This window comes from Prochlorococcus sp. MIT 1341, assembly GCF_034092415.1.
In the GTDB taxonomy this organism is placed as follows: domain Bacteria; phylum Cyanobacteriota; class Cyanobacteriia; order PCC-6307; family Cyanobiaceae; genus AG-363-P08.
Genome location: NZ_CP139304.1, coordinates 1,645,548 through 1,703,218, shown reverse-complemented (window position 1 = coordinate 1,703,218; position 57,671 = coordinate 1,645,548). Strand labels below are relative to the sequence as shown.

The 57,671-nt window shown below is 37.6% G+C and carries 58 protein-coding genes and 2 pseudogenes (2 of these 60 cut by a window edge); 35 read left to right on the top strand and 25 right to left on the bottom strand.

Annotated elements, in window-relative coordinates; translation table 11 throughout:
- The 4 genes from ureC to SOI84_RS08660 all read right to left on the bottom strand — a co-directional run.
- Window positions 1-480: the start of an urease subunit alpha gene (ureC, locus tag SOI84_RS08675; protein WP_320674134.1), read on the bottom strand. The gene continues 1,230 nt to the left of window position 1, outside the view; 480 of the gene's 1,710 nt are visible here — the first part of the coding sequence; its start codon is at window positions 478-480; its stop codon lies off the left edge, out of view.
- Window positions 481-487: 7 nt separating this feature from the next.
- A complete protein-coding gene (locus tag SOI84_RS08670) occupies window positions 488-805 on the bottom strand; it encodes an urease subunit beta (protein ID WP_320674133.1) in 318 nt (105 codons plus the stop codon).
- A gap of 9 nt (window positions 806-814) precedes the next feature.
- Entirely contained in the window at window positions 815-1,117 is a 303-nt protein-coding gene (locus SOI84_RS08665; RefSeq protein ID WP_320674132.1) for an urease subunit gamma, read from the bottom strand.
- A 65-nt stretch (window positions 1,118-1,182) separates the two neighbouring features.
- Entirely contained in the window at window positions 1,183-2,091 is a 909-nt protein-coding gene (locus SOI84_RS08660; protein WP_320674131.1) for an urease accessory protein UreD, read from the bottom strand.
- Window positions 2,092-2,187: 96 nt separating this feature from the next.
- Between SOI84_RS08660 and ureE the strand changes: the two genes are divergently transcribed.
- The 10 genes from ureE (at window position 2,188) to SOI84_RS08610 (ending at window position 11,142) form a co-directional block, all read left to right on the top strand.
- The gene (gene ureE, locus SOI84_RS08655) at window positions 2,188-2,637 is read left to right on the top strand and encodes an urease accessory protein UreE (RefSeq protein ID WP_320674130.1); all 450 of its coding nucleotides are present in this window, start codon (window positions 2,188-2,190) and stop codon (window positions 2,635-2,637) included.
- Window positions 2,634-3,308, top strand: a complete 675-nt coding sequence (locus SOI84_RS08650) for an urease accessory protein UreF (protein ID WP_320674129.1) — start codon at window positions 2,634-2,636, stop codon at window positions 3,306-3,308. The genes ureE and SOI84_RS08650 overlap by 4 nt, the downstream gene beginning before the upstream one ends.
- Window positions 3,308-3,910 (top strand): urease accessory protein UreG, encoded by a 603-nt coding sequence (ureG, locus tag SOI84_RS08645; protein ID WP_320674128.1) that lies wholly within the window; start codon window positions 3,308-3,310, stop codon window positions 3,908-3,910. The genes SOI84_RS08650 and ureG overlap by 1 nt, the downstream gene beginning before the upstream one ends.
- A gap of 112 nt (window positions 3,911-4,022) precedes the next feature.
- Window positions 4,023-5,312, top strand: a complete 1,290-nt coding sequence (gene urtA / locus SOI84_RS08640; protein ID WP_320675440.1) for an urea ABC transporter substrate-binding protein — start codon at window positions 4,023-4,025, stop codon at window positions 5,310-5,312.
- Between the two features lie 87 nt (window positions 5,313-5,399).
- Window positions 5,400-6,554, top strand: coding sequence for an ABC transporter permease subunit (locus SOI84_RS08635; RefSeq protein WP_320674127.1), 1,155 nt, complete (start codon window positions 5,400-5,402; stop codon window positions 6,552-6,554).
- 2 nt (window positions 6,555-6,556) lie between these two features.
- Entirely contained in the window at window positions 6,557-7,687 is a 1,131-nt protein-coding gene (gene urtC / locus SOI84_RS08630) for an urea ABC transporter permease subunit UrtC (RefSeq protein ID WP_320674126.1), read from the top strand.
- Entirely contained in the window at window positions 7,680-8,435 is a 756-nt protein-coding gene (gene urtD, locus SOI84_RS08625) for an urea ABC transporter ATP-binding protein UrtD (RefSeq protein WP_320674125.1), read from the top strand. The genes urtC and urtD overlap by 8 nt, the downstream gene beginning before the upstream one ends.
- A complete protein-coding gene (gene urtE / locus SOI84_RS08620) occupies window positions 8,432-9,142 on the top strand; it encodes an urea ABC transporter ATP-binding subunit UrtE (protein WP_320674124.1) in 711 nt (236 codons plus the stop codon). Before urtD ends, urtE begins: the two co-directional genes overlap by 4 nt.
- A gap of 1,061 nt (window positions 9,143-10,203) precedes the next feature.
- Window positions 10,204-10,374, top strand: a complete 171-nt coding sequence (locus SOI84_RS08615) for a hypothetical protein (RefSeq protein ID WP_320674123.1) — start codon at window positions 10,204-10,206, stop codon at window positions 10,372-10,374.
- A 216-nt stretch (window positions 10,375-10,590) separates the two neighbouring features.
- Entirely contained in the window at window positions 10,591-11,142 is a 552-nt protein-coding gene (locus SOI84_RS08610; protein WP_320674122.1) for a hypothetical protein, read from the top strand.
- 56 nt (window positions 11,143-11,198) lie between these two features.
- On the opposite strand, the gene SOI84_RS08605 is transcribed toward SOI84_RS08610, so the two are convergent.
- The 3 genes from SOI84_RS08605 to SOI84_RS08595 all read right to left on the bottom strand — a co-directional run bounded on the left by SOI84_RS08605 (window position 11,199) and on the right by SOI84_RS08595 (window position 13,396).
- Complete coding sequence (locus SOI84_RS08605; RefSeq protein WP_320674121.1) at window positions 11,199-12,212, bottom strand: metal ABC transporter substrate-binding protein; 1,014 nt, start codon at window positions 12,210-12,212, stop codon at window positions 11,199-11,201.
- A gap of 434 nt (window positions 12,213-12,646) precedes the next feature.
- Window positions 12,647-12,784: a hypothetical protein gene (locus tag SOI84_RS08600; RefSeq protein WP_320674120.1), complete on the bottom strand. Its 138-nt coding sequence runs from the start codon at window positions 12,782-12,784 to the stop codon at window positions 12,647-12,649.
- A gap of 417 nt (window positions 12,785-13,201) precedes the next feature.
- Window positions 13,202-13,396, bottom strand: a complete 195-nt coding sequence (locus SOI84_RS08595) for a hypothetical protein (protein ID WP_320674119.1) — start codon at window positions 13,394-13,396, stop codon at window positions 13,202-13,204.
- Between the two features lie 71 nt (window positions 13,397-13,467).
- On the opposite strand from SOI84_RS08595, the gene SOI84_RS08590 reads away from it, so the two are divergent.
- Together SOI84_RS08590 and SOI84_RS08585 are read left to right on the top strand one after the other, a co-directional pair.
- Window positions 13,468-13,986 (top strand): adenine phosphoribosyltransferase, encoded by a 519-nt coding sequence (locus SOI84_RS08590; RefSeq protein ID WP_320675438.1) that lies wholly within the window; start codon window positions 13,468-13,470, stop codon window positions 13,984-13,986.
- Window positions 13,987-14,412: 426 nt separating this feature from the next.
- A complete protein-coding gene (locus SOI84_RS08585) occupies window positions 14,413-15,291 on the top strand; it encodes a DUF481 domain-containing protein (RefSeq protein WP_320674118.1) in 879 nt (292 codons plus the stop codon).
- 96 nt (window positions 15,292-15,387) lie between these two features.
- Here SOI84_RS08585 and SOI84_RS08580 read toward each other — a convergent pair whose 3' ends face one another.
- A complete protein-coding gene (locus SOI84_RS08580; protein WP_320674117.1) occupies window positions 15,388-15,909 on the bottom strand; it encodes an AbrB family transcriptional regulator in 522 nt (173 codons plus the stop codon).
- Window positions 15,910-16,750: 841 nt separating this feature from the next.
- Between SOI84_RS08580 and SOI84_RS08575 the strand changes: the two genes are divergently transcribed.
- From SOI84_RS08575 to pstS, 4 genes are all read left to right on the top strand, one after another.
- Complete coding sequence (locus SOI84_RS08575) at window positions 16,751-16,909, top strand: hypothetical protein (RefSeq protein ID WP_320674116.1); 159 nt, start codon at window positions 16,751-16,753, stop codon at window positions 16,907-16,909.
- A gap of 1 nt (window position 16,910) precedes the next feature.
- Window positions 16,911-17,177, top strand: coding sequence for a cupin domain-containing protein (locus SOI84_RS08570; RefSeq protein ID WP_320674115.1), 267 nt, complete (start codon window positions 16,911-16,913; stop codon window positions 17,175-17,177).
- A gap of 270 nt (window positions 17,178-17,447) precedes the next feature.
- The gene (locus SOI84_RS08565; protein WP_320674114.1) at window positions 17,448-17,855 is read left to right on the top strand and encodes a transcriptional repressor; all 408 of its coding nucleotides are present in this window, start codon (window positions 17,448-17,450) and stop codon (window positions 17,853-17,855) included.
- Between the two features lie 161 nt (window positions 17,856-18,016).
- Window positions 18,017-19,006 carry a phosphate ABC transporter substrate-binding protein PstS gene (pstS, locus tag SOI84_RS08560; RefSeq protein WP_320674113.1) on the top strand — a complete coding sequence of 330 codons (990 nt, stop codon included), beginning with the start codon at window positions 18,017-18,019 and terminating at the stop codon, window positions 19,004-19,006.
- Between the two features lie 342 nt (window positions 19,007-19,348).
- Here pstS and SOI84_RS08555 read toward each other — a convergent pair whose 3' ends face one another.
- The 3 genes from SOI84_RS08555 to SOI84_RS08545 form a co-directional block, all read right to left on the bottom strand.
- A complete protein-coding gene (locus SOI84_RS08555; RefSeq protein WP_320674112.1) occupies window positions 19,349-19,696 on the bottom strand; it encodes a hypothetical protein in 348 nt (115 codons plus the stop codon).
- 279 nt (window positions 19,697-19,975) lie between these two features.
- Entirely contained in the window at window positions 19,976-20,377 is a 402-nt protein-coding gene (locus SOI84_RS08550; RefSeq protein ID WP_320674111.1) for a DUF393 domain-containing protein, read from the bottom strand.
- 1,318 nt (window positions 20,378-21,695) lie between these two features.
- On the bottom strand, window positions 21,696-21,971 hold the full coding sequence (locus SOI84_RS08545) for a hypothetical protein (protein WP_320674110.1): 276 nt from the start codon (window positions 21,969-21,971) through the stop codon (window positions 21,696-21,698).
- Between the two features lie 708 nt (window positions 21,972-22,679).
- Between SOI84_RS08545 and SOI84_RS08540 the strand changes: the two genes are divergently transcribed.
- The 4 genes from SOI84_RS08540 to SOI84_RS08525 all read left to right on the top strand — a co-directional run bounded on the left by SOI84_RS08540 (window position 22,680) and on the right by SOI84_RS08525 (window position 27,283).
- On the top strand, window positions 22,680-23,318 hold the full coding sequence (locus SOI84_RS08540; RefSeq protein ID WP_320674109.1) for an SOS response-associated peptidase: 639 nt from the start codon (window positions 22,680-22,682) through the stop codon (window positions 23,316-23,318).
- Window positions 23,319-24,688: 1,370 nt separating this feature from the next.
- Window positions 24,689-25,129, top strand: a complete 441-nt coding sequence (locus SOI84_RS08535; protein ID WP_320674108.1) for a sulfotransferase family 2 domain-containing protein — start codon at window positions 24,689-24,691, stop codon at window positions 25,127-25,129.
- Window positions 25,119-26,057, top strand: a complete 939-nt coding sequence (locus SOI84_RS08530; protein ID WP_320674107.1) for a hypothetical protein — start codon at window positions 25,119-25,121, stop codon at window positions 26,055-26,057. The genes SOI84_RS08535 and SOI84_RS08530 overlap by 11 nt, the downstream gene beginning before the upstream one ends.
- 323 nt (window positions 26,058-26,380) lie before the next feature.
- Window positions 26,381-27,283: an MBL fold metallo-hydrolase gene (locus SOI84_RS08525; RefSeq protein ID WP_320674106.1), complete on the top strand. Its 903-nt coding sequence runs from the start codon at window positions 26,381-26,383 to the stop codon at window positions 27,281-27,283.
- Between the two features lie 12 nt (window positions 27,284-27,295).
- Here the strand turns inward: SOI84_RS08525 and SOI84_RS08520 are convergent, their stop codons facing one another.
- From SOI84_RS08520 to SOI84_RS08510, 3 genes are all read right to left on the bottom strand, one after another.
- A complete protein-coding gene (locus tag SOI84_RS08520) occupies window positions 27,296-27,910 on the bottom strand; it encodes a hypothetical protein (protein ID WP_320674105.1) in 615 nt (204 codons plus the stop codon).
- Window positions 27,911-28,218: 308 nt separating this feature from the next.
- Complete coding sequence (locus tag SOI84_RS08515) at window positions 28,219-28,884, bottom strand: SDR family oxidoreductase (protein WP_320674104.1); 666 nt, start codon at window positions 28,882-28,884, stop codon at window positions 28,219-28,221.
- 164 nt (window positions 28,885-29,048) lie between these two features.
- Complete coding sequence (locus SOI84_RS08510) at window positions 29,049-29,915, bottom strand: DMT family transporter (RefSeq protein WP_320674103.1); 867 nt, start codon at window positions 29,913-29,915, stop codon at window positions 29,049-29,051.
- A 308-nt stretch (window positions 29,916-30,223) separates the two neighbouring features.
- Here SOI84_RS08510 and SOI84_RS08505 point away from each other — a divergent pair, with 308 nt between their 5' ends.
- Window positions 30,224-30,427 (top strand): hypothetical protein, encoded by a 204-nt coding sequence (locus SOI84_RS08505; protein WP_320674102.1) that lies wholly within the window; start codon window positions 30,224-30,226, stop codon window positions 30,425-30,427.
- A 150-nt stretch (window positions 30,428-30,577) separates the two neighbouring features.
- On the opposite strand, the gene SOI84_RS08500 is transcribed toward SOI84_RS08505, so the two are convergent.
- The 3 genes from SOI84_RS08500 to SOI84_RS08490 form a co-directional block, all read right to left on the bottom strand.
- On the bottom strand, window positions 30,578-31,174 hold the full coding sequence (locus SOI84_RS08500; protein ID WP_320674101.1) for a nitroreductase: 597 nt from the start codon (window positions 31,172-31,174) through the stop codon (window positions 30,578-30,580).
- A gap of 404 nt (window positions 31,175-31,578) precedes the next feature.
- Complete coding sequence (locus SOI84_RS08495; RefSeq protein ID WP_320674100.1) at window positions 31,579-31,716, bottom strand: hypothetical protein; 138 nt, start codon at window positions 31,714-31,716, stop codon at window positions 31,579-31,581.
- Window positions 31,717-33,374: 1,658 nt separating this feature from the next.
- Window positions 33,375-33,620 carry a hypothetical protein gene (locus SOI84_RS08490; RefSeq protein ID WP_320674099.1) on the bottom strand — a complete coding sequence of 82 codons (246 nt, stop codon included), beginning with the start codon at window positions 33,618-33,620 and terminating at the stop codon, window positions 33,375-33,377.
- A 513-nt stretch (window positions 33,621-34,133) separates the two neighbouring features.
- Between SOI84_RS08490 and SOI84_RS08485 the strand changes: the two genes are divergently transcribed.
- From SOI84_RS08485 to SOI84_RS08460, 6 genes are all read left to right on the top strand, one after another.
- Complete coding sequence (locus tag SOI84_RS08485) at window positions 34,134-34,286, top strand: hypothetical protein (protein ID WP_320674098.1); 153 nt, start codon at window positions 34,134-34,136, stop codon at window positions 34,284-34,286.
- 507 nt (window positions 34,287-34,793) lie between these two features.
- Window positions 34,794-34,934 carry a high light inducible protein gene (locus SOI84_RS10025; RefSeq protein ID WP_414153589.1) on the top strand — a complete coding sequence of 47 codons (141 nt, stop codon included), beginning with the start codon at window positions 34,794-34,796 and terminating at the stop codon, window positions 34,932-34,934.
- 849 nt (window positions 34,935-35,783) lie between these two features.
- The gene (locus SOI84_RS08475) at window positions 35,784-35,960 is read left to right on the top strand and encodes a hypothetical protein (protein ID WP_320674097.1); all 177 of its coding nucleotides are present in this window, start codon (window positions 35,784-35,786) and stop codon (window positions 35,958-35,960) included.
- Between the two features lie 112 nt (window positions 35,961-36,072).
- Complete coding sequence (locus tag SOI84_RS08470; protein ID WP_320674096.1) at window positions 36,073-36,228, top strand: hypothetical protein; 156 nt, start codon at window positions 36,073-36,075, stop codon at window positions 36,226-36,228.
- 30 nt (window positions 36,229-36,258) lie between these two features.
- Window positions 36,259-36,561, top strand: coding sequence for a hypothetical protein (locus tag SOI84_RS08465; RefSeq protein ID WP_320674095.1), 303 nt, complete (start codon window positions 36,259-36,261; stop codon window positions 36,559-36,561).
- A gap of 246 nt (window positions 36,562-36,807) precedes the next feature.
- Window positions 36,808-37,956, top strand: coding sequence for a Zn peptidase (locus SOI84_RS08460; RefSeq protein WP_320674094.1), 1,149 nt, complete (start codon window positions 36,808-36,810; stop codon window positions 37,954-37,956).
- A gap of 162 nt (window positions 37,957-38,118) precedes the next feature.
- Here SOI84_RS08460 and SOI84_RS08455 read toward each other — a convergent pair whose 3' ends face one another.
- Window positions 38,119-39,084: a GDP-L-fucose synthase gene (locus tag SOI84_RS08455; RefSeq protein WP_320674093.1), complete on the bottom strand. Its 966-nt coding sequence runs from the start codon at window positions 39,082-39,084 to the stop codon at window positions 38,119-38,121.
- A 460-nt stretch (window positions 39,085-39,544) separates the two neighbouring features.
- On the opposite strand from SOI84_RS08455, the gene SOI84_RS08450 reads away from it, so the two are divergent.
- On the top strand, window positions 39,545-40,975 hold the full coding sequence (locus tag SOI84_RS08450; RefSeq protein WP_320674092.1) for an NDP-hexose 2,3-dehydratase family protein: 1,431 nt from the start codon (window positions 39,545-39,547) through the stop codon (window positions 40,973-40,975).
- On the top strand, window positions 40,972-41,958 hold the full coding sequence (locus SOI84_RS08445; protein ID WP_320674091.1) for a Gfo/Idh/MocA family oxidoreductase: 987 nt from the start codon (window positions 40,972-40,974) through the stop codon (window positions 41,956-41,958). The genes SOI84_RS08450 and SOI84_RS08445 overlap by 4 nt, the downstream gene beginning before the upstream one ends.
- Window position 41,959: 1 nt before the next feature.
- Here the strand turns inward: SOI84_RS08445 and rffA are convergent, their stop codons facing one another.
- Window positions 41,960-43,120, bottom strand: coding sequence for a dTDP-4-amino-4,6-dideoxygalactose transaminase (rffA, locus tag SOI84_RS08440; RefSeq protein ID WP_320674090.1), 1,161 nt, complete (start codon window positions 43,118-43,120; stop codon window positions 41,960-41,962).
- A gap of 188 nt (window positions 43,121-43,308) precedes the next feature.
- Here rffA and SOI84_RS08435 point away from each other — a divergent pair, with 188 nt between their 5' ends.
- Window positions 43,309-44,838 (top strand): GMC oxidoreductase, encoded by a 1,530-nt coding sequence (locus tag SOI84_RS08435; RefSeq protein ID WP_320674089.1) that lies wholly within the window; start codon window positions 43,309-43,311, stop codon window positions 44,836-44,838.
- A gap of 22 nt (window positions 44,839-44,860) precedes the next feature.
- Here SOI84_RS08435 and SOI84_RS10020 read toward each other — a convergent pair whose 3' ends face one another.
- Complete coding sequence (locus tag SOI84_RS10020; RefSeq protein ID WP_414153588.1) at window positions 44,861-45,265, bottom strand: GtrA family protein; 405 nt, start codon at window positions 45,263-45,265, stop codon at window positions 44,861-44,863.
- A gap of 236 nt (window positions 45,266-45,501) precedes the next feature.
- Here SOI84_RS10020 and SOI84_RS08430 point away from each other — a divergent pair, with 236 nt between their 5' ends.
- Window positions 45,502-46,695, top strand: coding sequence for a DegT/DnrJ/EryC1/StrS family aminotransferase (locus SOI84_RS08430; protein WP_320674088.1), 1,194 nt, complete (start codon window positions 45,502-45,504; stop codon window positions 46,693-46,695).
- A gap of 64 nt (window positions 46,696-46,759) precedes the next feature.
- On the opposite strand, the gene SOI84_RS08425 is transcribed toward SOI84_RS08430, so the two are convergent.
- Window positions 46,760-47,692, bottom strand: a complete 933-nt coding sequence (locus SOI84_RS08425; protein ID WP_320674087.1) for a glycosyltransferase family 2 protein — start codon at window positions 47,690-47,692, stop codon at window positions 46,760-46,762.
- 889 nt (window positions 47,693-48,581) lie between these two features.
- Here SOI84_RS08425 and SOI84_RS08420 point away from each other — a divergent pair.
- From SOI84_RS08420 to SOI84_RS08410, 3 genes are all read left to right on the top strand, one after another.
- Window positions 48,582-49,841, top strand: a complete 1,260-nt coding sequence (locus SOI84_RS08420; RefSeq protein ID WP_320674086.1) for a hypothetical protein — start codon at window positions 48,582-48,584, stop codon at window positions 49,839-49,841.
- Between the two features lie 156 nt (window positions 49,842-49,997).
- Window positions 49,998-51,689 carry a carbamoyltransferase C-terminal domain-containing protein gene (locus SOI84_RS08415; RefSeq protein WP_320674085.1) on the top strand — a complete coding sequence of 564 codons (1,692 nt, stop codon included), beginning with the start codon at window positions 49,998-50,000 and terminating at the stop codon, window positions 51,687-51,689.
- A 30-nt stretch (window positions 51,690-51,719) separates the two neighbouring features.
- Complete coding sequence (locus SOI84_RS08410; RefSeq protein WP_320674084.1) at window positions 51,720-52,265, top strand: class I SAM-dependent methyltransferase; 546 nt, start codon at window positions 51,720-51,722, stop codon at window positions 52,263-52,265.
- Window positions 52,266-52,308: 43 nt separating this feature from the next.
- Here SOI84_RS08410 and SOI84_RS08405 read toward each other — a convergent pair whose 3' ends face one another.
- Complete coding sequence (locus SOI84_RS08405; protein ID WP_320674083.1) at window positions 52,309-52,704, bottom strand: DUP family protein; 396 nt, start codon at window positions 52,702-52,704, stop codon at window positions 52,309-52,311.
- Window positions 52,705-53,238: 534 nt separating this feature from the next.
- Here SOI84_RS08405 and SOI84_RS08400 point away from each other — a divergent pair.
- Complete coding sequence (locus tag SOI84_RS08400; RefSeq protein WP_320674082.1) at window positions 53,239-54,942, top strand: protein adenylyltransferase SelO; 1,704 nt, start codon at window positions 53,239-53,241, stop codon at window positions 54,940-54,942.
- Window positions 54,943-55,520: 578 nt separating this feature from the next.
- Here SOI84_RS08400 and SOI84_RS08395 read toward each other — a convergent pair.
- From SOI84_RS08395 to SOI84_RS08385, 3 genes and pseudogenes are all read right to left on the bottom strand, one after another.
- Window positions 55,521-56,642: a DegT/DnrJ/EryC1/StrS family aminotransferase gene (locus SOI84_RS08395; RefSeq protein WP_320674081.1), complete on the bottom strand. Its 1,122-nt coding sequence runs from the start codon at window positions 56,640-56,642 to the stop codon at window positions 55,521-55,523.
- 241 nt (window positions 56,643-56,883) lie between these two features.
- Window positions 56,884-57,441 (bottom strand): annotated as a pseudogene (locus SOI84_RS08390) (hemagglutinin).
- A gap of 3 nt (window positions 57,442-57,444) precedes the next feature.
- A pseudogene (locus SOI84_RS08385) lies at window positions 57,445-57,671 on the bottom strand (OsmC family protein) (its annotated part continues 118 nt past the right edge of the window); the annotation flags it as partial.

Here is a 57,671-nt window from a genome sequence, read left to right as displayed (position 1 = left end):
ACCTCCTCCAATCATTGTTGTAATACCACTCGAAAGAGCAGTCTCTATCTGTTGTGGGCAAATAAAATGGATATGACTATCAACACCCCCTGCCGTCAAAATATAACCTTCTCCTGCAATCGCCTCAGTACTTGGACCAATAACAATTGAAACTCCTTCCTGGACGTCTGGATTACCAGCCTTCCCGAGGCCAACAATTTTCCCATCTTTAATTCCTACATCGGCTTTAACAATTCCCCACCAATCCAAAATCAAGGCATTAGTTATTACTGTATCGACTACTTCATTATCTCTAGTTTGTTGAGATTGCCCCATGCCATCTCTAATAACTTTTCCCCCGCCAAACTTAACTTCATCCCCATAGTGGGTGTAATCCTCTTCAACCTCAAGGATTAGATCTGTGTCGGCTAATCTCAGTCGATCCCCTTTGGTTGGACCATAAGTCTCAGCATATGCACGTCGAGAAATTTTATAAGGCATAGTTCAATCAATCCAAAGGACCATTTATCAAACCGTTAAAACCAAAAACAATACGCTTTCCCCCAAAAGGGACAAGTTTTACCTCACGTCTATCTCCTGGTTCAAAACGAATTGCTGTCCCTGCTGGGATATCGAGTCGTTTACCAAGAGCCAGCTCTCGTTCAAAATCAAGAGCTTGATTTGCTTCATAGAAATGAAAATGCGATCCAATTTGTACTGGTCGATCACCCTTGTTTGAGACAGAAAGAGTTGTGACCGGTCTCCCAAGATTTAGTTCTATTTCTCCCTTTTCGGGAAACAACTCACCAGGAATTAAATGGGACATTTTTAATTTTCAGCGAATTGGATCATGGAGAGTTACAAGTTTCGTCCCATCTGGAAATACGGCCTCAATCTGAACATCATCAATCAGCTCTGGGACTCCTTCCATCACTTGCTCACGCTTTAGCCACGTAGTCCCTTCGGCCATTAACTCTGAGACACTTTTGCCATCCCGAGCCCCCTCAAGCACTTGAAAGCTAAGCCAAGCAACAGCTTCCGGGTGGTTTAATTTCAGACCACGAGTCATCCTTCGTTCCGCAAGCAGAGCAGCCGTAACAACCAGTAGTTTGTCTTTTTCTTGAGGGCTTAAGTGCATTCAAAAACCTATCCAATCCCATTCTTGCAATTAGTTTGATTAAAACCATCTAAACCAGACATAATTTAAAAAGAAGGATCCTCCTGCATAGGCCAAACCCGTAAAGACTCCGGAGAATGTAAAGACCGAAACTTTCTAATATGCATCCAGATTCGAAAGAACGAGAATCTTGCTTCTTGTGTGGACCGGCCAAGATATCTAGCGGAAATGCCATGATTAATTGAACTCAAGCTCATTGCTCCTTCTCGCACATCTCCTTTTTTACGACATACCTCTAAAAGCTGATCTATCTTCTCTTGAGTGAGAGATGTCGGTGCAGCCCAAACCAGCGATCCCAGGACAGGCTGGCTATCCATGCCATGCTTTGCAGTCAAAGCATCTCCGCTTAGTTCTAAGCGATCAATAAATTCCCATCTCTTCTCTTGCCCAAAATGACGTGATATCTCCAGACCAGAACGCCAACATCCTGAATCCAGTGTTTCCCCCAAAGAAGTTCTCCCCAATCGAACCACTTCAACACCTAAAAAGCTTGCTGATGGGGAAAGTTCAACATGCATGCGTTGTTCAAAAAGACCATTAGCAAAAACAATGACTTCTTGAGGCATCCACTCAAGGTCTGAATCTTCATCAAGAAAAAAGTAACAATTTTGAGTAGCCCATTTACCTTCAGGGTGATCTTTTAACCGGCCAACACTTCCATACACCTTTTGTGCCGCGACATTCGTCAAAAGAGAACGAGTTCTACGATTGGCTACCACCTTCAACGTCAACTGATCGCCACCAACCAACCCTCCAGCAGTATGCAAAATTGGTAATTCACACCTGCCATCTGCCTTCTGTGAGGCTCGTAATAATTTGAAAGGAGCCTTATAGGTTCCCTGATGAATAGTGTAAGGGTCTGAACTTTTAGAGTCGTCTCTATTTAGGAAGTTCAAATCACACATCCCATGCCAAGCCGTATCTTCTTGGCTCATCTCAAGATAATTCAAAATTGATTCATTTAACCAATTTAGTAGAAATCGGCTTCTTTCTAAGCTTGATTAGTTAAAACAAAGCGAGTTTTCTTAGAGGTGGCAAACCAACCAATCCTTCTTACGCAAAGAATTGAAAAAGTTAAGGATGAAAAGCTTCTATTCCTTCCTCTATCTGCAGAACAACGAACCAAGCTAAGGGGGCTAAGAAAGACTACCTGCGGCATTAATGTCTTACTTCAATTGCCAAGGGAAGGTCCTCTACGCCCAGGAGAGATCCTTACTAGTGATAAAAAATTTCCCTTAATAGAAGTAAAAGCAGCCATTGAAGAGTTAATTCAAGTAGAATCAAGCTCTTCTTTAGAGTTAGCCAAAGCTTCATATCATTTAGGTAATCGTCATGTTGATCTTGAAATTCAAGATCAACAGCTTTTTTTCTTAAAAGACCCTGTTCTTGAATTAATGCTCAAGAAAAGAGGGCTTATTTTAAAAAATGTGAGCCGACCTTTTCAACCGGAATCTGGGGCCTATTCAGATCCTCATAAATGACTTCACCTGCAATTTTTCAACTTGTTTCCCCTGCCTTACCTGTTGGTGCCTTTAGCTATTCAGAAGGTATTGAGTTCATGGCACAAGAAAAAAAATTACTAACCGAATCAGAAGTCTTTAATTGGTTAGAAAGCGAATTACTTAGAGGCCAGCTCCGTATTGAAGCCGCTTCAATCTCACCAATGATGGATTGTTTGGACAACTGGAAAAAAGTACAAACATCCCAAACAGAAAAACAAATTTATGAATGGAATTCTTGGCTCTTAGCCTTGCGAGACTCTAAAGAGGTTCGTTTGCAACAAAAGCAAATGGGAACATCATTATTGCAACTACTTGCGGATCTAAATCATCCATTGCCAAACAAAAAAAAGAATTTAGCTTGGCCAATAGCTTGGTCCTGGGCAGGATTAAGCTTTTCACTACCTAAAGTTGACGTAGTTCAAGGTTATTTGTATAGCTGGATCGCAAATCAACTGAGTGCTACTTTGCGCTTATTACCGTTTGGGCCTAACAAAGTTCAACACATGCAGTATCAATTACTTCCTTTGATAGCTTCCCAAACTGCGCTGTTATTAAATCAGAATCCCCATGATCTTTGGACGGGAGACATTGGAACTATCATGGCTCAACAATCACATAAGGAATTATATTCCAAATTATTTAGAAGTTAATGGGAAGCAAATTACGTGTTGGGGTAGCTGGGCCAGTTGGATCAGGGAAAACTGCCCTAGTAGAAGCTCTTTGCAAATACCTTAGGGATCAGTTGCAACTAGCTGTTGTGACAAATGACATTTACACACAAGAAGACGCAAAATACCTTACAAAGGCTGGGGCACTAGAACCTGAGCGAATCCGAGGAGTTGAGACTGGTGGCTGCCCTCATACCGCTATTCGCGAGGATTGTTCAATTAACCGCTCGGCAGTTGAGGAGCTGGAAACGCAATTTCCCAAACTGGACTTAGTTTTTGTAGAAAGTGGTGGTGACAATCTTGCGGCAAGCTTCAGTCCTGAGCTGGTTGACATATCTATTTATGTAATAGATGTTGCTGCAGGGGACAAAATTCCTAGAAAAGGTGGGCCTGGAATTACTCGCTCAGATTTACTTGTAATCAACAAAATCGACCTTGCTCCAATGGTTGGAGCAAGCCTTGAAATAATGAATAAAGATACCTCAAGGATGCGAAAAGAGCGCCCTTGGTGCTTTACGAATCTCCACACCGGAAAGGGGCTTGATCAAGTAGTCGAGTTTTTGTTGCAACAAATACCAAATTAAGGATCAACGAAGGAACGCCTTGAAAAAGGTTCGATTTGATACAAAACATTCATTGCAGTTGCTATTACGTTCCGAGACCGTGAGCAACGTTCTCCATCCAAATTTTGGAATTATGACTTTGACCAAGCGCTTTTTTATCGCCTTAAGTTCTCTTGCTCTTGGAGCATCAGTGACTGCATGTGGAAGTGGAAACCAATCTTCTGGCTGCGCTGATTGCGATGCAGAAGTAACCGTTGGGATTCTTCATTCATTAAGTGGAACGATGGCAATTTCGGAATCCACTTTGGTTGACACAGAAAAAATGGCGATCGAAGAGATCAATGCTGCAGGGGGTATAGAGGTTGGCGGCAAAAAATACGAAATAAAATACATCGTTGAAGATGGGGCCTCTGACTGGCCAACATTCGCCGAAAAATCGAAAAAATTGATTACTCAGGACAAAGTGCCTGTTGTATTTGGAGGTTGGACTTCGGCTAGTCGTAAAGCGATGCTTCCTGTATATGAATCAAAGGATGCATTCCTTTACTACCCAATTCAGTACGAGGGTCAAGAATGCTCTAACAACATTTTTTATACTGGCGCAACTCCTAATCAACAATCTGAACCAGCAACAGAGTTCATGTTTAAGCGCTCACCTGCTGCAGGAAAGCCTTTCTTCCTGGTTGGGTCTGATTACGTCTTCCCACGTACATCAAACACCATCACTAAAGAACAAGTGAAGTCTCTAGGTGGAAAGGTAGTTGGGGAAGATTATTTACCTCTGGGAAATACAGAAGTTGCTCCAATTATTGCCAAAATCAAAAAAGCCCTTCCTAACGGCGGCGTTATAATCAATACATTGAATGGGGATCAAAACGTTGCTTTCTTTAAGCAAATTCAAGATGTAGGTATTACACCCAAGAATGGCTACTACGTAATGAGTTACTCCATTGCTGAAGAAGAAATAAGTACTATTGGTCCAGAGTTCTTAGAAGGCCATTACGGAGCCTGGAACTACATGATGTCTATTAATAGTTCTGCATCCAAAAAGTTTGCCAAAAACTTCCAAAAGAGATGGGGTGCTGACCGAGTTGTTGCTGACCCACAAGAATCTGCATACAACATGGTCTACTTGTGGAAAGCAGCCGTCGAAAAAGCAGGAACATTCGATGACAATGCTGTTCGTAAAGCTCTTGTGGGTATCAAATTCGATGCTCCACAAGGTCCGGTTGAGGTGATGCCCAATCACCACATTTCTCAGACAGTACGTATTGGCAAAATAACTTCCCGTGGACAATTCAAGATTCTCGAATCAACGAATGGGCCAATTGCACCCCAAGCCTGGAATCAATTTGAGCCAAGCTCTAAAGGTTACGCATGTGACTGGACTAACGCGCGCAAAGGAGAAAGATATCGCTTTTAAATAGACTATCTTTCGAGCCCCCTTTCAACTGCATGGAGAAACCAATCGAAGGTTTCTCCATTATTACTTACGACTCTTTTTCTAATAGTGCAATTACTTCTTGAAAGTCTATTTAATGGGGTAGCTATTGGTTCTGTTTTACTTATAGCTGCCCTCGGCCTAGCAATTGTATTTGGATTAATGGGTGTAATTAATCTTGCCCATGGAGAATTGATGATGCTGGGTGCATATTCCACATACGTAACACAACTAGTCTTCAGGCTTCCTATACTCAAACCTTTTTACAACTCATATGTAATCGTATCGTTACTAGTTGCTTTTGTAGTTGCAGCTCTTGTAGGAATACTTTTAGAACGCTCGGTAATTAGAAGGCTCTATGGGAGACCTTTAGAAACATTGCTGGCGACATGGGGAGTAAGTCTTATCCTCCAACAGTTTGTCAGAAGTATTCCTTTGGCATATGCAAGTGGGCTTGTAATTACATTGTTAAGTGGTTTCATTATTCCTCTCTTCACCCCAACCCAACTACTTACTAACAGCCGAAGCAAGATAGTGAAAGCAGGCAGTTGGGGGATCTCGGTTGTGCTTGGATTAATCTCCTCGAGTTGGTTAGCAACATCTATAAGTCGATTAGGTCGCTCTAGTGCAAGAAACGTTGATGTTACCGCACCAGCATGGATGCGTGGTGGATTTGATGTTGGAGGAATAACTTTCCCAATTACACGTCTTGTAATTATTGTCATCACAATCATTGCGGTTTGTTCCGTTACCTGGTTCTTAAACCAAAGTGCCTGGGGTATGCGTATACGAGCTGTCACTCAAAATCGATCGATGAGTGAGTGTCTTGGTATCTCTACTCAAAAAGTAGATGTAATTACTTTTGGGATTGGATCAGGACTTGCCGGCGTCGCAGGAGTAGCTGTTTCACTACTCGGGTCTGTCGGCCCAAATGTTGGAGCAAGCTACATAGTCGGGTGTTTCATGGTTGTTGTCCTTGGAGGTGTTGGGAACATGTTTGGGACAGTTATTGCCTCCTTTGCAATAGGAATCATGACGGACTTAATTGGTGCCGGCAGATTGCTCTCGATATGGCCTGATATGCCTGCACCGCTTTCATCAACAGTCGACTTCTTTGCCACAACAAGTATGGCCAGAGTTTTGGTTTTTGCTTTAATCGTGGTCTTCCTGCAATTCAAGCCTTCAGGATTATTCCCTCAAAAGGGAAGGATGATAGAGAGTTAATTATGGAAATCACTCTTAAGAAGAGACGTTTAGTTACCTTGGTTATCTGGATCGCAATTATTGCAGCAATAATTGCAGCCCCTTCTGTATTACCGGTGTTCCGGCTCAACCTTCTTGGCCGTTATCTTTCCCTGGCAATTGTTGCACTGGGAGTCGACCTGATTTGGGGGTTTACTGGACTCCTTAGTCTCGGACAAGGAATCTTCTTTGCATTGGGAGGCTATTGTGCTGCAATGTTTTTGCAACTAAATAGTTCATTTAATCTCCCTAACAAAATTCCAGAATTCTTTAGTTTATATGGGGTTAAAAACTTACCTCTCTTTTGGGAACCTTTCAAATCAGCAGCTTTTACATCCATAGCGATTTGGTTAATTCCTTCTTTAGTCGCTGGAATCCTTGGCTTTTTAGTTTTTCGTAATCGCATTAAAGGTGTTTATTTTTCAATCCTCACTCAAGCAGCTTTATTAGTTTTCTTTAATTTCTTCAATGGCCAACAAAAACTGATCAACGGCACTAATGGTCTAAAGACTGATGTCACAGAACTCTTTGGGCAGATGGTTGGATCTGATTCTATGCAACGTTTGTTTTTCTGGGTTACAGCTTTATTAGTAATATTGGCTTGGTTCTTCACTCGCTGGATTGTTTCAGATCGTTTTGGCAATGTTTTAGTAGGCATTAGAGATGATGAACCGCGAATTCGATTTGCCGGTTATAACACTACTCTTTTTAAAACAATTGTCTTTTCAATTGCTGGTGGATTAGCAGGCATTTCAGGAGCTCTTTACACTGTTCAATCTGGAATAGTTTCCCCTCAATTCATGACGGTTCCATTTTCAATTGAAATGGTTATCTGGGTTGCTGTCGGAGGCCGAGGAACACTACTTGGAGCTATTCTCGGAGCGGTGCTTATTAATTACGCAAAGAGTCTTGTAAGTGAAGCCTTGCCTGCAAGCTGGATGTTTATACAGGGTGGAATGTTTATTTTTGTGGTTACTGCCTTGCCTGAAGGATTATTAGGATGGTTTCAAGGGAATGGCCCTAGAAATGTTCTTACTCGATTAGGAATTTCTCGCCCAATCACCACTTATCCAAGTCTTCTAGGGAAAGGAAAAGACGAGGTGACCTATGAATAAGCAACTACTTGAACTGCGTAAGGTTTCAGTAAATTTTGAAGGCTTCCTTGCTCTTAATGATCTCAACCTTACTCTTGACCCAGGAGAACTTAGAGCCGTAATAGGACCAAATGGAGCAGGAAAAACAACTTTTCTCGATGTAATTACTGGAAAAATTCAACCATCTTCTGGAGACGTTATTTTTAAAGGGAAGTCACTTCTTGGGATACGAGAACACAGAATTGCAAGACTTGGCATTGGAAGGAAGTTTCAAAGCCCACGTATTTTTCAAAAATTGACTGTTCATGAAAATCTTGCAATTGCAGTCAGTAAACCTAAGCAACCTTGGGAACTTCTAATTAATAAGCTAACCCAACGTGAAAGAGGTCAAATACATAAACTAATCAACATTGTGAATCTACAATCACGGACAAATGTTGCTGCAGGTTTACTCTCTCATGGTCAGAAGCAATGGCTCGAAATTGCTATGCTAGTTGGCCAAGACCCGGATCTATTACTTGTCGACGAACCAGTAGCGGGTCTTACTGACGAAGAATCTGAGTTGACTGCAGATCTTCTAAAATCTTTATCTGGCGATCACACAGTTTTAGTAATCGATCACGATATGGATTTCATCCGACGACTCGAAAGTCGAGTAACTGTCCTACACCAGGGGCACGTTTTATGCGAAGGCCCTATGGAAGAGATTCAAAAGAATTCAAAAGTAATAGAAGTTTATTTAGGTCAGCAAGAAGAGGAAGTTGAATGACACTTCTAGAAATTCATGGGCTAAACACTTATTACGGGGAAAGTCATATTCTTAGGGGGGTTGATATGACAATCAGCTCTGGAGAAATGGTTTGCTTAATAGGCCGCAATGGCGTTGGTAAAACTACTCTTCTTAAATCTCTAATAGGGTTATTAACCCCAAGGAATGGAGAAATAATATTCAATGGAGAACACCTTAAAAGAAAGGCTCCTCATAAAAGAGCACAGTCAGGGGTGGGGTATGTTCCTCAAGGACGCGAAATTATTCCGCAACTCACTGTTGAAGAAAACCTTCACCTTGGGATGGAGGCTTTGGCAAGAGGTGGTCTTAATAGGAATGCAAAAATTGATGATTTCGTTTATGAGTTATTTCCTATTTTAAAAGAATTTTTAACCCGTAAGGGGGGGGATCTAAGTGGAGGTCAACAACAACAACTTGCTATTGCAAGAGCATTGTTGGGCAAGCCAAAACTCCTTTTATTAGATGAGCCAACTGAAGGTATCCAGCCAAGTGTTGTTCAAGATATTGAGTTGGCAATAAAAAAAATCATAAGAGAAACGGGTATAGGCGTTTTACTTGTAGAGCAACATCTACACTTTGTTCGGCAATCAGATCGTTATTACGCAATGCAGAGAGGAGGCATAGTTGCTAGTGGGAAAACAAATGACTTAAGTAAAGCAATAGTTGATCAATTCTTGAGCGTATAAAAATATACTTAAGCCTTAGGCATATAAACCGACAGAAGGCTAGATGAATAGAAGAAATTAAACCAATGGTTTGAAACCTAGCTAAATGGATTTAACTAAAGTTAGAAAAAGTTTTCCTCCTAGACCAAGGCTCATGAATCAATCCAGCCAGGATCATAAAAGTTTCAAGACTAAGGATACAAAAAGATTATCCTGAATGATGACCTACCAACTCCTACTTGATTGAATGAAAAAGATTTTCCAATGGAGAGATATCAACTGGAAGGCCATGACGCCTCAGCAAAGGTTAACCCTCAAAAGAATTTGCCTTATTCCCTTGTTTACTTATGGAGTCTTTATTGCTTTAAAAGCCTACTCTTATGTCATCGTTCTTCTCCTAATTATGTATTACATGTACAAATGGTTTGAAAAATAAAGCCGCAACTAAACTTACCCTACGTAAAATTTTCCTGCGATCCAAAAAACTGCTGCGAGAGCAACGGAAGCCATATAAATATATGCCAGCACAGTTCTAAATCTAATCTTTCCGTCTTTGGATAAATCTTCCTCTTTCATAATTAGCAAAAAGTCAATCCCAAGATAATACTATTCAGTTTTCAAGTAACTGGACGAGAATGAATCTAAGATTAATAGAATTTCAACCTTCAAGCGGGAAAGTTTTATTTCAGGAGAGCTTTCCTCCTATCAAAGAGCTAGGCCTTTCTCTCAGGTTGAACTGGTATTTACAAGCCCATATCTAGCAAAAGCGCCCCCAGAAGAAGCCATTGGAGAACAGGTAATTAGGCCTAACGAATAGAGCTCATTTCTCACAAACTCAAGATATTCAATAAACCTATTCTTAAATCGACTTTTCCTTTAGAGAAAAGTCAAGCTCACATACTAACGACTAGTAAAGGAGAAATAAAAACTGTTCTCAGACTATTCTCTCAAAAAATAGCAGCTATATTAGCTCAATCTGAACAGCAAGTTAAACCTAACTCTTCCAAATCAATATTAAAAATGGGGTTTTTGGTACTCAAAATCTTGATCCGCACTAGACTCTGCTTATACGCTCAAAGATAATGAAAAAAGAAAATCTAAAAAGAATTATTCAAAACCTTGAATCCCTGCTAAATGAATTGAAGAGTGAGGTCTACTCTGACCCAGAATCATTCATTCATCCATGGTATGAACAAACTGCTAATGATCCTAAAATTATTAACTCGGATGATGACGATGGATATGCTGACTAACCAACAGCTAGGAAGACTTTTCAAAAAGAATTCAAAAATGACTTGCAGTAAGTAGCAAAAGCCAGAAATCATCTCCCATGATAATTCTTTCTTCTGGTAAAAGGGTTAAGGATTCAAACTCCAAGCAAACCAGCTGTCTCACATCGGCTAGGTAAAAATACTATCTTCCAATGTTGGATAGAACAAGTATAATTCCCAAGGCTAATTATGGTAAAAATGTCAAAAGAGAAGGCTCAGCTCAATATCAATATTGATCCAGAGTTATTGGTAAGTCTTAAAGCTGAGGCAATAAAGGAAGGTAAAACATTGACAGCCTTTGTCACTGAAAGATTAGTGATAGCAGAAGCGAAACAGTCAAATTTACCCCTAGAAGGGAGACTGAAGCGGATAGAAAGCTTTCTTAATTTAGACTCGGCAGAGGTCAAGCAAGGTCAAAGTATAGGAAGAATCTTTACTGATGAAGGAGCAGAAGAATATGGTGAAGTTGCAAAGGCAGAGTTTGAATACCATATGAGGAAAAAAGGACTTGATCCTAAAACTGCCTTAAAAGAATTAGCTGAACATCTCAAAAATTACCCGCACAGCAATCCTGAACTAGTCTTCCAAATACTGCTAGGGACTCATAAATTAACTGGGTTAGAGATGACAATAGCTTATAGATTTGGCTCTTGCGCAATGAGGTCTGCTCTCAATGATTGGACAAATAGTCCTTTAGAAGATTTAAACGAAGCATTCCTTAACGCAGTAATCACAAAAAGTCTTGCATAGTTATTTAAATTTTAGATATCCACTGTTTCTATATATCTATATCTAGTTTTTTCTAATTAGCGGACTAAGGATTCCCATCTAACCTTAAGTGATTGACCTGTTTGATTATTACATGCTCCAGATAACGAATTTACGATTATACATGTATTGGAAATAGCTGTAGTTATGATAGAACCTCCAGGCTTTATTCCATCAACATAAATCGGTTTTGATGCTATTGGAATAGAGCTTTTACGACTTATACTTTTGATTAACTTTGATGGTGGGTTTTGTTCAGCAAATAAAGCTTGTACATTGTTTTCTTTTAGCTTCCGCATAACTGATGAAATAGTTTCTGGGCGAAGGCTCCCCGAATGTCCTAGGTAATTTAACAAGCCAAGAGTGTTAAATCCATATTTATATGCGTAATACTCCATAGCTTTATGCTTAGATGCTAGGAACCGGTTTTTAATAGGAATTGTGGCAATTTGTTTTCTATTCCATTGATCTAAACCCAATAGGACACTATTTACAATCTTTCGCCTTTCTTCTAAAATTTGAGATTTTCTATTATCAGATGAAAGAAAATATCTATTAATGGAATCTGCAATAAGATTACTCATTTGTCTTATATTTAAAGGATCATGCCAAATATGAGGGTCTAATCCATAGTGTAAATGATCATCATGATTTCCTTCATGATGTTCTGATACACCACCCCTCTTAATTGCACTTACACCAACTAATATAGTTGAAGGTTTTTTGATCCATTTAGCAATACTAGGGGTCATTTCTCTGCCGAGAGTAATTATTAGCGTCGACTCATTAAGAGTTTGGGCTGCTTGAGGAGTGATCTTAAAGTTGTGAGGATCTTGATGTTCCTGGATCAAACAATTAACAGGTATTGAAGGCGGGGCAATTGCATTCACCAAGTCACAGACTATGGGTTCAACCGCAACAATTCTTTTTGAGTCAACTTGAACTTCTGAGTTGCAGCCACTTAAAAAAATAGCCGTTGCCAAAAGGGCCTTTTTTAACTTTCTACTAGAGACAAAGAAACTCTCTTTTTTAGGTTGATTGATTGGAAGCATTGGGCTGTAGGCAGGAATGAGCCAGTTAAGCGGAAATGGTTATCATTTTCACTGTATAACAAGGAGCCTTTTCCAGTCAGCCCTTCCCCTTGCCAATTGAGCCCAATCTGGTGAAAAAAGATCATTTAAAAGTATCGAAACAAGGAAAACACACTTCTCAACGGAGTCTGCAAGCAATTCTTAGCTTGACAGGGCTACTTCGCATGAAGACCGGACACCCAACATCAAGAACTCTCCTTTGGGCAATCAGCAAAAGCTATAGATTCACTACTAGTGTTTGAAAGCCAATTCAGATCAAATCGAACTTTCTGAATCCCTGGTAAAGACTGATCGCATAAAGCCTTGCTAAACAAAGCCTTTTTGAGGCACAGCAAAAAGGCCCCAAATAATATTGAGGCCTTTTTAGTTATTTAATTTTTTTTAGAAAAATGGATCTAACCAAATAGAGCTGAAGCAACTGCTGCAACAGCAATTACGATCCCACCCCATTTAATCACTGTTTGATCCTTGTCATAAGTAGACGAGACAAGAATTGCAGCCAGAAGGATCTCTACAAGGTTTTCATTAATCATGCGAATTAGTCCTAAAAAGTAGTGCTTGATACTTTTTAGCAGGTATTTGACTACTGGTCTACCAAATATGAAGCATGAGGTCGATAGTTGTTGGAAAATCCCGAAAAAAGCATTCGCAATTGGTTAAAGCAGGCAATCCGGGATATTCGAATTTTTTCAATCCTCCAAAAATGCTTTGCCACAAAGGGAAATCATTCAATCTCAAAATCGATTAATTCAAGGATGATTCATGAAAAGGGCAAAAGGCAGTTGCTTTGCAAAAAAACCAATCTTCGCAAAGGGTCCTTACGCCATAAAGAATTTTGGGGCACACAAAAACCACCAAGAGACATGCTTTAATCAAAATGCTTGATCTAACTACTTAAGCTCGTAAGCTTAAAAGCCAGGGCTAAGGGTGAAGCTGAATAACTTTTAGCTCTAAGAAATCAAATCAAAAGATCTTGCACCCATTGCTCCTTCTACAACCAAGAGTCTATTAATAGAGAAGAAAACAGTATTTCCTGGATTCACTCTCCATAGAAAGCCTCTTGCCAGCATCTTCTCTCCTCGCAATCTTTTGGGATGACTTGCATCTCTATCTCGCTGAAAAAGGGGGAGCCAGATCTCCGCCAAGATAAAATCTTTTGATGCCAGCTAATTTTTCACTTTTTACTGAATTTAACTTACTTATCAAAGGAAAGTTTATGTTATCTGATGAACTCAAAAAAGAAATCAAAACTTACCCTAATTTCCCCAAAGAAGGGATATTTTTTAAAGACATGCTTCCCATCTTCGCCAAGCCAAAGTTATATTCTAGGCTGATCGAGCAGATGGCATCCGACCCTATTTTCAATCAATGTGATGCGATAATTGCAATAGATGCTAGAGGTTTTTTGCTAGGGTCTAGCATTGCAATTAAAGCAGTTAAACCATTAATTTTGGCCAGGAAACCTGGGAAACTGCCTGGTGATCTTATTAGTCAATCCTATAACCTTGAATACGGAAGTAATTGTCTATCAATTCAAAAAGACTCTTTAGATGCTTTTAAAAAATTTGCAATTGTTGATGACCTATTGGCAACGGGTGGTACAGTAAGCTGCGTTTCTAAAATATTAGAAACTAATGGCAGAAAAATCTCTGGGCTCTCGGTAGTAATTGAACTAAGTGAGCTGAATGCTAAGGCAAATTTCGATTTTCCTGTTCGAGCACAAATTCAATTATAAATCCCTAAACCCTGATTATTTAAATTAAAATCTCTACTGTCTTGATAATTATTCTGAAAGTCCATAGCAAACAATAGAGAGAACTCTCGTTGAATATAGTAGGATTTCATAAAGGTAATTAATCAAAGGCAAGAGGTATAAATTCGAGCTTTTTACAGTTCAAACCCTTCTATGTGGAGGGGCATCAATATAATCAACCACAAAATCTCAGGAAGCAAAGCTTTGAGACGAGGGGTTCAAGAATAATGCTTTAAGGCTAATCAGACTTACCTAAAAGTTTTACGGATCGATTGGATTAACTAATTGCAGCAAAGATTCATCTATACATTTGTTGACCTAGACCTAGCTCTTTGCTCACTCATATTGCATCTTGAGAGACAAGAAGCTCACTAATCCTTGAAGGCCGCTAAAGCATTTATCTTTTTGTTGATTTTAGCAGATTTTGCTTTTACCTTACAAAGGTCTGCTAAAGCTGAACAGGTTATCTACCAACTTTTAAATGGAGATTCAATCTCGGGAAAATTGCTAAAGGGTGAGAGTACAAATGATCTAAAAGTGATCCTGCATAAACATCTAGGTAAAATCGAAATAAAATCTTCTGATATTCTACTTCCCAAAACAAACCCATGGAACGGGAACATAGAGGTAGGTCTTGATGGTTCAAGTACAACATCAAGCAATTCATTAGGATATCTTCTAGAAATAAATGCAAAATACAAAGAGAAAGCCAAAGAACTAAACTTAAATACTAGATATGATTTCAAGAAGACTTCAAAGTCAGGGAAGGAAGACATTACGGCAATAAAAAAAGCTTTTACAAAAGTTAGACTTGATAGCTCATTAAAGGATCGATGGACTTCTTATTTATCTACTAGTTATGAATACAATGAATTAAATAAAGTAGGAGTTAATGATATCAGCACCTCTGCAGGTGTTGCGTATAAGTTAATTGAAACTTCTAAAGCAATTCTTCTCTTATCAGCTGGCCCATCTCTCGACTGGATCAATGGTGGGGTAAACTGCTCTAAAGAATCAAGCTGTGGTGATATTCGTCCAGGAGCATCCTTTGGGTCTAATTTCGAAGCATCAATCAGTCAAAATATAGAATTATTAATTCAGAATACATTTAACGCAGAGCTTGCTAGAGATTCTTATAAAAGCAACAAATTCTTAACGGCTATAAGGTTCTTCCCCTCAAACAAATCAAGTCTCTATACATCTTTCAGCTATGAAAACATATTTGATGAAATAAAAGAACCTAGCCAAGAACATGTTTACAAGTTAAATCTTGGGACAAAATTCTAAAGCAGTTTTATTAGCTAATAATAAAACTGAGAATATGGGACTTGCTCTAACCTCCCCTCAAGTCAATTAAGGGGAGGTTAGAGCAAGTCCAAGGTGTTATTTAAGAGCATCAGGACCTCCCACTGGTGCCAGGAAATTGACTATTGCAGGTATCAAAAACAAAACCGTTATTAATCTCACTGCATGCAGAGCCGCAACAGCTGCACCCACACCAAACTCTGCCCCAACCAGGCTCATCCCTATAGTCCCTCCAGGGGCAGCTCCTAAGAGAGCTACGATTTTCTCGACCCCAAGGAACCTACTAATTAATAGACCAACTAGAATTCCAGTTATCAGAAGGGTAAAGGTAATCACTAAGGCTGGTTTCCAAAGCAATTGCAACTCCTCGAGTGTTTCTCTATTAATTCCCGTCCCAATAACTGTTCCTATCCCTATCCCAAGTACTGTTTTGGTTCCTAAAGGCCAGGCCGCAATCTCAAGCTGACCACTAATACTTAACAATCCGGCTCCTAATATTGCTCCTAAAAGCGGGCCAGCAGGGATACCCGTAAGAAGCATTACCCCACCCAGTGATGCACCTGCAAGGAGGTATAACAACAAAACTACTGAAGAAGGCATTTCAATCGATTTAAGGATATAACTCCATTTTCTCGTTTTTAGTAGTCATTTATCAATGATCACAAAGTTTTAAGTCCTTTGACAGCTCCAATGAAATCAAGGGGAGGAGCGAAAGATGACTCTAATTACAAAAGTTGCAAAAAATGGTTTGTGAAAATAGGGTGAGAAATAACTTGGCTCATGCCATTAGATATTGATGACCGAAACTCCAAATAACAAAAATTTTGATTGGATAAAACTATTGAATGGATTTGCTCTGTTGTTATGTGCTTTATGCCTTCTCTTGATAACGATGAGCCTACGCCCACTGGCTCAATGGGCGGATAATCAAAACATATGCGTAGAACAAGAAATAGCAAAGTCCAATGCTCCCATCTCATGGGGGGTTAGGAAATGCAATGGGCGTTCCAAGGTGTATCAGGTGAAATGAAAAAGCTTGCCAATGAATGAGCGAGTTTCTATTCAGCTATTGAATAGTCATTATCAATCAATTTATAACCCTCTTTATTTAGCTGTAATTCCAAGAATAATCAAAAAACAGCCAGCCAGTCCTCAAGGGAATAAATCGACAGATATAGCTTTCCCCATACCTATATTCTTGAGAAATTGCATCTCCTCTAAGAAATCCGCAGGCAAGCGTATGCAGTGATTAACGAAGTTCCACTGCTGGCTTCTTTAGATTTCTTATACGGTAGATAGCTATTTCCCATTCCCTTAAAGAAACAGAAAAATGGTTTCCGCTCAAAAAGCCTGTTTAGAAAAAGCCAATTCTAATGAAAGAGAATATTTAATTAGCACCTAAGGTAAAACAGATAAGATCTCTAAAAATGCTCCTTAATCTATGCTTAAAAAATTTTTCATCGCTATGGCCTTTGTCGTAATGCCATTTGCGCCAATTGTTGCTAATGCTGCTGAATCTCCTGTAGACGTTCAGGAGGTATTCACCAGCACAAAAACAATTGAAGGTGATAGCTTCTCATACCAAAAAAGGCAAAGCTGAAATGCGTCTTTATAGAGTTGAAGTTCAAGCAGGCGCCGAAATCCCTCTTCACTCCCATCCAACCCCTTTAACTGGTCACATTGAAAAAGGACAATTAAAACTTACAAAAGACAGTGGGCAGAGCGAAACTTTTCTAGAAGGTGACTCTTTTGTTTTAGGTGCTAAAACTCCTCCTCACACAATGGGGAACACCGGAAACAAATCAGCAGTGATGGGGGTAAGCGTTGCTTCAGCTGAAGGCATTCCTACCTTGACACCAGTCCAGTAAGCCTTATTTAAGTGTTTAGAAGCTGATGTAATCACAGTACCGCCTCCTAAAAGCTATCAATCTCCCTCGAATTATCTGGATATAATTGAAATGATCTATAAACAAATGCTAGGGATCATTTTAGGCAAAGCAATCTTGGTTAGGCACCTCAGAGATTGATATTAAAATTTTACAAATACAAAATTTCATAAGAAGAATGATCATGGAGATAACCACTACTCCAATAAAAAGGCCTAATGTATAGGAAAGGTCTTGATTCGGCGCATGTGAATGATCAAAAAAAGCTCAAGAGTTACTACTCGACAAAACCAAATCTTAGAGGAGCTTGAAAAATGCCAAGACGAAATGAGCGGGCAACAATTACACCGTAAATTGCAAGATGGCTCAACAAACATGGGATTGGCTACGGTTTATCGCAATCTGCATGAACTTCAGCAAAAAGGGATGGTGCGATCCCGTCACCTACCATCAGGAGAAGTTCTATATTCACCTTTGGATAGAGACCAACACCATTTGACATGTGTTGATTGTGGTCAAACACAGGTTTTGAGTTATTGCCCAGTTAAAGACCTTCAATTGCCAAAGAATCAAACAAAAAAATTTCAATTATTGTTTCATACACTTGAATTCTATGGTCTATGTGAAAGATGTTCGAAGCAACATGAAATCAATACCTAAACTGCTTCAATCTTGCCCATCTTGCAAGTATAAAGAGAGAAAAAAAGCTACAAAAGAATAAAGGCCAAAGTATTCAGGTTTAATCCCCCATTAGAGCAAATAGGTTTCTTGATCTAATCAATGCATATTGATTAATCTATAGAGCAGCTATCTTCAGGCAAATGTCCTTCCCAAAGAAGGTCCTAATTTTTTCTTCCCTGCTTGCCCTTAGTGCTGGTATTACTTCTTGTAATTCAACAAGAAACAATCCCAACATTCGTCTTAGCAGTGCTGGAGCAACTTTCCCTGCAAAGGTCTATACGCGTTGGTTTTCTGATCTAGCCAAATCTGACGGGCCCAAGGTCAACTATCAGGCAATTGGATCAGGATCAGGTCGCAAAGCTTTTATTGACCAAACTGTTGACTTTGGGGCATCGGACGATCCAATGACGTCAAAAGACATTGCGAAAGTTACTCGAGGTTTAGTTCAAATCCCCATGGTCGGAGGAACTATTGCATTTGGATATAACTATGATTGTGAACTGAAATTGACCCAAACCCAAGCAGTAAGAGTTGCTATGGGAATTATCAAAGACTGGAGTGAATTGGGTTGCCCAGCAGGAAAACTTATTTGGGCCCATCGCTCAGATGGATCTGGGACAACTAAAGCCTTCACCAATTCCATGAGGGCTTTCTCGAGAGAATGGACTCTTGGCACTGGCAAATCTGTCAATTGGCCTGCTGGTGTTGGGGGGAAAGGCAATGCAGGAGTCGCAGGAATTATTCGTAATACCCCTGGTGCAATTGGGTATATTAATCAGTCCTATATCAAGGGAATTGTTAAAGCAGCAGCGTTGCAGAATCTTTCAGGACAATTTTTGAAGCCAAGCACAAAAACTGGGTCCGCTGCTTTAAATAGCATCAGGCTTGATCAAAACCTCGCTGGCAACAATCCCAATCCAAAAGCAAAAAATGCATACCCCATAGCCACTCTTACTTGGGTGTTGGCATATAGAACTGGTAATGGCTCAAAAACTGAGGCAATTAAGGAATCTTTAAAATATCTATTAAGTGATGCTGCGCAAAGTAAAGCCCCGGTCCTTGGGTTTGTCTCTCTACAGGGCGAAATCCTAAAGAAATCACGAGCTGCAATCAACAGGATTGAAAACTGAATCTTTCAAGTAATGCAGGAGCCTCCCAGGCAACACATTGACTAGTAAAACAGAGGCTTTCTTATACCGACCCAACATGAGTCCAATCCAATCAGCCGGCCGCTGAAATGAGGATAATCAGTGTCAAGGGGAGGCACACGTACGTTCTTGATGAGTCAACTTATATGTCTGAAAGAAAAAACACTACTTGGGGGGTTGATTTCCGGCTCAATCTCTCTTAAAAAATAAGTTCCCCATCACAATGGCCCGATGCGTGTTACGCAAGGGGGTCTTTTTTTCTTGATTTCCAACAACCCTTAACTTAATCAATAAGCCTATAGATAATTGTGCCGACCTGAAAACTCAGCCAAGTCCCAACCATGCAGACATGAAAGCAGGTATTGGGAGTTTAGAAGTGATGGTGGCCAACAAAGCCATGTCAAATTCATGGACCGTCGGAACAGTCCTGTCCAAAGCAAAAATTGCAAGGTATGGAACATTCATTGCAATCTGCCATCGCCATTTGTAGGTCATTACTCCCCATACCTTTTTGGCATATTTCCTTTGACGGTCACTAAGGCTTTCCCATTTGTTTTCAGAAACCTGTTTTATCCGTTCCACAAAACCAACGTCTGATAAACCACCTTGAGACTGCATTACCAAAAACAAAAATTGATTGCATTTATAGCCCATAGGAGTTTCTACCCACAAGCTTTGCAGGTACAGTTCTCATTCTGTTACCACAATTGGATATTCACTCCACCAGAACGAACTTATTGAACAAATAAACAGAAAATTGGCATTTTTCAAAGATGAGTAACCCATGTAGAATTCCGATTCAGGTGGGGGGCTTCTCCTGGGCTACAGCATTGAGTCCTGCTTGCAATTATCTTTTAAAATAGAATTCAACGATTGTTATTTTATCGAACTTGGCCAGATAAAATCAACTTCAAATAAACAACTCTCAGAGCAGATCTACAAGTGAAATAATTAAAGATCAATCTTCTCACGTCGCTTGCAAAGTTCATCCAATGAGGGGCGTAGGGAAAAAGGAAGCCTCCAACGTGCCCAAAAGTTATAAATTCCATCAAGCAAAGCTCCTAACAATGGCCACGTAGCTGGAGAGTAGACCCAACCCAGCCCAACCAATCGATATGCTTCACGAAACACTTGCACACCCTTTAAAACTTCTCCAGAAGAAGTGATTGCATGAATTCTTCCCATCCCCTCTCGATAACTAATCCCGCTATAAAAATCAGGGTTATAGCAAGGAGAATTAATATCTACGAATGCAATACTCTTCATGTTGTCTCTAGATCTAAGAAATGAGACCTCTCTTCGACAAAAAGGACAACCACCATCAAATAGGAAAGTGAGCTTTGTTATAGCCACAATAACTTTAATTAAACCCCTTGAACTGAGTGAATGTGAGTCACATTAGCCTAAGATTAACATGACCTAACATTCAGCAAGATAACAATTAATCTTTTTAAAGAATTTTGATGTACTAGTCAACCACTGGTAAAGTATAAATCCATTTCTTGTGAAAGTAAGTTAAAGGGACGGAACACAAATGGGGGAAAAGACTCAGAAAAATATTTAAACTTTATTGTTTTTTAAACCTTAAAATTTTAATCTTAAAGTAAATATATAGAAAATTAAGTACCACATTTAATTCACCTACTGCCATTTAATCCTGACTTCTATACGGCTTCTAAATCTTTTTAAAGGGACAATCTTTTCAATTTGTTCGGCAATCTGCCTGTTTAACATTTGTCTTAGGATTTGAACCAAGGAAAAAACAGCTAGGGATCCTGCGACTAAAATAATCAAAAAAAATAGCAGGGGTTCTGGTTTTAGCATCAGAGGCCGTTTTGCTTTCCCAGTTCTGTACTCATTGTAAAAGAATGGGGGTTCGTCTGGTTTAAGATTCGTTGAATGAAGCAAAGAAGACTGATCCATCCGGAGCGATTTCTTCAAAACTACAAATTGATTAATTTAAATACCTCTTATTTCCTAATGAAATCCTACCTTCTAGCCTAATCAGCCATGCTAAGAAGATTTGAAGCCTCCATCTAAATTTTCTCCAAACTTAGAAAGCAATCAAAACAGAAGATTGGCAACCACTCTTTAACTAAATAGTCCTTATAAAGAAGGCTTGATATTCTCTAACATTTATGATGAAGTTAACAATAAAAAAATAAAGCTTGTTTGCATATCTAGGAATTTAAACTAAATGTTATTGGTTCAATAAGACGTAGCTTTCTTCCAAATGAAGCCTAAAGCAAGACCCATCAAGATAAATGGTAGAAGTATTTTTAGTATCCCCACGAAAAAAGAGTTCCCAAACAAATAAACCCGTAAAACACCCATTTAGGTATAAAGAGGATAGAATTATCACCTGAAGGACTTGAAGGGGGGAATCACTTCTGGGTCAATAGACATTGGTTTTCACTAACTATCAGTGCAAAAACAATACCTAACGGCATTCATGAAAGAATTATACTCAATGTATCAGTCAATGCAAACTAAACCTGTTAAGATTCTGAGCCTACTAGGCATTAAGCAAGATCTCTAGGCAAAAGACATTCCGTATCTTTGAATAAATCATACAGTTGGCAATTAATAAACATAGACAAGCATTACTTTAGCAGGGTTAAATGCTAAAAGTTAATGCGCAATTTCCAGTAATAACAAATGGTACGAAAGTTTAGATGCGCATCGAGTTAACAGTCTCAAGGGCTTTTTCTAGAGATAATCCTGCCATTGCTTTCGCAACTAACCAGGCTTGGTCGTCAGAAATGCCCTCAAGGAGTTCAATTAGTTCTTTTGCAGTTTCTTTATTTCCACCAACTTTCTCAGGATGTTGTTTTAGCAGTCTTATATTTTGTTGGATTGTACTACGTCCATTACTGCGTAGAATTGAGTTATGGAGCTTGCAACGCCAATTGGTCTGAAAAAGCGTGCCATCTATGGCCTTATACATATCAGCAATGTGATCTTTACTTATTTATAGCTAATAAAGGCGCAAGGCAAGCATTTCTCAATAGCGTATAACATTTGATAATGTCTAAAGTAATGAAAGAAAGGAATTAATCAGGAGAATTAAGCGGTATTAGGAAATCTTTTCGTGCTTGTTTTGAGACATTAGTCTTACCAGTACAGTTCTCAAAGGCTGAAAGCCTATATAAAGAGGGTTATAACAACAGTAAGAATCTGTATTTCACACTTACATTCTCAGTAAAAGGTTACTCACAGGCCTCTATTTATAAATCTATGAGAGAGGCTACAGGCCAATACCTATAAGATGAATTTGCTCATTTTTTAGACGAATCGAATGGATTCACTAAAGACGGTTGCAATCTGTTTATTGATTGGATGGGTTCTCTCTAAAGGAATCCTTTTCTTTTTGACACAGATCAGCTAAGGCATTAACCCTAAATAGTCTTAAATATCGGATCGCTAAGAAAGCTGACGGCAAAGAAATCATCACTTCCCTCCTCTTTGGGAACAAACAAAATCACTATGCTTAATCAAAAGGTTCATAAGGAAAACACTTCGAATGTAAATGTGAGAAAAAAAATACTTAAACTATTTAAGGTTTATTGTCACACAAACCGAATAATGATTAAAAAGAGTATAAAGTGTAACGTAATCACTTATAAAAACTAACTAGTTCGGTTTTAATCCAATTATGTGTGGACGATATGAGCTCAAGACCCAATTCGAGAAACTACCATTAATTTTAAAGGAAAATCTTCCAAAAAGTTTTGAAAAAAACTACTCACAACAGGAATTAATCAGACCAAATGATCCTGTACTTGTACTAAGGGATGAGGGCAAAGTATCATCTTGTTTCATGCTTTGGGGTTTTATTTCAGAATGGGCAAAAGACCCTTTCGACCCATCTAAGCCAAAACCTTTCAATGCAAGGGTAGAAACTGTTAAAGAGAAGAAATTATTCAGAGGGAGTTGGAGGTATAAAAGATGTCTGTTGCCTGCTAGTGGTTTTTTTGAGAAAGGTCATCGCATAAGCAGGAAAGACTATCAACCATTTTGGCTCGCAGGCATTTGGAATCGATGGATGAGTCCTGAAGGCAGTGAGCTTGAAACTTGCTGTATATTAACAACCAATCCAAACACTTTAATGAAGCAACTTCATAACAGAATGCCAGTTATCATACCAAATGGATTAGAAAAAGATTGGATAGCTCCAAATAAAAATGTTGCGGAGTTGAGGAGACTAGAGTCATTGATAAATGGATGGAGTCCAGAGGAGTGGATAGCAACACCAATTCAAGATAAACCAACTTTTCAGTTGAGTCTTTTTTAAAATATTCATAATTAAGATAATAAAATTACAGGGAATCAAAAAGCAGGATTTACAAAAAATTCAGCGTTACTAAATTGAATACATATAGTTTAAGGTAGTAGAAATAAAGAGGACATTATTTTTTATCGGTAACAATATAAATTTAGTATCGAATTTATATTGTTAGAAGCATTACATGAAGGCTAAGGAGTTGGCCTATCATTAAGGATAGGAGTAGCTAAAGATTCACTAATAATTAATACTATTGAGATTGCTGTGTTAGCAACACCATTAGTAAGTACATGCATCATACAATCGCTGAGCTTTCTGCTGGTCCTCCAGTTTTTTAACCTTTTCTTCGAGCTCTTGCATCTCTTTTTGGACTTGATTAATAAAATCTAACGACCAATCCCAGTTTCGATCTTTACAGTGATTCCTGGCAGAGTCCCAATCCATTGTTCAACTTAGTTTCTAATGATTCTAACAAGTGATACTTGAATTGGGAGTGCCTTACGGAGTAGTGATATAAACACGAAAAGTTTAATTTCTCTTCCTTGGCATCGCCCAACGGATCCCATTAAGACCTCAGGCCTGGCTATTTCAGGTTTTAAGTTATGTGTCGTTGAAAAACCAAATCAACCTCTATCCTGCTGGCTATTAACATTACAAAATGAAGCCTTAGAGGCTTCTAAGTAGATTGGCAGGTCAAGAAATAGCACAATGCTCGTAACTAAGCAGACCAAATGAATGGTGAGAAAGGGTATTTGAGCTCAAGAAAAGAGATAAAGAAGGGTTTCCAGCATCTCTACTAGATGGAATTTATGAAAATCCTAGTACGCCTATTCTAATCATTGTATGAATTCCTAACTATTATAGAGACTGATAAGAGATAAAATAAGATTATGATATTACAATATCTTCTTTGTGTTGTAATTAAAACCTTACTTTTGCTTTTCTAGAACCTTTGGATTAATTGTATGTTAATCTTATGGAATCAGCCTAACTATTATGCCTATTATTAGTGATAGCGATTATTGTATTGACCGTAGAGAACAGAGTTCAAACTAATAAATAAAGAAGATTACTATAATCAAATTTGTAATAATAAAATGTCTAAATTAAAGCGAAGGCTAAACCCACTATTTAAAAACATTCCTCATCTTAGAGGTTATACCTTGACAGACATGAGGGAACTAAAAGACTGGGAGGCTTACCCAAGAGCAAGGAAGAAGTATATTTTTATTTGTACAGCAAAAGTTGCATCTACTAGCATAAATGAAATTTTAAACCATTACATTCATCCGGAGCCTAGGTTTCACCATATGGGCATCCAAGATTTGTCCCTATATTAATCTAGTTTAAATCTAGATGATTACTATAAATTTGCTTTTGTGAGAAATCCATGGGATCGATTTGTCTCACTTTATAACGATATGGCATACGGCAGAAATGGTAACCAGAAACTCATGAACTATTCTTTTCTTGAGAAAAAATATAAAACATTATTTTTTCAAACAAAAACCTTTTCAGACTTTGTACATAGATTTGGAGATTCTGAGTGGAGGAATGAAGCTCATTTCAAGCCCCAAATTCATTTCACATCCATAGATGGCAAAAATAAACTAGATTTTATAGGTAGATTCGAAAATTTATATTCAGACTGGCTAAACCTAACAGAAGAAATTGGCTTGACTTTCTTAGGCGAATTGGGACATGGAATGAAGTCAAAGGTTAAAGTAGAGAATTACAGAAAGTATTATGACAACGCATCCAGGGACATAATCGGGAATATATATAAAGATGATATAGATAATTTTAATTATGAATTCTAAAGATAATTGTATTTTAATCAGTCAGGTATGGCTGACTGAAGATAGGTACAAATTTAAAATGATGTTAGAGATGTCGGCAAGAAAATGCCGGGAATTAAATCCTGATTCATACATTATTATTTCAGGCTCAGGAACCTACCCCAGCAAAAAGACAATCGATGCGTGCGATTCAATAATTTGGAATGACGTTAACAGAGAATTCCCAGGTAATGGGTTCCCAGAAATGATTTACAAAGGAATTTTACATGCTAAAGAGAAAGGGTTTGAACGCATATTTAAATATAGGGGAGATTCAGTCATTCTCAGAGAAAATATTTGTAAATACTGCCAAAAAGTCTTAAAAGATGAAAACAAACTACTTTTAATAAGTCAGGAAAGTGCTATGCACCAATGGCTTGGTGATATGGTTTTATTTGGTGAGACCAATGTGCTAGAAGCTCTTTTTAATCCAGAATTCTGGACAATATCCCCCTATCTAAGTGGAAATGCTGTTTTAGGTAAAAGATACAAAGAAGTCTTGAAAATCAATCCTTCTATGAATTGGATTACTGCATTAAGAGCTTATTGTAGTTTTAGAGACATCCCTAAGTTTAAATGGGTAGACTTAAGATATAATTTTGAAGAGATACCTAGTCTTGATATTCTGAATAACCTAGAAATAACTCAGCAAAGAAAATTTTATTGGGGTTATAAGCAAACTGTACATATTTTTGATGATAAGGACAGGCCAATTACTAATAAAACAAAATGGCTAGTAAATTGGATATATGAATACTCATTTTACAATTATAGTGGTCAATACAAGAGTTTTTATTGCTATTTTAGGAAGTATTTCCTTCTGAATATACATAAAATATTGCCTGTAATCAGAACGATAATTAAAGTATTTAGAATAAAAGAGCTCAAAAAATTAGTGACTAACAAATAATATTCATATATATGCCTAAGTTATCAACTTAGTAGCAAGTGATATCTTGGATAGAAAGAAGAGATTAATGAGTACCGAATAAATATTTCCAGATTTCCAACAGAATGAAACGACCTCTACCCTAAAGTATACTCTTAAAAATACCTTTTCTAAAAAGCAACTTTCGCCAAAATTGCTTAGAATTAATGAAATCACCTACTGGACAATTCAAAAGAGGATTTCTCAAAAGCAAAGTTCCTAAAATGATCAGAGGTCTCTATTCAAACTTTAATAAACAATATATGGAGCAAAGCCTACCGGATAAATTTGGTAAGTAAATTACTATGGCTCGACTAAACGATCGCCTCAGGCAGAATTCACCAGGTCCATTTTTCGTGGACTCAAGTTGCATTGATTGTGGCAGTTGTTGGCATATAGACCCAGAACACTTTTCACAATCAGAGAGTAATTCTTTCGTCCACACGCAACCAAAAAATCAAAAAGAAATTAACAAGGCTCTTTTAGCCATGGTCGATTGTCCTGTAGCAGCAATCGGCGCCCCAAAAGAATTAACTAAAAGCATTCCGGCTGATGTTTTCCCAATATTGGTCACAAAACATCCTGCTGGTGAAATCCATTATTGCGGTTGGAGTTCCAAGCGTAGTTTTGGTGCCAGTAGTTGGCTGATTGTCAAATCAGATGGAAATGTACTTATCGATTCCCCTCGCTGGAGTGCTCCACTTGCTAGACAAATCAAAAAGATGGGTGGGATTAGCCAGATCGTGCTCACTCATCGTGATGATGTAGCAGACCATGCCTATTGGGCTAAAGCTTTCAACTGCGAAAGATGGATTCATCAAAATGATGCAGATGCAGCACCTGAAGCAGAAAAAAAAGTAATAGGCTTAGCTGATCTTCCTCTAGGTAAGAACCTTAGTTTAATTCCCACACCCGGGCATACCAAGGGATCAATGGTTGCTTTACTTGGAGATCAAAAACAAATTCTTTTTAGTGGAGATCACCTTTGGTGGAATCCTAAAAAAGGTGCTTTAATAGCTTCAAAAGAATATTGCTGGTGGGATTGGAACGAGCAATTGAAATCAGTAGAACGGCTTATCGGTCTCGACGTCAGCTGGATATTGCCTGGTCATGGATATGCCCATCAATTTAACTCTCAAGAATGGAAGAAAGCCATCCTAAAAACACTCTCCTATGCAGGATCAAGAAGCACAAACGCAAAGGTATAGAAACATTTATTTTTAACCTTTAACCCATAGTGCAAGTCCACCCCCTCGTCCTCTAGCTGAAAGCCATTTACCATTTTGCTCTATTGAAATCAATGCAAAAAAAGGCATATTCATTTCATCTGGTTTTGGCAAAAACCGACTGAAAACAACACTGGAGCCGGCTTTAAACTCTATACAATCAAAAAAGAAGGGTAATAAAGGTTGTTTACCTTTTAAATTACCAGAACCCTTAAATCGTATTGAAAGAAATCCAAATTGAATGGAGTTTGCAATAACAAACTGGTTCGCCTCACCTTTTTTGATGTCCAAGCTTGCTGAAAATAGTCGCAATAATGCACTCATAAAAAGATCTTCCTGATCATTTGCTTGCTTCCACACCGAAATAAATTGCCAGAGGCCAATTAAAGATTCAGATGAAATGCCACTTCCATCTTTGCGCGCGATAGCTTCAAGCTCTAGCAATTTTTGCTGGTTAGGAAGTTTCAAAGCAGATAGATCTATCTCCTCGCCATCTTTCAAATTGTTTAGCAATAGACTTTTTCCTTTATGCGCATGAGCCATAATCCACAAAGAAAGGCCTGCCATGACCAATACAATATCTATAAATAAAAACTTGGTTAAATTCATTTCTTTACCATGATGTTGCGTGTACAAGTTTAGAAACTTTTACTAAAGTGAATAGCGAAAGTCGATAGTTGGATTAGGATCCAGTTTCTTCTATATAACCATTATGCCTTAGAGGCCTATATGAATGAATCCAAAAAGTCAGGAACTTGAAGGTGTATTAAATCCAAAGTTGCTTACCCTAAATGAATGGATTTGAGAAAAATCTCCTATTAGAAAGGAAAAAATACTGTTTAATAAGGCGAAAACTTATAGGAAAAGCATAGATATTTTATGATGGTCCTATCAAAAGCTGACTAGCTCAAAAGAAATTACCAAGGAAGAATTTCTCCATTAGAGTGCCAAAAAGTACCTGAATTCTCAAGTGTTAATAAGTCAATTCTTGAAAGAAGTCCATTAACTGATTGTTCTGGGGTAATCCCGTTAGGAGTAAACCCGGTCATCCGTGTACTTACTAAGCCAGGATGCAAAATAGCCACAGCAATTCCTCGTGACTTTAGGTCAATTGATAAAGATTTGCCTACCATACAAAGTGCAACCTTAGACATCCGATAGCCATAAGAGCCACCAGATGCATTGTCCTCGATGGATCCCATCCGGCTTGTCATAAGTGCAACTTTGGAGCCCATTCTCATATTTCCAAGAAATGCATGTGTAAGGCATAAAGGACTTAATGCATTCACCTCAAACTGACGAATAACACTTTCAGGGTCAAGATTTGATAAAGAATTAAATTCTGCAATACCTGCATTTTGAATCAAAACATCTATGCACTTGCCTTCTAACTTCTCTTTAAGCTTCACCACAGATGCTCCTGAGGTAATATCAACCCCTGATTCAACTCTTACTCCAAGTTGATCTAATTCGGGAGAAGAGTCTCGGCATGTGGCAATAACATCATGTCCTCTTTTTTTCAGTTGACGACAATATTCCAATCCTATTCCTCGGTTTGAGCCTGTTATCAAATAATTAGTCAAGGGAAAATCAGGTTGAAGTGAATATATGAATATACTTTAGTTCAACTTTAAAAGAGAGTTCCGAATATAACAAAAAACCAATATCCAGTGAAAACAAAATATGTATCGAATGTTCTTGTACTACCTGAATTTCGATCTGAAGCTTTTAATAGTCTCAAAATCAATCAGATCAAAACTATTCCAATACCAAATATTGTCATTGTAGTTAAAAGTAAAGTTTCCCAATCAAGCTTCTCTCCTTCTTCTTTTGCTACAAAAAGTGAAATTACAGGCGATGTACTCAAGAGTGTCCACCCTAATCCAAGAGGTAATGTTCTAAAAACATTTTGCTGAAACAATATTCCTAAATTTGTCCCCAAAAAAGTTGCCTTTATAAGGCTAGACTTGTTTTTTGAAGGCAATTTTTTTATTGATGTAATTAAATCCCTCTCAATAAAGGGGAATAAGCCGATAATACCACCGAGCAATCTAATCTCCGTAGTTTGGAATGGGTTTAGATCAGAATTTGTGAGTACGAACCTTGACAAAGTTGCTGCAATCACAGCACATAATACAGAAAGAAAAGCAAAAGCAAAGCCTTTCATTTTAGAGATATTAGCTTCCAAAATCTGATTACTTTTCGTTCTATGAAGTGCCACACCTAGCAAAGAAATGCTTACTATGAAAATACCTGCAGATACTTTTAATGATGGCATTTCCTGTAAAATCACAGAGCCTAAAATCGTTGCACAAATCGGGGAAAAAGCTTCAACGGTAAGAGTTCTACGTGTTCCTATTATCTTCAACGAAGTTATATAAAAAGAATCACCTAAAGCTATTCCGATGATACCACTTAGTAAAAGAATAAATATCGCTTTAAAGCTTGAATCAAAATCAAAAATTAATAAGGCTGGAAAGAATACTACGAATGCAATTATATTCTTTATAATATTAATTTGTAAAGCAGAAAACCATTTGGTCTGCTGCCTCCATAAGAAACAAGCATATGTCCAAGAACTGGCTGCTAATAAAGCAGAAATAATGCCAAACAAACCTTATGAGCCAGGATGAATTAGCATATCTTACACTTTTCCAGCAAATACTTGTCTCCGGGGCAGAGAAAACACGTGTAAAGAATAATTGGATTACATTTCTTAAGTCATCCTTCTTATGAGCGTGACCTAAGCGTTATTATGAACCTTTAGCTCCTCACAAGCATGTTTAACTTCCACCCGAGTAGATACAATAGATACTTTTAGCTATGTAAATTTCCATTTAGGAATTTTAATACACGCGATATTAGAAGAAACCAGAACCTTCACTCAAAAAATTCTATTCAAACTTTTCAGCAAACAAAACAATGCGTAGGAAAATGTCCCCTAGAAGAGCTTTGCTTACAGCAGCAATAATGGCTGTTGTCCCAACTCTTCTTTTTGCTAATTTCTCTGAGCAATTTTCAAATTTCCTAATTCTAATTCTTACCACTCTTATTAATTGGCCAATAATTCGGTGGCTTGACGATCGTCAATGGTATAGAGAATGGATAAAAGAAGAGTCTCAATAATCAAATTGAAGCCTGTAGCTCCAATGGGACAAAAATACTTTCGCATTAGCTAATTTGAAAGCCTTTTAAAGTGATGGCAAGACTTTACTGAGAATCAAAATTTCCTTCTAAGCTTTATGAAACCTGGTTGGATTAATAACTACAGAGCCATTATCGTCGAAAAATAGACGAAATTAAAGGCCGTTTTATTTCAAGAGGTGCTTCGCCATATCCAACCCATATAAAACCAATAATTTCTTCTTCACCCTGATCAATCCCAACAATTTTATAGGTATTTTTATCTGTAGTAATTTTTCCAGTGGACCATTTACTCCCTACACCCTCGCCCACAAGTGAAAGAGATAGATTTTGGATGGCGCACGCACAAGCCGCATAATCTTCTAACTTCCTTTTGGGATCAGCATTAACTACCTGACTAACGACAAGCAGGTGAGAGGGATTCAGCATCTTTTTTAAGATTTTCCCCTTGCTAATTTGATCTGGTGAACAATTCTCAAACTTGAGCTCTAAAGCTAACTGGACAAGCAATTGTCTTTTCTGCATTTGGAGGCTAGTAAAACGCCATGGAAAAGTATGCATATGGCAAGGGGCAAAATTAGCTGCCTCTATTGCCCGTTCAATAATTATTTCTGGAACCTTCTTGGTATTAAAAGAATGAATTGTTCTCCGGTTTTTTATTGCTTCTTGTAAGTCCATAGGTTCTTCATACCTTCTAACTAAATTATCGAAAAGGTTGACGGATATCACAAATTTCTCTTTAAAATTTATTCAAAGCACTAACAACTCTCGCCGAGCACCTCGATAGACAAGAGACCCACTACTGGCCACATAAGCAATAAGAAACAATAGTTTCAAGAAATCAGAAGGGATCCCTTAAACTTTTCAAAGCTTTGCAAGACATTTCAAAAGTTCTCCACCTAGCAAAACGAGCTATTTCAATTAATCCAAATTAAAACTCTCGATTGGTCTCGATATTTGGGTGTTCTGCCTTCGGCTCGTTCTAAAGAAGCCAATTATTTTTGACATCCTCCATCTACTTCTCAGGAGCACGAATTTTGCAGCTAATTCAAACCTATGAACGCAACACCATAGAGGCATAACTGAATCAACAATAAGTGTTTTTAGGAGCATCTCCCAAAGCTAAAAGTCCTCTATTTCAAGAATGAAAGGAATTTCCCAAAAAACTCTGGGAATGAGCCAATAATTAAAAGAGCTCCACCAAGAAATACAGCAACAATTGCAGCATCAACAAATAGGTCTTTCCATATGTAAGGCTTTTTTTCGGTCATCTGATTTAGATAGCTTTAAAAGGCTAATTCATTAAAAGGGAGAGAATCAATTCTATTTGCCCCCTTGAAGAATGTTCTTGTGGTGAGAAGGTTCAAACTAAATAGCTTAGCGAGACTAATACTTGGAGTAATTGGGTGAGTACTTGATCTAAAAATATTTTTTTTTAATGAGCGAAAACCACTAAAGAAGCGGTTTGTTATCTTTTGGCTTGGGATAGCAAAATGCCTTGTCAAGATTGGGCTCTGTTATGAAGCTCTGCCAACCTTTTAATTAATTCTTCCATCGCTCATCAACACAAGCTAAACACTATTCGAAAAGGCCTGCTAAAAAGCTAGAAAGGAAATACAACTTTCTGGAGCTACTAATAAATGGGATTTCCACACTGCCCTCTATGCGTTGCCCTAGCTTGTTTATCCATTCTGGTAGTTGTTACACGTGCTCTCTTGAGCGGGTTCCTGATCAAAAAAACTATAAAGCCGAAACCTCTCATCCAAGTCCTTTGATATGAATGCAATTAACTGCTCACTCATGAGAAATTAAAGGCTGTTACCCCAATTAAACAGGAGGAATAGTTCAAACCCATTCGCAATCGTTTTCGCATTTCAATAGGGCTCCCACCCGGAGAGCTAATTGTCTAATAAATCATTGAAGAAGAAAAAAGAGTGTCACCTTTAGGTAGGAATGACTCATAGAGGTTCTTTTTCCAAAGGACTCTCTTCAAGCTTCACTGGGGCATTCCCTAATCAAGAAGCATCAGTATTAGCCAGGGAAATTTCTTGAGAATCTTTAAGTAAGAGGCTCTGATGACAAAACTGAATGCTTTAAAGCCTTTGGCAGCAACTAATCCGCTAAACGGGACAAATACTTTTGCAGCTATAGAAACTGACATCAACAGAATGTAGGAACCTAAGCTCCTTGGTTACAAGTTTTGGATATTTTTTTGAAATAGAGGCAGTGGTCTCTGAAAACAATTTATTGCTTTAGCCAAGAAAGTCTACTCAGCCAAATAAAAAGCCTCCGCATGCAGAACGGAGGCTTTTACCCTCGTAAGCTGTTTGATCCCCATCACCCAGCCACGCTGAGGCTAGTAAGAAGATCACTCTGTGTAATGAGTACTAAGCCTTAATTTTCAGAGAGAGCTACACCATAGGTAGCGGAATAAGCATTCCAAATCACGTCGCATCTGGGACTTGAATTACGGCTCAAAGTCGCTTAGAAATAGTGTCCCCATCACCCAGGCCCAAAGCATTTGCGAGGGGCCTTTTTTTTTTGTGGGGCCAATAGAGCTCGCCAGAAGAAAGCAAATCGACTGCAATACAAGCATCTATAGCGAAAAGCCACCTTCTAATTTTTAAGTTCGTAAAAAACAACTCGAATCAACTGGATTGCCAAATTCAGTTGATTCACACAACACTCGCAATGCCAAAGGTTTTTGCAATAGCTTTTTCATCCGCCATAAAAGCTCTTTTTAATAAAAAAAATAGGTATTGCTTTAGTCCAAACTGAATACAAATGAAAAGTTATTCCTCCCATTCCCTCCACGAATGGCATGCACTAATGGCTTATGGAAACTTCCCTTGGTGTGCCTATCAGCTTCTCTCAGGTAATGAGAATCGAATTGAAATTGAAAAGCAATCCAAGACAGAGAACCTCACTCCTACGAGTAAAAGAGAATTACCAAGCCTTTTTTAGAGTAATGGGATTCCCTTTCCTCCCTAGAGAGATCGAGCCCAACTGCTAATCCCTCTGTAATTGCATTCGCATAGAAATCTTCTGAAAGACAAGCCTCCTTCTCTTTGCACAATGCAGCAATTCCAACTGGAGTGGCATGCCATTGAAATCTGGAGGTATCTCCTATTGCTGGGTCCTGAAGAGAGTCCTCTAGCAGCTCCTGAGTAGACATGGTCAAAAAACCATAAAGAAGGAATTGATAACACAATTACAGAAACCAACTGTAAGCGTGGCTAATTCGTTCTTTTGAAAACATCCCAGGATTGTTCAACCTGCATGTATGAAATGCTTAGGCCTCAAAAATGAGAGCCTCAGCGAAGCTTTATCCAACTTAGAAATGATCAAGGGAAAAGAGGAGAAACCAATCAGAAACAAGTGGAGCAATAAAGAAAACCTTGTCGAAGGTTTTGTCTACTGAACTATGCGTACAAAGAAAATGACAATGGTTTCGACTCCAAGACTTAACAAAACCAGTCAAATGAGATCTTGCACAATCCGTCAAGATGGAAAAAAGGAGGGCATTACCCCGTAGTTTCGACAACTAGAGCGATGTCTATGACTTCTTGAGCAACTCTACGAAGACATTTACAGCTCTTATGCTGACTATGCAGACCGTCCTCCCAATGAATTGTTGAGTTCGAGAAAAGAAGTTAATTTGAGTTAGTTCTTGAATCCATTGAAAGGTATGGCTGAATCTGTAACTGCCAGGGTTAAGGCATGGATTAAAAATTTAATGGGTGGGATGGGAGGCGCCGTCGTCTCAGAGAAAAGCAAAACCGTGCCACCTGACATTGGAGACCAACCATACAAAGACAAACCAAAGAAAGGGGTTTTATAAAAAAGAGGCAAAAGCCTTGTAATACAAAGCCTCCTAAAATCCCTATTTTCGACAAGCTTCATTAATGTGACGAAAGAAACTGCTTGGATATAAAGCTTAAAAGCTATCAACTCAAATGGAGAAGCAAGAATAGCTAGAGCTTTCTAAAACGTTTTACTTATCATATTCACCTATCTTTAGCTTCCTCAAAGCCACGTCAGATAGTGAATCAAAATTGAAATCTATGCCTGACAATAAAACAGATCGATGTCTCAAACTAGGAAGCTATTTTAGGTACCAGGTAAAATTTGCCTTTAAATTTTTACGTTGAGGGTCTAAATAAAAAATATAAATATAAAAAATATATACCAAAAACAAGTGGGCCAGAGGCTTTAATTGTAGGTAGTCTAAAGCAATTTTAGCTATACTTAGGCTAAATACGGCAAGCCGAACCGTCACACTCCGTAATATAATTCGTTATAGTTCTTCACAGCTCATCGACGAGCGACATTTTTTCACCTTTCTCCAATGAAAAACTCTCCACAACTTGATGCTGTTGCCAATCCGTTTCTTGCTGAACGCATTAATGGATGGGCCGCAATGATGGGACTATGGGCTTTAGTTGGTGCATACATATCAACAGGTCAGATCGTCCCTGGAATTGTTTAACAAAATCACTAACATATCGCATAATAATGAACAAAACCTCTGAACTGCTAAATGGAAGATGCGCGATGATCGGTATCTTTTCTGCTCTAGGAACTTACGCCTTCACTGGGCAAATCATTCCGGGTATTTTTTAGGACTATGGAATTAGACCCCTTCAAGCCTATCAAACAATTTATGATTGGGATCTGCAAAAGGTCCGCTTCGTATTCCCACTGAGGCATCTTACAAATGAGTATTGGTACATTATTTTTAACCTCCATATCTAGTGGAATTATTACCCAAGATGAATTAAATTGGGTAGCTATAAACCAATTGAATTTCTCAAAGTGTGAGCAAGCTACTTCATTAAAGCTTGGGGAACTAGTCGATTCTGGCCAGATTCAACTTGGATTCAGGAAGTGAAAAATATTGAGATACCTTTCTAAATTAATTTAACCTAATTTTTCATGATTTTATCAACTCTAATTACTCCTCAGCCCCCTATAGGATACATCGATTCTTTCTATAGGTTATTGGCTAGAATTTCATTGCTTTCGGCTTTTCTAGTCTTATTTTTTCATTATCAATATCTTCATAATCCTGGTATACATATCTTCTTTCAAGCAAAAGGTATTTTCCTTTTTTGAGGCCATTAAACTTACAGGATTAAAAATCAAAGCCCCCGTGCTAAATCAACTAAACCTACTTATTCTCTATCAATTAATCAATACAAATGTCTCACCAAATTTCTATTGCGCTAAATTCGCCATTTCGCGAGTTAATTGAATTTACTTTCTTCTTAGCCATTGGTTTAGCTGCAGGGTCTGTGGGGGTATTGTGAATTTTTTTCCTAATTTTTTTAATGAGATTATGCCTTTAATCCAACTTCAATCATCCTTAGATAGTTTTTCAGCATGGAAAGCGATCCTTTGGTGCTTTTATCCAATGGTAGTTCTTGTTGCTTTTGAACTTCTTGCCCGCAATTCTGATGACGACGATGATCAAGGTGGAGGAAAAATGATTCCAATCATGCAAGGTGTTCAATAAGAAAATCTTATATTTGAACGCCAGGAAAAATCTAATGCCAACACTATTCTCTCCATACAACAGGGCCACTACGGCTCAACCTGTTTAAGATGCATAAAATTTTTGCATCAACTTGAAAAAAATTCTTGTTTTGGCATTTGCCCTCTCTCTTAACGCCGTCCCTGTTCTTGCCTGGGGTAGTGGGGACTGCCCATACTCAAAAACAGGAGAGAATCAAGAAACTGTTAATGAAAAGCGAGAAAAGACTCAGGACTCCGAAAAGGACTAAAAGTATTAATCCCCTGCAAGTAGATGCAAAGTGAACTATCAAATGTTGCTTGAGTGTCATGCTGCCGGGACAGCAATTACAAAGGAAGAAGCTCAGATATTGGAGCTAGAGCTTGATTCTCAACTCGCAAGCATCAGTGTTTCCAGAACGCAGGGTTGTGTAGAGGCTGCACCAGATCACATTTGTGAAGCCGCCTCTGTTCGCAAAGGTAGTTACTGGATTACTTGCTTTGCGTCTGTACTTGACCAGATCAATCCCGTCCCGATTGGAAAAAAAGCAAGAGGTGCAACAGTCTTCGATAAGTTGGTAGAAAACGGTTATGCAATTAAATGAAGAAAAATCAGAGCAAAAACTTACTCCCCTTCCAGCAAGGAAGGCCCACTAACACTTCAAAGTCCTGTAGTTTATGCAACCATGAAAATACTTTGATCAAGGTCTATGAATCAGAATCAACTTCTAGCTAATTAAAACTAAACAGTTGTTAGGATATTTGATTGCAAAGAATCCCTAAAGCCTGTTCAAAGTTTTGAGGTTCTAAATGGTTGAAGTTATAAGAGACTATGCGGGTAGACTTAATGAATGATGAAAGCCCTGTTACTACTACTATCTGTAATTAATAGCGTGAGTTCTTTGAGGGCTGAAGAGCTAAACATAATGGCTCACAAAACATGTCAAGCAAGAAAAGGAAATGATTACAAAAACTGCTATCTTTACTATTCTCGGATTTACCCAGAAAGAAATCAAAAGGGTTCTTCTTTAATTGATTCTAATCAACACTTACTAGCGAAGCTATATGACTATGGAGAACCAAGTGCCGATATTGCGGATAAGGAATTTTTGAGTCTTCATTTTAAAATGATGTATTCCTATTGGATCGAACGTTCTAAGGCGCGTGGCGCAACTTTTCCTATACCTATCCTCCGCCTTGATGATGGATATTTGATGGGATGTGGAAAAAAACTAATTTCTAAGTTGCCCAATATTTATTGTCCTTCCTCCAGTGAAATTACTGTTGATGTAAGGCCATTAATTCAAGGTTTCACTGACAGAAAAAATCTTAATCTTAGTTATCTTAGCTTGGCAATTTTATCTCATGAATTTGGACATCATGTGAATTATCATATTGGCAGAGAAAAGTACCTTGACAATGAGGAGAATGAGGCTGATTGGAGGGCTGGAAAGTACTTGGCTTATGCAATATCTAAAAAGTTGATGCCTTTAGAAGGTTTTACTAAGGGTGCGAATCTCTTTTTTAGTGTTGGAGATTTTCATTTACTCTCAAAGCATGACAACCCCAAAAATAGATTTAATTCTTTCATGAATGGCTTCAATGATGAATCGATGGGTGTAGGAAGTTTTGCAGGAGAATGGCTGCAAGATACTAATGAAACCTTTTCAAAAAGAGTTGGCAGAAGCTACAAAATTAAAGATAGGAAGTTATATTTTGATGTTTATCGGTTTGAGATTGAAAGAGGCAGGCAAATCGCTGGGAATATTTTTGCAGGTGTCATTGGTGCAATCAATTGTTCACAAGGGGCTAGCGAAGATTGCGTTAATTCACTTTTTCTTCAAGGGCAAGCAAAACCGGAAGGTTGGTTCAGAAAGCGGAAATTGACCCTTAACTGTACAAGCAAGATGTTTGATATTAAAGGCGACGGATTTAAGGCTCAGTCGATATATTCAGATCGTAAGGGACAAGCGCAAAACCTTGCCAAGAGATATTGTTAGGAATCTCTATAGACAAGTGATCCGGCATTAGTATAACAGAAAATAATAAGAAACTTATAGAGGGCTTTTGATTTGAGTTCTATTAGCTGACCTTTAATAAATAAACGCTACTTGAGAATTGTATATCAGAAGAAAGTTTGGATTGATTTTAAGAAGTTATCTTTAAGTTCTCAACTGATGATTGGTTTGCTTAAATAATGCAACTGTATCCTTCAATCCATCAACAAGAGGGATCTTAGCCTTCCAACCTAGGGTAGATATTCGGTCTATATTTAATAGTTTTCGTGGTGTACCATCTGGTTTACTTTTGTCCCATAAAATCTGACCTTGATAGCCTGTTATATTTGCAACGGTTTCTGCTAATTCTTTTATGGTCAGATCAACTCCTGTACCAACATTTAAAAACTGAAGTTCATCCTTTTTGGGCTTCCATTTCTCCAAGCAATAAACACAAGCATCGCTTAGATCATCTACATGTAGAAATTCGCGGTAGGGCGATCCGCTTCCCCAACATGTAACTGATTTCTCTCCTTTTTCTGCTGCCTCATTAAACCTTCTTATAAATGAAGGAAGTACATGACTGTTCCTAGGATGATAATTATCTCCAGGTCCATAAAGGTTAGTTGGCATAAGACTAATTGCATCAAACCCATATTGAATGCGAAGTGCGTTGCACAACTTTATCCCTGATATTTTTGCAATCGCATACCACTGATTAGTTGGCTCGAGTGCTGATTCCAACAAAGCCTCTTCTTTAATTGGCTGAATAGCATACTTAGGATATATACAACTACTCCCTAGGAATAGTAATCTTCTAACTCCATTCCTCCATGAGGCTTCGATTACATTATTCTGTATTTTTAGGTTCTGCAAAAGAAAAGAAGCGGGATACATATTATTTGCTTCTATACCCCCAACTTTAGCGGCTGCAAGGACAACTACATCGGGTTGACTTGCTTGTATCCAGTTATCTACGGAATCAAAATCCTCTAGGTCTAAATCAGATCGATTTGCTGTTAAAATATTAGTGTAATTTTTGCTCAAAAGAGACCGGCAAATAGCACTTCCAACCATACCGTTATGGCCCGCTATAAAGATACGATCTTTTAACTGGATAAGGTTTTGCATACAAATATTATATTATAAACTCATCGAATTAATACTTTTAGAGTCTTTCAAAAAAACATATTGAGATTTCGAAAACACAATCAGAGTATAGTAAGATTTTAAGAGCTGGGAACTCGCAGCTACTTCGACAAAAAGTCTTGAATACATCTGTGAGGTGGAAACAGCTTTCTCTGGCCAACAGTTTGTTGCTGATGCTGAAAATCTATACAGAGAAACAAAAGAGAAGCGTATGCAGCAAGGAGGCTTTTGCTTTTCACCCACTACCCCAAGCCCCACAAAGGGTAGTAAGAACATTACACAAATGAACAAAGATGCGACTTGCTTTTATGAGTTTAAGATAATTCTTTGATTTAGCTCGTGAATATCAGCAAGTAATACCATCACATGAAACAACAGAGATTTTACGAGACTATCCAGATATGCTTAATGGATGGTAAAAAGCTAACTAGTCGATTTTCCAATGCGATCAAGTCGAAAATTACCGTCATGGCAAGATTTTTTGAAAAGTGCCACTACTGATTATAGTGTTTCAGGTAGTCTGGAAGATGTTTTTAAATGGATACAAACCATTAAGGATGAAATTTCAATTGACATTCAGAGAATTCATCTAACGCCATTAGAAGGTTGGATATATGATGCTGATGAAGGATGCATAAGGCATGAATCAGGAGGTTTCTTCAGAATAGAAGGAATCAGAGTTAAGACAAATTTAGAAAATATCAGCGAATGGGATCAGCCAATAATCAATCAGAATGAAGTTGGATATTTAGGATTCATCGTCAAATCATTTAATGGTGTATTGCATTTTTTGGTTCAGGCAAAGATAGAGCCTGGGAATATTAATTACGTTCAACTATCACCAACACTACAAGCAACACGTAGCAACTATATGGGGTTGCATAAAGGCAAGAAGCCAATGTATCTTGAATATTTTCTCCGGGCTTCGCCTGAAAATATCCTATTAGATAACCTTCAATCAGAGCAAGGAGGGAGATTCCTAATGAAGAGGAATCGAAATATTATTATTCAAGTAAAAGAAGAAATGAAGCTTGAGCATGGATTCAGATGGCTAACCCTGAATCAAATTAAGTCACTAATGAAGTTTGATAATACCGTAAATATGGACACTAGGTCAGTTATTTCTGGAATCAGGTATTCACCTTTTACTCTAAATAGTTTATCAGAAGTTGATAATGTACCCCCAACCCTTTCCTTAAGTAAATCAATATCGATAGGTTCCTTTACGGGCATGGGTACACCCCTATATGATCTTGATCAGATACTTAACTTCATCACAAGAGTCAAAAGTGAAAGTACTCTCGAAGTAGAAAAAATAAAGCTATCGAATATGCGTGAATGGTCTGTAACTGACGAGCAGATAAGTCGAGAAGATGGGAAATACTTTAGAATTTTTGGGGTATCAGCCTCGATTGGAAGTAGAGAGACGCTCAGTTGGCAACAACCAATAGTAGAGTCTTCGCAGAATGGAATTTGTGCAACTATTGGGAAAATGATAAATGGAATATTGCACTTGATTGTGCAGGCAAAGCTAGAGTGTGGCAATAGAGATGTAATAGAATTAGCACCTACTGTTCAATGCCTCACAGGAAGTTATCTTGGAGAAGATGGATACTGCGTACCGTTTCTTGAATACGTTTTAAATAGCGGTACAAATCAAAGGTTAATAGATTCTATGCAATCTGATGAAGGAGGTAGATTTTATAAAGAAGAAAATAGAAATATTTTCATCGTAGCAAAAGATGATTTCAATCAGGACCTTCCTGATAACTATATATGGATAACCTTAGGCCAACTTTCTTATCTGAATCGATTTAATAACTTTTTAAATATACAACTAAGGAATATACTTGCCATGGTGCCATTAACATGAAAAATGAAAAGAAAATTCGAATAGGTGTAATTGGGCTAGCATCAATTGCCAAGAGAAGTATAATTCCTGAAATATTATCTCTACCAAATCATTATAAATTGTCAGCAATTTCGTCAAGGGATATAATTAACACGGAAAAAATAGCCGGGGAATATGGATGTAAATTTTTTCATGATTACAAAAAGCTATTAAATTCGAATTGTATCGATGCCGTTTACATACCACAACCTAATTCATTACACTTTAAATGTGCAATGTGTGCTCTTGAAAATAATGTCAATGTTTTATTAGAAAAACCATTTACAACTAACTATCAGGAGGCATTAGAACTTGTTGGTGTTGCTAAAAGAAAGAAACTTGCGATATTTGAGACATTTCAATTTAGATTTCATAGCCAACTTGGGTCAATATCAGAGATCATTCAGACAGGCCAATTAGGCGAGTTAAGAACGATCAGATCGTCATTTGGATTTCCTCTGTTTAATAACACTAACAATATTAGATACCAATCCAGTCTAGGTGGAGGTGCGCTCCTAGATGTGGGTTGTTATACAACAAAAATATCGCAGTTATTGCTGGGGGTAGGTTTGTCAGTTAAATCATCAACCTTACACACTCCAAAGGGCTATGAAGTAGATATGTGGGGTGGAGCACACCTTGAGGAGAAAGGCTCTGGTATTGTTGCTTCCTTAGCATTCGGGTTCAACAATTTTTATCAATGTAACTTAGAAATTTGGGGCCAAAAAGGGAAATTGTCGACCTCCAGGATATTTACATCACCTCTAGATATGAAGCCTACATTACATCTAGAGAAAGAGTCGGGTTCGGAAAAAATTGAGCTTAAAAAAGATAATCAATTCAAAAATATGCTCATTTATTTTTACAAATTAATTTCTGATCACAAATTAAAGGATATTGAGTCTTTAGAAATATTGGATAATATGAGATTATTGGATGAGATAAGAAAACTTTCCAAGAAGTAGATTATTTCAATACTGACAAAAGTGTCGTCTCGATAGCATACTTTAAGTACTCTAATTGGTTATTTGATTGCCCAAGCTCTGTATAGATAGGAAGTCTGACAATCCGATTTGCCAGGTCTTGGGTTACAGGTAGGTCACTAGGCTTATAGCCTAACTTCAAACCCATAGGTGATGAATGTAGTGGAGAGTATCCGACATATGCAGATACCTTGAAATCTTGCTGCAGAAGAGAAATAAAATAATTTCTCTTCTGATGACTTTCAAAAACAATATAATATGCGTGATGGTTATATTTGTCTTTTTGAGATTCATCAATCACATTGACTTGATTCTCAAATTTGCGCAAAATTTCGCTGTATAATTGAGTAACATTAGCCCTGCTACTCATAATAGTTTTTTCGTCTTCCAATTGACCACAAAGAATGCTGGCAAGGATATCAGATAGCAGATAACTTGAGCCATAGTCTACCCAGTGATACTTTGATAGTTTTCCTTGGAGGACATTTCTTCTGTCAGTACCTTTTTCTTGCAATATATAAGCTCGTTCAATCCATTCCTTATTATTAACTACTAATGCTCCTCCTTCTCCACAACTAATATTTTTTGTTTCATGAAAGCTGAAGGCTATCAAATCAGCTTCAGAAGAACACCATTTACTATTGGAGTCTAATGAGCCGAAAGATTGAGCTGAATCGACCAATACTGGTATTGAATACTTGTTTGAAATTTCTTTAATTTTATCTAGCTCGCAAGGGACACCTGCGTAATCAATTGGGAGTAACAACTTAGTTTTATTAGTTATTAATGGTTTTATTTGGTTAACATCTATATTCATTGTGCTTGGATTAATGTCACAAAATATAGGCCGCGCACCAAAAAGCATTATGGAGGTTACGGTAGATGAAAATGTATAAGATGGAAGTATGACTTCATCACCAGGCTTGAGACCGGCTAACATTGCTCCCATTTCTAAAGCAGCCGTGCAGGAAGGAACTAGGAATATCTCTGATGTATTATATTTCTCTTTGATTAATTGAATTGACTTATTGGTCCAATCATAATTACCACAGTGCTTTCCCGATCGATAGGCCTTTAGCATGTAATCATTACATTTAGTTGATATATATGGCTTATTAAAGGGTATAGTTAAAGGTTTTGGCATTTACAAAAGGCAGTTATTACAATATAAATATCTAATCATTAGCTTATTATAACTTTGTTACCTTAAGTAATATTCTATGAGGCCTATTAATCATGGATCTTTTCAAGGTAGGTAAAGTAAGTAGTGATTGTATCTGTCTTATAAAGGAAGTTTAAACATGTTACAGTAATGAAAGATGGAAATATGCATTGACCAATAAAAAAAGAATTGCTGTAGTTGGTTCGGGACTGGCAAGCTTTGGTGCCTGTTCGGCTCTTTCTGAAGATGAAAAAATACTGGTAGACATATATGATATTGGGCTAACAAAGAAAGAATTATTTTGTACAAACAAAGCTGTGCCTAACAGCAAACTCTATAAAGGGTCATATTTTGCATATGGTCTAAATGATAATCGATGGTCTAGGAAGATTCATAGTAAGAGAATATGCTCAAGTCACGCATGGTTAGGGTTCAGCAATGTATATAGTGGTTCAATGCTACTTCCTAAAAGTGACGACTTAAGTGAATGGCCTGAAGGTTCACAACCGAAGCAAATCGATGTTGATCACATAATCGACTGTCTAGAACTAATAAGAGGAGAAGATGATTTAGATTATTTTTTCAACATTAGTAGCAAGAATGAAATAAATACTAATGATGAAAGGAAAAAGGACGAAGCTGACCTAATTTTAGGACATTCACGTATAGCAATTACTAGGAATGTAAAAAAATCGGGTAAAGAAATGATTACACCATTTAAACCTGAGGGGTATTTGAAAGAACTTATAAGATCTAGTTCATTTAATTATATCCCAAACTGTAATGTTCTATCCATAAAAGGAACTAAGAGTGGAAATAAGATTATATTTGAAAAGTATAATACTGAGCTTAACCAAATTAGCCATGAAGAGTCTAGGGTGTACGATGGAGTTTTATTATGTGCAGGCTGCATAAATACAACTGGAATTGTAGATTTAAGTATAAGATCATTAAACAATAATATCGATAAAACCACTTACTATTCGCTTTACTCAGCACCGATATACCTTCAGGCATATCTAAATCTTAGCATAAATAAATCATCTAAACATTCGAAAATAAGAGGTAGCGAACTCTGTTCACACTTTTTAGAAATGCGATCACAAAGTACAGGTAACACATGGTGTCATACTCAGTTAGGACCAATTAATAGTGAGATCACAAGGCAAATAAAGTCTAAGTTACCTAAAATAATTTACCCTATTTATATTTGGGCTACAAGTTTTATAAAATTTTCAATAACTTGCTACCATTCAAATATAGGAATACCCAGCTTGATAGTTTGCAATACCAAAAGAACTAATGAGCGCTACATTCAAGAAATGACTATACGTGAAAACAAGAACCGTTCTCCAAAAAAAGCATTTTATGAGTTATTTAAAAGCGTGCTAATCAAATTCAATGAATTATTTTTAATCCCTATACCTTTTACTTCGTTGTTATCACAGTTGCTCAGAGGTAATCAGTTAGGGGGATGGCACTTTGGAGGAACGACACCCATGAAAGAAAGGCCTGTAGAACTATCTGATTGTTACCCTTCAGGAGAAGTATTCGGTTTGCCTGGCGTATATGTAGCTGATTCTGCTGGTTTCCCCTCAATCCCAGGTAGTACTATCGCGTTATTGATAATGACAAATGGTAGGAGAGTTGCTAGAGATTGTCTAAAGAAAATTCATGGATCAAGTGAAAAAGATTTTTAGCAGTGAAGAAGGTCATAGTTTTCTAAGTTAAGAGATTACGGATTAGAAAAAATGACAACACTGCCCATAATATCATCGTAATGATTCCTATTATAAAGGGATGAAATGCTAAATATTGAAGAATGGAGGCAAGTAAAGTAACGCTGATCAAACATATGATTTGAACTAAAGAGTAAAGGACAATTATTTTTCTGCTGTATTTAACCTTAAAAGTTATTTTAGAATGAGTAAAGGAGTTTAAAAGAACACCTAGTAAGCCAGCCAAGAAAACGGCATTTTTTGCAGGTTGTCCTTGTAAAAGAATCAATGTATACAAAAATAGATAAACAACCTCACCTCCAAGGCCGACAAGAATAAATCGAAAAAAACTGTATCTTATGAAAATACTTTTTATACGCTGTATAAGTGAAAGGGTTAAGAGATGCAAAAATAGTAAAGAGGAGAGAAAGAAAGTCTACTTAATAACTAACAAGTAACCTTGATAAAATTAGAAAAGTTTAATATGGTTAAGGGGGAGGGTAAGATTACTCTATAAAAAGTTGGCTGGAAATATTCTGGCTTAGCGCAAAAGCTACTTAATGCTAGAATTTTTTTTAAAATCGAGTTATCATGAGAATTAGCCGAGGGAACATATATCATTCAATCTGGGAAGACGCGTCATCCTTGATTATAAGTCTTGTAAATGAAAATGGATGCAAAAGGGCTAGTGAGAAAACAAAGAGTAAATCAAAGGAAGCAATAAAACGACTATATGGTGATGTGGATGTCGCCTTATTCCCATATGCACGAACAAGTTTTTACGCATGTCTATCTTCCTTAAATTTGGAAGTTGGAACTGAAATTCTAATAACACCATTAACAATACCTCCAATGTTAAATATTATTTATTCACTTGGACTTAAACCATTATTTGTAGATATAGAGCTTCAATACTTTAACGTCTGTACGAAGGATTTAAAAGCTAAGATAAATTCAAATAAACCAGCTTGCATTTTACTGACTTATTTATTTGGCATAGTACCAAATATTGACGAAATAGTAGGGATTTGCAATGAGGCTGGTATTGTGATTTTTGAAGACATTTCTCAAGCGATTGGAGCTGAATTTAATGGAATTCCTTTAGGCATGCATGGTAAGGCTGGTTTCTATAGTTCATCCATCACCAAATACGTCGACAGCTACAATGGGAGCTTTATTATCTCTAAAGATAGGCGCTTTGTTGACAAGTTAAACAAATTATCATCAACCTTAATCTCCCCTGATAGTTGGCGTATTAGGAAAATAATATTAAAAACATTGATTTGGAATATTGCTTTAAATAAGCATATTTTTAAATTTATAACCTACGATCTCCTTAATATTATTCGGAGACTAAATAAAGAACTATTTGATAATCTACTTGGCCCTACTACAGGTTTCAAACTATATAAGAATTTACCAAATTTTTACTTTGAAGATATAAGCAAAGTCCAATGTGAAAAAATGATAATTTATCTCGAAAAGCTTGAATGCCTAATTTCGGAAAGAAGGAAGATGGCAGAAAAAGCAGTAAAAGCTTATAAAGGAAGAAAAGTTAGTATGCCAATTGGTGGCAATTCCTTAAACACAAAGGATACATTTTGGCAATTTATAATACCTGTCGAGTCAAGAAACTTGGCACAAGAGACTTTATTTAAAAATGGATGTGAAACGGGAACCTCAAACCTGTACAATATCGCAAAAGAATCTAATGAAAAGCTATCTGGACCAGATGCTGTAAAAAATAGCCATATATTTATCCCATTGCATAAACATTTAGATACCGGCGATTACGATAAGATTTTTAGACAATTAGAAAAGATGGGACAACTTAAGTAAAACATTTTTGAAATTCTTATTTTTTCTACGTATGGGATATATTGCAAGACTTAGTGTTCTACCTCTATTGCCTAAAAGGAGGAGTTATAGCTTTCTGGATGATATAAGTTGGACGATCCTTTACTGAATCAAATGTTTTACCTAAATAAAGTCCGATGACTCCTAAAACCATAATAATCATTCCTGTTGACATGAAAATAGATATAGACAAGGTTGCAAATCCAGAAACAGTAAGCTTTCCCATTAAAGCCAATAAAAGATATATAAATGCTAGAGAAATTGAGACAAAAGAAGCCAAGAAACCAGATAGTGCAAATAATCGCAAGGGTTTATCGGAGAATCCTATAGTGATGTTAAACGCTAACAAGATTAATTTTAAAATGCCATATGAGGATTTACCTCTTTGACTAGTGCTGTGTAAAATTGGTAATTTTTTAGTTTTAAACCCCACCCAATTTACCATCGCCGGGAAATATTTTATTTTATCTTTCATCTGCAAAACTGAATTAATTACCAGTTTGCTATATATACCAAAGTTGGCAACTCGTGGATCTTGATCTGTATCTGTAAGATAACTAAAGCATTTATAGAATAATTTAGATGTTAATCTTTTCAAATAATTATCTCTTCTTTTTTCTCGCAAGGCAAGAACTACATCATAGCCTTTCCTTGCTTCATTATATAAATTGACTATCTGGTCAGGTGAATCCTGTAAATCGCAATCAATTACAACAACCCAATCTCCACTTGAGTAACTAAGTCCTGCCATTATTGCATTATGTTGTCCAAAGTTTCTAGAGAACTTGAGACCTATAACTCTAGGGTCTCTAGCGCATTCTTTCTCTATCATAGTCCATGAATTATCTCTGCTACCATCTTCTACAAGTATAATCTCAAATTCGACTTCTAAGGCTTTACAACTTTTGGTGATTTCTCGAACTAATGCTCCTATACTACCTGCCGATTGATATACAGGAGAAACGATGGAAAGCTCCAAAAGATTCAAACTTATGAGTTTTGGCTATTATACTAGCTAATACATAATTTTGTTTATTAATTGACCAAGGTAAACTATAATAGGCGCATAAATAATTGAGTAATTACTCCTCTATGCCTGGTCTTTTTTCTATTGCTCTTACTTTGGGCCCAGTAGAGATAGGCTTAATCTTATTTTCTGGACTAGGGTTTTTAGTAATGTTTGGAATCAGCTCTGCAAAGGGTGGTTATCAGGATTTAATCAAAACCACATTGGAGAATGATGAATCCAGAAGAAAAAAGAACTTGAGCAAGAGGAATTAAAGCCCTAATGCTAATACTTTTCCAACCCTGCAACGTCTATCTCTAATACATCTACATTCCAGACTCAATTCTATTTAAAGATTTCTGAAGTGCCATTTCAGCTTTTCGAAGGGTCAGCAGACCGGAACTACATTTGCTACCTTATGAAGTAAAACTTGAGCCGTCTCGAAACCTAAAGCATTATTTTCGCCAGAAGTTCTTGATATAGCTGAAATCAATTGTTGTCTAATTAAAAGTTGTAGGTTAGTGGTAACAATGGTTCTGAGCAATCTTAATAAATATCCTCTAGTGTTATTGGCTACAGAATCTGAGTATTATTGAATTTCACATAGAACATATTTTATCAAGCATTTAGATATTCAATTGAAGGACGTCAATAGATAGCTAGGGCTATAATTATCAATAGACTTAATCAGGTACTTAGCAAAAGTTAGGTGACTAAAATGGAACCTGGCAAACAAAATGGTTTATCTTAGAAGAGGTTTATAAAAATTTGACAAGCAATGCATAGATCTAACCTTAAACAGAATGCGGCGTATTTGCGGGTTTGCGCGTATTTCCTTTTTTCATATTTTTACTACAGTTTTATGGAAAGATTTTCTCCTTTGGGTATATCATGGAGACCGTATCACCTCGAGCGAGTTACAAATGCTATAAGTCACATAATAAATAATTCAGCGTTAATAAGGTTTGGGTTTACTAGCTCTGATAAAACATTAGAAATAACATCTCACTCGAATTCCTATCAAACAATAACTGCCTATTTGGTTTCAGCTATAACATACTTACCTCATGCAGTAATAGGAAAATTCGATTCAGCAATTCAATTAGAAACTTATGGTCCTATATATGACTATATTTGGATATGTTGTATAGGGGTAATCGTCTCAGAATTATCAATAATGATCATTTGTGCATACAAATCGATTGAGAATTTATATATTGGTCCAGCCACATTTATTATATTTTTGAGCAGCCCATGGTCTTACAGAATGATGCTTGGACCATGGAATGAAGTGCCTTTCCTTGGATTTTATCTTCTAAGCCTTTTACTGTTCTGGAAAAGGCTCAAAATAGCAGGGATTGCTTCATATTTTATTGCAGGGTTAATTTCTTGGTTATGGTCTCTGATAATTAGCTTCTTCTTTATTCTAGAATACATTCTTTCACAAATCTTTTCTGGTCGTAGGCAAAGAGATCTAAATCTCCTGCCACAAGGGTTTCAGTCAAAAAAGGAAAGAATGATATATATAATGATTGGAATAATTCCAACACTAATTCATTTTTCATCATTAACTATTGCCAGACTTTCAGATACTATAGTGCGTAATACTGGATCAAGTGGTATTAATAGAATTGGTCTAGATAGCCTTGGAAACATACACCATGGTGGAATACTTGCCGCAATGCAATTTCTCGGCGGAAATAGATTAAGCGTCTGCCTTGACAAGGGATACACACATGGTCTTTATGAATTAAGCGGAAAGATCGGATTGTATAATTGTGGTCTGAGTATAATAGGAATGCTTTGCTTATCATTGGTATCTGTAGTAGGAATAATATTTTTAGCAAAAAGAAAACGGGAAACTTTATGGGCTTTCATTCCGTTAGCATGGACATTTCTAAGCTTTTGCATGCTTTTTCAGCAAAGTCTTGCAGTTCATTTACTAGGGCATTCATTTATATTTAGCTATTTTTTTGCTTTAGGAATGATTGGGATCATAAAAATTGTGGCTAGTAAATTAAGCAGCCGTATTGTGAACCAAATCATCTTTTCGATGCCATGTGTGATTGGAGTTATCATTACATCTGCAAGAGTAAGCTACTTAACCGGGGTAAATGGCTAATTTTTCAGTACATAGAGGAATAACCTCTTAAAATATTTTTAGGCATTAATAAATGGAGATAAGGCCAGTTAATGATAGAACATTTCAAGAGAGGAATAATTAAGATGAAATTCTGGGTGTGTTATAGTGAATTGATATTGAAGTTTCTAATTCAAAGTGTATACAGTCGGAATATGCAATAATGAAACTGCCTCTGCTTGCTTATTTAAGAATGGTGTATTAGTTTCGGCGGTTAGTGAAGAACGTTTTAGCAGAAAAAAGCTTGACAATAGATTCCCTAAGCAGTCAATTGACTATGTACTAGGAGAATCAGGCCTAACATTAAATGAAGTAGATATTGCTTATGCTTGGTACAAAGGATTTGAGCCTAAATTACTAGTTAATTATCTAGATAGATATGATCTTTTATCCTCAGTTGAAGCAAAGTCAATCTACAAAGAACGTACAGAATGGGATTACAAAAGAGACTCACAAAAGATTTTAGAAGTGGAGAGATGGAGAATAGACAATTCATTATGCTCAAGATTTTATCATTATTATCATCATGAAGCACATGCAGCCAGCGCTACATTACTAAGCCATTTTGATGAAGGAGTTTGCTTAATTTCTGATGGGCGTGGAGATTTTGAATCGCTAACTGTATGGATTTTTAATAGAAAGGCTGAGAAACATCCTTTAAAAAAAATATATTCTATACCCACATCTGACAGTCTTGGGTATTTCTACGGGAGGATAACTGGCCTCCTTGGTTTTAGTCCAATGAGGCATGAAGGTAAAATAACTGGTCTTGCAGCCTATGGAGATCCCTATAAAGCATTACCTCTTATGAAAGAAATGATAGATTTTAAAGATGGAAGATTATTGTCAAATCTTGGTGATTTATATATTCCATATTTCAAACCTTATAGTAACATTCTAATGGATCGTATCAAGTTATTCAAGAAAGAAGATGTAGCTGCTGCAGCTCAACTACACCTTGAGACATTAGTTAGTGATTTACTTCTTTATGTGTTCAATAAAAACAATATATCGCCATCAAATTTAATGCTTGCCGGAGGCGTTTTTGCCAATGTGAAGGTTAATCAGGTGATCAAGGAATTGCCAATTACTAAAAATATTTTTGTTCAGCCACAAATGGGAGATGGAGGGCTCTGCCTTGGAGCATCTGCCCTTGCCCAACACCAAAAAGGCTTGAAGGTTCAGCCTCTATCTACAATGTATTTAGGGCCAGAAATTGATACATCGAAATTCATAAATGACTTCCAAAAGGACTATAAATTAACTATATCATTTCAAGAAAATTGTATCCAATCAATCTGCGCGGATCTTCTCGATCACAAACTCACTGGTTTAATTAGAGGACGTATGGAGTTTGGCCCAAGAGCTTTAGGACATAGAAGCATATTATTCAGTACAGCAAATAAAGAGTCTAATCAACTAATCAACGAGCGGCTTAATAGAACGGAATTTATGCCATTTGCTCCTGTGATTAGAGAAGAGGTAAGTTCTAAAGCCTTTCTAGATTTCCATGAAAGAGACATTAGCTTAAAATATATGACCTCAACTATCAACTGTAGAGATTCCTTTTCAATAGAATCGCCTGCTGTTGTTCATATAGACCAAACCGCAAGGCCACAAGTTGTAACAAAGGAGTCTAATAGATTCATGTGGGATTTGCTGCTTGAATGGGAAAAATCGTCAGAGGAAAAGTGTCTAATAAATACATCCTTTAACACACATGAAGAGCCAATTGTCTGTTCTCACACTGATGCCATAAAAGCATTAAAGGAAAATAGAGTTGATGTAATATATATAGATGATTATAGAGTTGTAAATAGAGAAACCTGAATTAAGGTTAACAACACCATCTGAATTCGTATGTCTTCTAAATCCAAGTTCTCTATCGGTGAGAAATCAAGTATGACGACGAAGTATGAGGGGGTTAGTGCTATTTATTTTTACAGGCTTCTTTCAAGGATTATTAAATTAGGCAATTTGAAAAATACCGATAAAGTAATTTTAGATTTTGGCTGTGGTCATGGAAAACTGAAAAAGATGTTACCTAAATCAAAGGTGATTGGATATGATGTTATTCAGGAATATTCAGAGGTAACTAACTGGAGAGATATTCCATTTGAAATCTTTGTTGCAAATCAAGTTTTTTATTGCATGGAATCATATGAAGTAGATGAAGTGCTTAAAGAAGTCAAAAATAAAAATCCCTCTACATTACTTTTGATTGGCACAAGCAGAAAAGGCCTTCTAAATAAGATTGGAATGTACTTACTAAACAAAAAAGATGCTCACAAGGGATACAAGCTAAGCCCAAATGAAGAACATTTACTCCTAGAAAAACACTGTAATCTTGTCTCTAAATGTTCAGTATTTTTACTTGCAGATGTTTACCTTTATGCTTTCAAGTAGTCCAACAACTATTAACTATTAAGGTCTAGAAATAGCATCTCACTTATTTCCTCGTACCCTTTATTAGATCTATAATATTTGGCCAAGCATCTAGCAATTCCTTAATAGCTTTCCTGTTTGGTGTATATGCAATACAAGAAAAGGCACTAACCAAATACCAAAAGAACCACCAACGACTCGTGGCATAAACAGAAAAGAATGAAAATAGAAAACCACCTATGAACAAAAGAAATAAAAATCGATTAATAATTTCTAGTGGTGATTTTCTTAATCTTCTAAAAAGTTTCTTATCTGATCTTCTTTTTTCTGCTTCCTCTATCTCTTCACTTCTTACTCTGGACTCTTCCTGATCCAAAGCATCATTGGCCTTGATCAGTTCTGATATTTTTTCCTCAGTAATATTCTTGAAGGGATCAGAGCCCTCTTGGTTAGAAGTCATAAGTTTTGAATTGAATTTGCAGAGCTTGAAACTTGCCTTCCATAAACAGACTATCTACGGATGAACCTCTAAAACAACTAGAAAAGGTTGAACTCGAGATCATTAATGCCCCCCTGCCCTGAAAGCCCCCCAGTAACGGTCTAAGGATAAAGCAATGGTCTATATGGACTTGTAATCCAAGTAAATTAACTATTGGTTTTCAAAAGCCACCAAGCTGGAGAGGGGCAAAGCAGTTGATCTTGCCAGCTTTCTCACCCCCAATCTATACACAAAGATAACGAAATGCATACATTCGACTGATAGGAACAGCAAACAAGACCGAAAAAGAGCAACTTATATTATCCGAATCATTCCCCCATGAGTGACGTCCTCTAGTAAATAATGAAAACTTCCCTTGAATGTTCACAGAAAATCGCAAATTTCTACCTCAATTCTGTTCAACCTTTTTAGACTTACCGCTAAAAAGGAGCGACATCAGCTATAGGGCCATGCCCAGGCAATCTAAAACATTAGAAAGAAGTCACGATCGCCCCCATGCCAGCCACCACGAGCGTGTTCGAATCACCTACAGCAAAAACTTTCGCTGAGTTTTCACAACGAGCTGACTATTCGCTGATGGATTCACTCCACGCGGATCCTCAAGCGACAAACGATGGTCACGATTACAAACCTCGACAAGTTTTCTCCGGTCATTACGTGCCGGTAACCCCCACTCCAATTCCAGAATCTGAATACATCACGCACAGTAAAACCTTATTTAACGAGCTGGGGCTGAGCCATGAGCTTGCCCACGACGAACAATTTCGCCGTTTATTTTCAGGCGACATCACTGTGGTACGTGAACCAATGCGTCCTACTGGTTGGGCAACCGGCTATGCCCTATCAATCTATGGCACTGAATACATACAGCAATGCCCATTTGGAACCGGCAACGGCTACGGCGATGGTCGGGCAATTTCCGTTTTCGAAGGCCTCTTCAAAGGCAAACGCTGGGAAATGCAACTGAAAGGAGGAGGGCCAACGCCTTACTGCCGTGGCGCCGATGGACGTGCCGTACTCCGGTCCAGCGTGCGAGAGTTCCTGGCACAGGAGTATATGCAGGCCCTCGGAATTCCGACCTCACGCTCTCTGACACTATATGTTTCGCGGTCCGAAACAGTACGTAGGCCCTGGTACGCACTTAACTCCAGATCCATCGATCCCGACATCGTGGTAGACAATCCTACAGCAATAGCAACACGTGTCGCACCGTCCTTTCTTCGTGTCGGGCAGCTTGAATTGTTTGCCCGTCGAGCACGTAGCAATAGCCATCATGATGCACTTAACGAGCTGCGGATGCTTGTGAAGCATCTGATCAAACGCAACTACCAGCAGGTCATTGATCCGAGTCTTAGCTTTACTGATCAAGTAATCGAGCTGGCCCACTTGTTTCGCGGACGGCTCACATCGCTCGTAGCCAACTGGATGCGCGTTGGCTACTGCCAAGGAAATTTCAACAGTGACAACTGTGCCGCGGGTGGCTACACCCTCGACTACGGCCCCTTCGGATTCTGCGAACTGTTTAATCCCAAATTTCAACCCTGGACAGGAGGCGGGGACCATTTTTCATTCTTCAACCAACCAATTGCTGCCGAAGCCAATTATCAGATGTTCTGGGCAGCCATCCGACCTCTCCTTAATGGCAACATGCAGGCGCTTGCAAGGCTGGATCGAATTCGAGAGGACTTCTCGGAAGCTATGAATAAGGAAATCGAGACCATGTGGGCAAAGAAGCTTGGGCTGATGAGCTATGACGCAACACTAGTGAACGAACTACTGCAGCTTATGGTTCTTTCCAATGTGGACTACACGATCTTTTTCCGAAAGCTCTCTCATATCCCAAAGGAACTTACCCCCTTAAAAGAGAGCTTCTACTTGCCTAGCTCAGAACAAGTTGATAGGCAGTGGGGTAGCTGGCTGCAACAATGGCGAGATCGCATCAAAAGCTACGGTGACCTCAGAGTGACATCTGAAGCTATGAAAGGGATTAACCCCAAGTACACCTGGCGCGAGTGGATAGTCGCACCCGCTTACAAGAATGCTGAGCAAGGTGATTACAGCGTCATCAAGGAACTACAGACTGTGTTCAGCAATCCCTACGAAAAACAATCAATTGAGATAGAGATGACTTATGACCAACTAAAACCCAAGAAATTCTTCAACGCCGGAGGTGTATCCCACTACAGCTGTTCGTCTTGATAGGACAAAAAAGGTTGCTAACTTTTGCTGAAAACCTTGCACTAATTCCAGCAAGATTCGAAGCCTCAGCAAGCACTTTATTCTCTTTTCTTGCAATGACTAAAAAATATCTCTTCTTGACTGATGCAAACTTCCCTTTAATTAATCGCAAACAGTCTATGAGAGCCCTCTAGATATACTCAAACTCCTATTTACTTCAATTAAGAATTAGAGTTCTTGAGAGTAGATGCACAGGATAGTTAAATTTGCTTTGGTTGGGCTAATCAGGAAGATCCTTTATATTCTTCTCTATAAAATATTTACGTCTCCAAGTTTTTCCTTCCAACCGCTGTGCTTACAAGTGGGTCAACATGTATCCTTAAAAACAGTTATGGCGATGCTAGATATAGTTTCAACCGAAATATACTTTTAAATTTAGAAGGTATACATATTATTCAAATACTATGTTTAATAGTAAATGTGATAATTGCAGATGCTTTGACTAGAATAAGCGATAGTTCTAATTATATAGCTATTGCTACGACATTGGCTTTGTTTCTTATATAATATTCTATGCAGTTTACTTCTAAAATTCTTTGTTAAAAATATAAATCTAACACAGTATTAATCCTTTCGGCTATTTTATATGCTAGAGACTCGGGCATATCATTAAAGATAGGGAAAGAGATATTTTGTTTAGAGAAAAACTCAGCATTAGGGAAATCTCCTTCCCTATAATTAAGATCCTTATATGCTGGCATAAGGTGAATTGGCGTTTTATAGCTAATATTAGTTCCAATTCCGTGTTCATATAGTCTCGCAGCAAACTTATCTCTATCACCTTCGAATAAAAAAGGGATAAGGTATTTTGACGTCGAAGAATCTTCAGGAGGAGGTAGTGGAGTTAAAAATGGAGAAGAAAGTGTGGCAATATAGATATCTAGAATTTTTTGTCTGTGATTAATTGAGAGGTCCAAACGAGAAATTTTTTTATTTAGGATGGCAGCATGAATCTCGTCCATTCTGGAATTATATCCATCAAATTGGGCTATATAGTCGGAATCAATTCCATAAAAACGTAACCTTCTAAGTTTTTGATTTAAAGCCTGGTTATCAGTGCATATCATGCCAGCATCTCCAAACCCTCCAAGAGGTTTTGTAGGATAGAAAGAGAAGCAAGATAAATCGCCAAAGCTCCCTACACTTTTATCTCCAATCTTCGAACCATGTGCCTGACTACAGTCCTCTAGCACGGATAATTGATGCTTAGAAGCAATTTTATTTATCACATGCATATCACATGGATAGCCATATAAATGAACAGGGAGAATTGCTTTGGTCGAAGGATGTATCGCATCTTCGATCAAAGCAGGGTCCATTAAGGCATTTTTTCCCACATCTACAAAGATAGGCCTTGCCCCTGATTGACGAATAGCTGAAACCGTAGGAATTGCTGTATTAGGAACAGTGATAACTGTGTGTCCTGATCCAATACCAAGAGATTTAAGAGATAAGAAAATCGCATTAGTTGCATTATCACAACCAATTGAATAAGCTGTCCCTATATATTTTGAGAATGTTTCTTCAAAGGATTTAAGCTGTTCTCCAAACAGCAAACATCCTGAATCGAAAACGGTATTTATAGCACTTAGATATTCCTCACGATAAAGTTCCATCTCATATGCATAAGTCCATGATGGGGTGTGAGAATCGTGAACCATTAAGCCTCTCTATCGGAGAAAGCATATCATATTCTTTCTTAATTAATTGCTTTTCTCTAGAAAATTCTTCTGATTTTATATCTTAAATTTATAGTTAAATAAAGGTATATAAGCACTGCGGCTTTAGAAGCTTTGAATCTTTTTACAGGTATAAGCTCTTTAATTTGTTTGGAAATCTATTTAGTCAGCATATCTTTAAGGATTTATATCAGTAAAAACATTTTCATCTTTGAAATTAGCATCACACCTTTTTACCGCTACTTGAAACTGAATCTACTGTAAATCTTCTAAGTCTTCCATCATCCCAAATCCAAAAAATAGGCTCCGCTGCTTTTGCTTTCCGCAAATCGTACCTATCACGCAAACTGATAGGAATAAATTCCTTACTTGGATCAAAGCCCCTATCTCTAACTGCTTGATTCAATACAATCCTGCCCTCTCGCCCTGAAACAGATTGGTGGTAAGTGCCAATTGGTATCTGAAGAGAACCCATTTTTCTATTCAGGTAAATCAGGTGATGGGGCTCATCCCATTCAGGATTGAGCAAGGTAAACGTACGACTTCCATCTAAAACCAAGTTGTGGTCAATCTGTTGGTGATGAACCTAATACTGCTCATATTCCTCGTCATTTGGAGGCGAAATTGCACCTCCAGGATGAATTACCACATCGGATCCATTTGAGCCCTTGACTCCTGAATCAAAGAACGTGACTTGAGGGGTTTCCCGAAATACATTGATAGGTAAAAAATTAAGGGATGTCTTGCTTTCCTTTTTTGATTGATTCCACCTAACCTTGATTTTGATTGAGTCATTTAAATTTCTCAAAACAGGACAGTCTTTTGTAGCCTTTTTAAGGAACTTTAATTGATCAGATTCCAAATCAAGTGGCATATCAATGTTAAGGGATGAAGATTCAATCTTGCGAGGTCCTTGAGTTGTCATCCCCTTATCAATTTCAACGGTCATCTCACCTAATTCCCAACCTTTTTCTTTTGCAGCTATTCCCATCACTGTAAGGAAGCAAGTTC

Excerpts from the sequence above, each read along its gene's own strand:
- urtD (WP_320674125.1), top strand. The coding sequence starts at position 7,680 with ATGAATAAGCAACTACTTGAACTGCGTAAGGTTTCAGTAAATTTTGAA.
- SOI84_RS08570 (WP_320674115.1), top strand. The coding sequence starts at position 16,911 with ATGCGTCTTTATAGAGTTGAAGTTCAAGCAGGCGCCGAAATCCCTCTT.
- SOI84_RS08580 (WP_320674117.1), bottom strand. The coding sequence starts at position 15,909 with ATGCCTTCTTCAGTAGTTTTGTTGTTATACCTCCTTGCAGGTGCATCA.
- urtC (WP_320674126.1), top strand. The coding sequence starts at position 6,557 with ATGGAAATCACTCTTAAGAAGAGACGTTTAGTTACCTTGGTTATCTGG.
- SOI84_RS08410 (WP_320674084.1), top strand. The coding sequence starts at position 51,720 with ATGTCTTCTAAATCCAAGTTCTCTATCGGTGAGAAATCAAGTATGACG.
- ureG (WP_320674128.1), top strand. The coding sequence starts at position 3,308 with ATGGGAAGCAAATTACGTGTTGGGGTAGCTGGGCCAGTTGGATCAGGG.
- rffA (WP_320674090.1), bottom strand. The coding sequence starts at position 43,120 with ATGCCAAAACCTTTAACTATACCCTTTAATAAGCCATATATATCAACT.
- SOI84_RS08660 (WP_320674131.1), bottom strand. The coding sequence starts at position 2,091 with ATGAGCCAAGAAGATACGGCTTGGCATGGGATGTGTGATTTGAACTTC.
- SOI84_RS08545 (WP_320674110.1), bottom strand. The coding sequence starts at position 21,971 with ATGTATAAGGCCATAGATGGCACGCTTTTTCAGACCAATTGGCGTTGC.
- SOI84_RS08450 (WP_320674092.1), top strand. The coding sequence starts at position 39,545 with ATGCGATCAAGTCGAAAATTACCGTCATGGCAAGATTTTTTGAAAAGT.
- urtA (WP_320675440.1), top strand. The coding sequence starts at position 4,023 with ATGACTTTGACCAAGCGCTTTTTTATCGCCTTAAGTTCTCTTGCTCTT.
- SOI84_RS08530 (WP_320674107.1), top strand. The coding sequence starts at position 25,119 with ATGAATTCTAAAGATAATTGTATTTTAATCAGTCAGGTATGGCTGACT.
- SOI84_RS08495 (WP_320674100.1), bottom strand. The coding sequence starts at position 31,716 with ATGACCGAAAAAAAGCCTTACATATGGAAAGACCTATTTGTTGATGCT.
- SOI84_RS08575 (WP_320674116.1), top strand. The coding sequence starts at position 16,751 with ATGCTTAAAAAATTTTTCATCGCTATGGCCTTTGTCGTAATGCCATTT.
- SOI84_RS08565 (WP_320674114.1), top strand. The coding sequence starts at position 17,448 with ATGATCAAAAAAAGCTCAAGAGTTACTACTCGACAAAACCAAATCTTA.
- SOI84_RS08395 (WP_320674081.1), bottom strand. The coding sequence starts at position 56,642 with ATGGTTCACGATTCTCACACCCCATCATGGACTTATGCATATGAGATG.
- SOI84_RS08605 (WP_320674121.1), bottom strand. The coding sequence starts at position 12,212 with ATGCTTCCAATCAATCAACCTAAAAAAGAGAGTTTCTTTGTCTCTAGT.
- SOI84_RS08520 (WP_320674105.1), bottom strand. The coding sequence starts at position 27,910 with ATGAATTTAACCAAGTTTTTATTTATAGATATTGTATTGGTCATGGCA.
- SOI84_RS08540 (WP_320674109.1), top strand. The coding sequence starts at position 22,680 with ATGTGTGGACGATATGAGCTCAAGACCCAATTCGAGAAACTACCATTA.
- SOI84_RS08485 (WP_320674098.1), top strand. The coding sequence starts at position 34,134 with ATGGCTGAATCTGTAACTGCCAGGGTTAAGGCATGGATTAAAAATTTA.
- SOI84_RS10025 (WP_414153589.1), top strand. The coding sequence starts at position 34,794 with ATGAAAAACTCTCCACAACTTGATGCTGTTGCCAATCCGTTTCTTGCT.
- SOI84_RS08400 (WP_320674082.1), top strand. The coding sequence starts at position 53,239 with ATGCCAGCCACCACGAGCGTGTTCGAATCACCTACAGCAAAAACTTTC.
- SOI84_RS08505 (WP_320674102.1), top strand. The coding sequence starts at position 30,224 with ATGCGTAGGAAAATGTCCCCTAGAAGAGCTTTGCTTACAGCAGCAATA.
- SOI84_RS08590 (WP_320675438.1), top strand. The coding sequence starts at position 13,468 with ATGTTATCTGATGAACTCAAAAAAGAAATCAAAACTTACCCTAATTTC.
- SOI84_RS08455 (WP_320674093.1), bottom strand. The coding sequence starts at position 39,084 with ATGCAAAACCTTATCCAGTTAAAAGATCGTATCTTTATAGCGGGCCAT.
- SOI84_RS08600 (WP_320674120.1), bottom strand. The coding sequence starts at position 12,784 with ATGATTAATGAAAACCTTGTAGAGATCCTTCTGGCTGCAATTCTTGTC.
- SOI84_RS08445 (WP_320674091.1), top strand. The coding sequence starts at position 40,972 with ATGAAAAATGAAAAGAAAATTCGAATAGGTGTAATTGGGCTAGCATCA.
- SOI84_RS08610 (WP_320674122.1), top strand. The coding sequence starts at position 10,591 with ATGTCAAAAGAGAAGGCTCAGCTCAATATCAATATTGATCCAGAGTTA.
- SOI84_RS08650 (WP_320674129.1), top strand. The coding sequence starts at position 2,634 with ATGACTTCACCTGCAATTTTTCAACTTGTTTCCCCTGCCTTACCTGTT.
- SOI84_RS08405 (WP_320674083.1), bottom strand. The coding sequence starts at position 52,704 with ATGACTTCTAACCAAGAGGGCTCTGATCCCTTCAAGAATATTACTGAG.
- SOI84_RS08460 (WP_320674094.1), top strand. The coding sequence starts at position 36,808 with ATGATGAAAGCCCTGTTACTACTACTATCTGTAATTAATAGCGTGAGT.
- SOI84_RS08665 (WP_320674132.1), bottom strand. The coding sequence starts at position 1,117 with ATGCACTTAAGCCCTCAAGAAAAAGACAAACTACTGGTTGTTACGGCT.
- SOI84_RS08420 (WP_320674086.1), top strand. The coding sequence starts at position 48,582 with ATGGAAAGATTTTCTCCTTTGGGTATATCATGGAGACCGTATCACCTC.
- pstS (WP_320674113.1), top strand. The coding sequence starts at position 18,017 with ATGTCCTTCCCAAAGAAGGTCCTAATTTTTTCTTCCCTGCTTGCCCTT.
- SOI84_RS08475 (WP_320674097.1), top strand. The coding sequence starts at position 35,784 with ATGCCTTTAATCCAACTTCAATCATCCTTAGATAGTTTTTCAGCATGG.
- SOI84_RS08490 (WP_320674099.1), bottom strand. The coding sequence starts at position 33,620 with ATGTCTACTCAGGAGCTGCTAGAGGACTCTCTTCAGGACCCAGCAATA.
- urtE (WP_320674124.1), top strand. The coding sequence starts at position 8,432 with ATGACACTTCTAGAAATTCATGGGCTAAACACTTATTACGGGGAAAGT.
- SOI84_RS08670 (WP_320674133.1), bottom strand. The coding sequence starts at position 805 with ATGTCCCATTTAATTCCTGGTGAGTTGTTTCCCGAAAAGGGAGAAATA.
- SOI84_RS08615 (WP_320674123.1), top strand. The coding sequence starts at position 10,204 with ATGAAAAAAGAAAATCTAAAAAGAATTATTCAAAACCTTGAATCCCTG.
- SOI84_RS08525 (WP_320674106.1), top strand. The coding sequence starts at position 26,381 with ATGGCTCGACTAAACGATCGCCTCAGGCAGAATTCACCAGGTCCATTT.